Here is a 57,671-nt window from a genome sequence, read left to right as displayed (position 1 = left end):
GGGATACACGGAAGCTTTGGGGATCCCAATTATCAAATTTGCGGGATAGCTCACGAACAGCCTCTTCTCCTCTTGAACGAATTTCATTTAGGCTACCTTTCACAATCTCTGAAATACCGCTATTATCCTCTTCTAATTTGTTCAAGCTCTTTTTTATATATTCCGCCATCTTGTTCCACTCCTATCCTTCTATTTATAAGTTGTTCTGTACTGTATTATTTGTTTTCACTTTTGTACCTTTATTTTTTATATGTTGAAGGTTCCCACTAGTCAACGTATTCGCGAGTTCTTCGCCTAGGATGTATACATCTAACTCTTCTTTTGGAATTTCATTATATCTTTTACCGTAAACCACGTAGAATAATGCACCAATTAATACCCATACAACCATTGCAATCAATGACGGTAATGCCAGAATTGCCGGAGACCCCGGAATAAATAGTAGGCCAAGGAAGATCAAACTAATTACCGCCCCAGCTAATGAAACACACTTGCGCAAAGCACTATCTTTCCAATCAAAAAAGCGATAGGCAGACGCACAAGTATATAGATAAGCAATAGCTACACCTGTTGCCGTCATATCTACAATCCATAATAGAGCCGGTCGTCCAAACCATGGTGTGATGAAGCAAACAATAACAGCTGTAATAATACCTACATAAGGCGTATGGTATTTCGGATGAATCTTTGTAAAGGCTTGTGGTAAGATTCGTGCACGTCCCATCGCAAGTAGCATTCTACTCGATGAAACTAGAAAACCATTAATTCCCGTAAAGATTCCCATACATAAAGCTGCCGTTAATAATGTCATACCTAAATTACCAAACAAGCTTTTTACAACATCTCCAGTTCCCCATACAGGTTGACCTGCGACCAGACCTTGCCATGGAGTAGCCATCGCTGTTGCATAAACCATGACAGAATAGACAAGACCACCAGCACCTAGGGCAAGAATCATTAGTTTGAATGCACGTTTTGCTGAAAAACTAAATTCTTCTGATGTTTGTGCGATATTATTAAAGCCTGAATATAGAAACGGAGCTGTTGCAACAATTATTAAGATTGAAGATAAACTTCCGATTTCCATATTGAATGCAGGGCGTAAATTTGTGAATGCCGTGTCTGGATGGAATGTCATTCCTAAGCCAACCACCATGGCTCCAATGAATAATATTGCACTGAATATGAATTGCATTCTACCTGTTAAGCTGATCCCCCGGATATTTGCAAGTCCAAAGATGACAAGCGCAACTGTTGCCAAAATGATTTGACTCATATACACATCCCACCCTGCAATCGTATACAAGTATCCAATTTCCACAACTTGAGGATATAAAAATTTAAACAATACTATAATTGCTGAGGCATTTAATGCAACAGATGTTACATAGGACAAAGTAACAAACCACCCGCATATATAGGCGTTAATCCTGCCAAAGCCTAGATAAGTAAAGACAAATTCGCCTCCCGATACTGGAAACTTTTCCACCATATATCCATAACTCACAGCAATGACCATAACTAATAATGCACCAATTAATATTCCTAATATGACTCCAATTGGTCCCGCCTCAGCCATCCAATCTGTTGGCAGTACAAAAGCACCCCAACCAATTGCGGAGCCAAACGCAATCGCTACGACCCAATGCGGTTTTAATGACTTTGATAACTCTGTCCTATTTTCCATCTGTATCACTCCCCAGTTGTAAAATCCTCCACCTGTATGTTAGCGCTTACAAGAAGGTGCCGTATCCTGATGGAATAAGTACGTAATATACATTACAAGCTTATTACGTACTTATTTTCAAATTCATCTCACAACTTTCTCGTCTTTTTGCAAGATAGGTGCTTCTACTTCAATTGTATCTGGATACTTAATACCGGCTCCCGTGTTGAGCACTACTACTTCTTCATCCTCTTTGATCCATCCATCGTTACGCAGTTTTCTAGCTGCCGCAAATGCTGCAGCCCCTTCAGGACAAACGTATGCACCTTCACTTGACGCAACAAACTTTAATTCTTTAAGTAGCGTTTCATCGTCGATAGCAATTGCACAACCATTGGTCTGCTTAATGCCATCAAGGATTAAGAAATCACCTAACGCTTTTGCCACATTAATACCGAACGCTACAGTAGATGCATTTTCCCAAGGTTCTGCATGTGTCTTGCCTTCTTCCCACGCTTTAACAATTGGTGCACAACCTGTAGACTGAACAGCTACAAGACGTGGCATTTTATCTTCCGAAATCCAACCTAGTTCCTGCAATTCACGTAGTGCTTTATAAATTCCGATTAGACCAACTCCACCACCTGTCGGATATAGGATTACATCTGGTACCTTCCAACCAAACTGCTCAGCTATTTCAAGTCCCATCGTCTTCTTACCTTCAATACGGAATGGCTCTTTCAATGTAGAAGCATCGAATAAGTCATAGTCTGCAACTGCTTGACCGACGATTTTTCCTGCATCTCCTATTAGACCATTGACTAAGTATAAATCTGCACCCGCTGCTACACATTCTTTACGTGTAATTTCCGGTGCATCAACGGGCATAACAATAGTAGCCTTAATATCGGCTTGTGCACTATACAATGACCAAGCGGCACCAGCGTTACCGTTTGTAGGCATTGCCAACTCCTTGACCCCAACTTCTTTCGCTTTGGAAACACCGACAGCAGCTCCTCGTGATTTAAAAGATCCGGATGGTATCATTCCTTCATCTTTCATATAAAGGTTTGAAATCCCCATATCCTTTCCAGCCTTTTTCAAGTGAAGCATTGGTGTCATACCTTCACCTAGCGTCGTGACATTTTCTTCGTTCTTTACTGGCAGTAACTCGTGGTAACGCCATAGATCCGGTTTACGCTCTGCTAACTGTTCTTTTGTGAAGTTCTCTTTCAACTCATCCATCTTGTAAGCAACCAACAAAGGCGCACCGCAATCACATAATTGGTTAATCTCATCTACATCATATGTTTTCTCGCATTTTGGACAGTGTAAGTGGGATACAAAGCTATAAGTCATTATATTTCCTCCTAATATGGTTTGTTTTTTATATTATCGAATAGCAATAGATTCAATCTCAATTTGAGCACCTTTAGGCAACTCTTTCACTCCTACCATGGCTCTAGCAGGCTGACTACTTCCAAAGAACTTAGCGTATACTTCATTGACTTGAGCTGCTTCTTCAAGAGATGTCATAAAAATTGTATTTTTCACAACATTTTCTAACGAAAGATCAGCCGCCTTCAAGATGGCTTCAATATTTTTCAGGGACTGCTCTGCTTGTTCTACTACAGTTGGGCCCATTTCATTGGTTTTCGGATCAATTGGTAATTGACCTGAAACATAAACTATTTTCTCTTTTTCGACTGCTTGAGAGTAAGCCCCTACTGCTGCCGGTGCGTGATCACTGTGAATTTTCTTGAACAATTAAACCAACTCCTATTTAGAATTAAAACTGACATCGGTGCGCACTTTTTGCAAATAGTTGTATATAGTAAACTTTGAAACACCCAATACACTAGCTGCATATTCAGTAGCTCCTTTTATTAAAAACGCCCCTCTAGCTTCAAGTTCACGGATTACTTCAATCTTTTCATCTGTTTCTAGCAACGCAGGGGGTTTATAATACTTATCCAATGCTTGTTGCGTCATTGATTGGATCACTTCATGTACATCTTTGTAGAAACTTTCTTTTTGTTGTTCGTCTTCTTCAAAAGTGATGAAGTCTTTAAGTGCACCTTCCATTTGGATCATGTTGCTAATATCAAAGTTTATACAGAGTGCACCTAGTACCTCGTCATTTGAATTCTTCAAGAAAACAGTAGATGATTTCATCACAGAACCTTTTTGAGATACCGTTTTATAGTTAGCATAATCAGTCACTACTTTTTTCTTAAGCTGTTCTAGAACGAGATCTGTTATAGGAGAACCTATATTTCTTCCTGTCAATGTGCCCGCTAGATGAATTAAAGAGCTTTCTAGGTTGCTAAAGTCGTGGACGGCTACCTCACATTGCGTTCCAAACATTTCAACCAAAATATCAGCCGTTCGAATTGCATGATCAAATACTAAAGCGCTTTCATTACTCACATCAAACTCCCCATTTCATTAATTATCCGAATTGATTGTGAATTCAAATAACTTAAGATTAATATTAACAGACATTTTTTTAATTGCAACAATTTTTTAACCCCTACAATATTTTTGTAACCCGAAATTATTTGTAATCCTTATTACTACGCCATCTTACAAAAAGGACTACCAAGTAAATGAGTCTATTTAACCACATCATTCACATTCTTGTACTAATGTAAATGTGCAGTTAGACTACTAATCCATTAGATGTAAATGTAATAATGGCTACAGCAAAGATTTTATTGTTTTTGAATTCTAAACAATCGCTACGACTTTCTATATACCACAATTACGCAGTAAAATAAGATGGTATTTTCATTGGTAGCTAAGCTAAATTTATTAGCATTATCTATTAGATTGCCTCGCACAGTGCAGACCTCAGACGGCAAAGACATCGTCAGCACTATTTTCGAACAGTCCTTTATAGAAACATTCATATCTATAGACCGTTTCCAAGGAGACTAATGGCGCAACGTATCGTTATCCCCTGATCATACGCAATATCCTAGAACCAAATGGTATTCCAGCAAGTATTATCGTTTCATTGATCTGTGCACCTCATTTTTGCTATTCGCCAATAAAGAAAAAAAAAGTGCCAGAACCCCAAGTAGGGAGTTCTGGCATTTTTTCATAGTCCTCTATCTTGTTTCACATAGCGAATCAATTCATTTTCTCGCGCAGTATTCATCTCTTCAGTAAAATCATGGCTCCATTCGTAATAACCTTCACCTGTCTTACTACCAAGCTTGCCTGCTTCTACTAACTCATCCATACTAGACGCGGATTGTTTTACAGTCGATAGATCTTTATAGAGGTAATTTGATATTTCCGTAAAGACGTCCAAACCACCCATATCCGCTGATAAAAGTGGACCGGTAACAGGCAATCTTCTGCCGATGCTATAGAGTACCGCAGCATCAATATCTTCTTTGGAAGCAATTCCTTCTTCCAGGATGTGCTGCGCTTCACGCAATAAAGCAAACTGCAAACGATTTCCTACAAAACCAGGTGCTTCTTTTTTTACTTCGATTGGTTTTTTATTTAACTCATTCATTAATACCATCGACCGTTCAACTGTATCTTCACTTGTTTTTGCACCGCGAACAACTTCAACTAACGGAATCAAGTGAGCCGGGTGCCAGAAGTGTGTAATGACTGTTCGTTCAGGATATTTCGTTTCCGCTGCAATATCGGTTGGACTGATGGCTGATGTATTACTTGCTAAAATAACTGCTGGATCGCAAAGACTATCCAATAGCTTGAAGATTTGTTGCTTCAAGTCCAAGCGTTCAGGTACAGCTTCGATCACGAACGTCGCATTTTTCACCGCTTTTTCAATTGACGTTACCGTCTTTACTCGGTTACGGATTGTCAATAAATCGTCGCTCGTCAGCAAGTCGTTAGCTCTCAGCACGTGTAACTTATTTTCAATACTGTCAAAAGCACGTTCTAGCTCCTCATCGGAAATCCCATACATCATCACATCATAGCCAGCCCACGCTGCGCATAATGCAATGGAGTGACCCATCGTTCCGCAACCTATTACCGCTATTCTCTCCATACACTTGCCTCCAAATCTATCTTTATTAAAAAAACGATATCCTTGATTAGGATATCGTTAATAAATTAACTTTGTATAAAGTCAGGTGAAATTATAAAAGGTGCTTCTGTCTTTTCTTTCACTTCTTCTACAGTAACACCTGGTGAAGTTTCCACAAGCACCATGCCTTCATCTGTAAAATCAAATACAGCCAAGTCTGTGATCAGTCGATCTACCACACCTAGACCTGTAAGTGGCAATTCACATGTCTTCTTCACTTTGGATTCGCCATGCTTACTGACATGATCCATAATAACAACGACACGTTTAGCACCGACGACTAAGTCCATAGCGCCGCCCATTCCTTTAACCATTTTCCCTGGAATCATCCAGTTGGCTAAATCTCCTTTTTCAGAGACTTCCATACCGCCGAGGATTGCCAAGTCAATATGGCCACCACGGATCATCGCAAATGACTCCGCACTATCAAAGAATGAAGATCCAGGTACCGTTGTGATTGTTTCTTTTCCTGCATTGATTAAATCCGCATCTTCTAGACCTTCAACCGGATACGGCCCAATACCGAGCAGTCCGTTTTCCGATTGCAATAGCACATTTACATCTGCAGGAATTTCATTGGCCACCAATGTGGGCATGCCGATTCCTAGATTCACGTTCATGCCGTCTTGTATTTCCTTTACTGCACGTTTAACGATTGTTAATCGAGTATCCATCGTTGTCATCTCCCCTTTTTACGCTTTTCTTACCGTTAAGCGTTCAATCGGCTTTGCATAGTCCGTTCCAAGTAGAACACGTTGTACATAAACACCCGGTGTATCAATTTCTTCAGGTTTTAGTTCGCCTGCTTCTACAATCTCTTCCACTTCTGCAATCGTTATTTTACCTGCCATTGCTGCAAGTGGATTAAAATTTCTAGCAGTTTTGCGATAAACTAAGTTGCCAAGTGTGTCAGCCTTCCAAGCTTTTACAAGTGCAAAGTCGCCGACAATTCCTTCTTCAAGCAAGTAGGTCTTACCGTTAAACTCTTTCGTTTCTTTACCTTCTGCAATAGGTGTTCCAACGCCTGTAGCGGTATAGAATCCAGGAATTCCTGCGCCACCTGATCTAATTCTTTCCGCCAGCGTCCCTTGAGGACTTAATTCAACTTCCAATTCCCCACTTAGAAACTGCTTTTCAAAGATCTTATTCTCACCAACATAAGAAGCAATCATCTTTTTGATTTGTTTATTGGCAAGCAATATACCTAGCCCTTGGTCATCCGTACCACAGTTGTTACTAGCAATTGTTAAATCTTTAACACCACTTTCGCGTAATGCTTCTATAGACTTTTCCGGTATACCACATAATCCGAACCCGCCAACGATAATTGTACTGCCATCTCGAATATCTGAAACCGCTTTCGCAAATGAATTATACACTTTGCTCATACCGTAACCTCCTTCAACTCTTTAGTAATAGTTTACATAGTTCTGACTTATATGTAAAATGAATATAACGAATGAATAGTATTCCCTTTTAGAATAAGTAAATTGAAAGGCTGATTCGAATGGATTTAAAAGATTTCAACGCTTTTATTGAAGTAGCCAATCATTTAAGTTTTACAAAGGCCGCAGAACATTCTTATATGTCTCAACCCTCATTAAGTAAATCCGTTAAAAAGTTGGAAGAAGAACTGAACGTCATTCTATTTAATCGTTCAACACGTAATTTACAACTAACCGACGCAGGGAATATTGTTTATTCACAAGGCCAACAAATACAAAACTTAGTAGCGGAACTTCCTACTTTATTGGAAGATCTCGTAGAAGGCGTAGCGGGCGAGATCAAAATTGGCATGCCACCATTAATCGGAACTCTTTTCTTCCCTCAAATTGCTAAAAACCTACAATCTAACTTTCCTAATATAACTATTGAACTACATGAGCACGGAGCAAAAGTAGTCGAGGATCTAGTAGATAAAGGACAGATTGACGCTGGTATTATCGTCTTACCAACCGATACAGAAATCTTCAATGTTCAACCGTTTATATCCGATAAGTTCTTCGTATTCGTTCATCGTGATCATCCATTTGCATCAAGAGATGCTATTGCACTATCCGATTTACAAGATGAAAAGCTCATTCTATTTTCTAAAAGCTTTGCATTGCATCGATATATTATTGGTGCTTGCAAAGAAGTAGGCTTCAACCCAACAATCTCTTATGAAAGTTCACAATGGGATTTAATCATTGAACTTGTGGCAGCGAAGCTAGGAATTACTTTACTTCCTCAATCTATTTCCGAAAAGTTCTCCAATGATCAGATTAAAATAGTACCGTTAAAAGAACCCCCGCTATTATGGAAACTCGGAATTGTAACAAAAAAGGACAGCTACCATTCATTCGCACTTAAGAAATTCATGGAAATGTTTCATAAGTAGAGTACACATTAGACTATACCCAAAAAAGAGTAGACCTATTCGTCTACTTTATGAAGATTTCGTCGGACAAGTCAGGCAACGGATGGGTGTCTGAACATAAAAAACTCCAACCCACACTCGGTTGGAGTTTACTGTTTCACGTGGAACAAGTCAGAACATTTTTGTTGTCCAAGATTCACCGTTCCAAATAGTTGTTACGACACCTTCGTAAAAGTCTGGTTCATGTGAGATGAGAAGGATGCTACCTTTATACTCTTTCAATGCACGTTTAAGCTCTTCTTTTGCGTCATAGTCCAAGTGGTTGGTTGGCTCATCCAAGACTAATAAGTTGGTTTCTGAGTTAACGAGTTTACATAGACGCACCTTTGCACGTTCTCCACCGCTCAGTACTTTCACTTTACTTTCAATATGCTTCGTAGTCAATCCGACGCGTGCCAATGCAGCCCGCACTTCATATTGTGCGAAATGTGGAAACTCAGACCAGATTTCTTCAAGGCATGTGTTGTCCGTATCTGCTTTCATTTCCTGTTCAAAGTACCCAATGGATAGATGTTCGCCTTGCTCCACTTTTCCTGAAAGTGCAGGAATTTCACCAAGGATGCTTTTCAGCAAGGTAGTTTTCCCAATCCCATTGGCTCCTGCTAAGGCAATCTTTTGCCCTCGCTCCATAACTAAGTTGAGTGGTTTTGAAAGTGGATCTTCATAACCGATTACAAGATCCTTCGTTTCAAATAAATATTTCCCGGGAGTTTTTGCCGTTTTGAAATCAAAATGTGGTTTCGGCTTTTCTGAATCCATTTCAATAACATCCATTTTATCAAGCTTCTTCTGTCGAGACATCGCCATGCGACTTGTTGCAGCATTAGCTTTATTGCGCGCAACAAAGTCCTTTAAGTTCGCAATTTCTTTCTGCTGCTTTTTATAAGCTGCCTCCACTTGCTGCTGCTTCATCTCATGAACACGTAAAAACTCATTATAGTCACCTGGATAGCGATTAATTTGCTGATTTTCCATATGATAAATCAAGTTGATAACACTATTTAAGAATGGAATATCATGAGAAATCAATATGAACGCACCTGGATACTCCTGCAAATATGTACGTAGCCATTCGATATGCTCGACATCCAAATAGTTCGTTGGCTCATCTAGTAATAAAATATCAGGCTTTTCAAGTAGTAATTTTGCAAGTAATACTTTCGTTCGTTGCCCACCGCTTAGATCGTTGACGTCACGATCCAGTCCAAACTCATTCAGCCCTAAACCATTCGCTATTTCTTCCACTTTGGCATCAATCATATAAAACCCGCTTTGCTCTAGGGAATCTTGAATTTGGCCAGTCTCTTCTAAAAGACCTTCTAGATCATCAGGCTCTACTTCACCCATCTTCGCAAACAGTTCATTCATTTCTGTTTCCATATCGTATAAGTACTGAAACGCGGTGCGCAAAACATCGCGTATGGACATTCCTTGCTTCAATACCGCATGCTGATCTAAGTAACCTACACGTACACGCTTCGACCAAGTCACTGTGCCAGCATCAGGTTCTAACTTATGTGTAATAATATTCATAAATGTAGATTTTCCTTCACCATTGGCACCTACTAACCCGATATGTTCACCTGACAATAACCGGAAAGATACGTCGTCAAAAATTGCCCGATCACCAAACCCATGGCTAATATTTTTTACTGTTAATAAACTCATGTTGTACACCTATTCCTTTTCATTCATTTCATTTATTTTAACACCCTATATACATAATTACCTTAGAAAATGTAAACTAACACATACTTAGACAAAGTATCTTCCATTACAGATATTAACCTAGCCGTTTATGGCGATCAAACAGCATAATAAGAAGAAAAAGCACACACGATTTGATTCGCATGTGCCCTTTTTTATTTCATTTTATATAACTCTTCATTCATTGACTTGAACAATGAAAACATCATCAATACCATAACAAAAGAGAACGGCAAGGCCGCTATGATAATCGTGTTCTGCAAAGCAAGAAGTCCACCTGCTGAAAGCAAGATCAATGCGATTGTCGATACAATAACACCCCAGATCACTTTAACGGAGTTCGGTGGCATCAAAGAACCATACGTTGACTGCATACCTAATACGTAAGTCGCTGAGTCAGCTGACGTGATGAAGAACGAAGTAACTAAAAGAATCGCAAACAATGACAGAACCAATGAAAATGGCATTTCGTGAAACATCTCGAATGCAACTACTTCAATATCAAAAGAAGCTAAATCTACTACCCCATTTTTTTGAAAGTCAATTGCTGTTGTGCCAAATGTAGAGAACCATAAGAATCCGAAGAATGAAGGAACAAGCAATACGCCTGCCATAAATTCACGAATCGTACGTCCTTTCGAAACCCGTGCGATGAACATACTGACGAATGGTGACCAAGAAATCCACCAAGCCCAATAGAATATCGTCCATCCATCTAACCATCCACGATTTTCACCATTGAGTGGAGCCGTACTCATACTCATATCAATGAGATGAGTAAAATAGCCGCCAACTGAATCTGTGAACATATTTAGGATCAATAAAGTAGGTCCAAGAATGAGAATTAATCCTAATAGGGCTACTGCCAATATCAAGTTAATATTGGACAAATAACGAATCCCTCTACTTAACCCTGACCAGGCTGATCCGATAAACAGTACCGTCACGACTGTTACGATAATAATTTGTGACTGGATTCCTATCGAGAAACCAAATAAGTAATTCAAGCCTGCATTAATTTGAACAGCACCTAAGCCAAGTGAAGTTGCCACGCCAAAAGCCGTTGCAAACACTGCAAGCACATCAATTGTAGTACCTAAAGGACCTTTTACTTTTTCTCCAAAAATCGGCTTCAATGTTGCAGATATTAAACCCGCTTCGCCTTTTCGAAACTGGAAGTATGCCAATGCCAATGCGACCATGCCATACAATGCCCAGATGTGAAGTCCATAGTGTAAAAATGTTTTCCGCATCGCTTCTTTAAAAGCGGCAGGTGTTTGCGGATCCTCAGTAGCAGGAACAGCGTAGTGTGAAAGTGGTTCTGCAGCACCGTAGAATACCAAACCGATACCCATACCTGCTGAAAATAGCATCGCAATCCAAGTGATAGTAGAGAATTGCGGACGATCTGTATCTTTTCCTAAACGGATTTTACCGTATGGACTGAATATCATAAAAATACTTAGCAACAAGAGTGCCGTCATGAGTAACATATAATACCAACCAAACCTTGAGGCCACAAACGCTTTTCCGGAATTTGTGATTTGCTCAAAGTGTATTGGATCAATTACACCATAACCAACTGCCAAGATGATTAATGCAATTGTAATATAAAATACTTTTGATATTTTCTTCATATTTCCCCCTTATTTACGTAGATTACACAAGCAAGGTTACACTATACTTGAAATAAAATAAGAAATCAAATGGATTAGTCAATTTTATTTTATTTTAATAGAATACTAACACATGAAAAACGTTGATATAATGGCATACTTCATCTTATACTTTGCTAGTTAAAAATATAAACTTTTATATTTATCGAATAATTTGTCACCAGGAACGACGCTAGCATCTGACCCCGTTGCCGTTTAGTGGATTTTTACCACTTACAAACCTTCCATATCGTCACTGAACATTTACACTTTACAAAATGTAACAATTCCCCAATTACGGATAACCCACTGTTAGTCAGCAAATCAAAGCCATTGTACGCCCATCGCATAAACAAATCTTCTCAAAATATATCTCCCTTAAAAATTCGATCTTAGAGGGTACAATACTATTCTCGAGTATGTGTTCAAAAGGACCAATTTATTCAGAATCCATTTATTATTAATTTTGATGTTTTCTACTCCATGTGGTTTACTTTATGAAAGAATACTTACATATAAGCGGAGGTTTTTCGAATGAATAATCCAATAGAATACATCAAAGAACATAAACAACAAATTCTTCAAACTTATTCAGAATTACACGCTATCGCAGAACCTAGTCGGGAAGAACAGCAGACCTCCCGCTATTTACAAGAAAAATTAGCTGCGGCTGGTTTACAAGTCACTGCGTATACCAATCATTATGGATTCATTGCTGAAATACCTGGCGAAAAAGAAGGCGTCATTGCGCTACGTGCCGATATGGATGCATTGGTACAAGAAATAGATGGTGTAGTGAAAGCGAACCATTCATGCGGACACGATGCACACAGTACGATGGCACTGTACACGGCATTAGCACTAAGTGAGTCTAGTCCACGACATACGATGAGATTCGTTTTTCAACCAGCCGAAGAAGTAGCAGAAGGTGCATTGCAAATGATGGAGGAAGGCGTCTTAGAAAACGTGATATTTTTAGGTGGCATTCATGTTCGACCGCATATGGAAGTTCCGTTTGGTAAAGCTACACCCGTTATTTTACACGGTTCATCCGCCACGATTGTTGGCTCAATTATTGGAACGCCAGCACATGCAGCTCGACCTGAAGAAGGTAATAATCCAATTGAAGCAGCTAGTTTCCTTATTCAAGCATTACGGCAAATCCGTCTGACAGGCAATAAAAAGTTCTCTATTAAAATCACTGAGCTCCACGGGGGTGAAACGAGTAATTCAATTCCAGAGAGTGCGCGTTTTACATTGGATGTTCGTGCAGAATCAAATGAAACAATGGATGCGCTACTTGAAAAGGCTCGTCACATTATCGAGAATATTGCTGAATTGACAGAGACAAAAATAACGTATGAAGAGGAAGGCTATTCCCCTGCCGCCACGGAAAGCAAAGTAGCAGTCCAATTGGCAGAGCAAGCCATTGGTTCTGTATTAGGAGAAGAAAATATCGATGGTCCTTGTATTTCACAAGGTGCGGAAGACTTCCATTTCTACACGTGGAAAACGCCTGACATTCCTGCAACGATGATTGGTCTAGGCTGTAATTTGAAGCCAGGACTGCATCATCCGCAAATGTCGTTCAATACAGAAGCGTTAGTATACGGTGCTCAAATTCTCACTCAAATGTTACTAAACGCGGATCAAGAACTATGAAAACAATTATCTATCAAGACCATGACCAAATCCTTTCAGGTATGACAATGAAGGATTGCAGTGAGCCTGAGTGCTATAATATGGCACTTCACGCATGTACTTCTGCCGAGCAAGTAATCGGCAACCGAAAACTATTGGCCAGTTTCCTGCAAAGTACGCCCGTTGATTTTGTATTTGCTAATCAAACACATAGTGCGAACTTTCACCGCGTGACGGAGTTAGACCGCGGCAAAGGTATGTTAGAACAAGTTTCTGCAATTGCTGATACAGATGCACTTTATACGTTCGAAACGAATATTGTGCTATGCAGTATGACTGCGGATTGTGTACCCGTAATTTTTCACACTGACAATGTCATTGGCGTTATTCATTCAGGGTGGCAAGGAACTGTGAAAGAAATCACGCCGAAACTGTTACGCCACCTACAAGAAGTTGAAAGCTGTGACTTGAGCCATATGCACGTGCAAATTGGAGCAGCCCTCAGTCAAGAAAAGTTTGAAGTCGATGATGATGTCTATAAAAGGTTTCATACTCTCGGTTATGCAGAAGAATTCATCCGCTACAATGAAGAAACTAACAAATATCATATCGACAATCAACTAACAGTAAAACGACAATGTGAATTAGCTGGGATTCCCGCTACAAACATTACAATTGACCGTACATGCACGTTCCAAAGTCCAGATGGTTTTTCTTATCGAGAGGACAAACAATCCGGTCGTCATGTTAGCTTTATCAAAAGGAAGGCATAAAAAGGTAGACAGGAATATACCGAAATACATTCCTGCCTACCTTTTCTATTACAACTCGTCCTCTTTAGTTGGTTCTTTTACTTCTTTACGCTTTTTCTTAAAATCTAGTTCTTCACCGAACTCCGTATTGTAATTCACATTTCGAATCCGGTCAAAACGATCGTTAGGTTCCTCTTCCCTTTCGACATCAGTGACAATTTCTTCATTTGTTTTGAATAAAAGAGCAATTGTCGCCAATCCACTCAGCCCAACAACAGCATAGACAATCTTTGCGAGGATTGTATTTTGTCCTCCGAATGCAGTTGCCACTATATCAAAGTTAAAAAATCCGATTAACCCCCAATTTAATGCCCCGATAATGACTAACGCCAATGCAAACCTCATAAAACCACTCAATGAACACACCTCCTTTATAGGTCATTGAATCCATGAAAGCTATGTATAGATTCTCTATTATAGTTCACCAAAAGATTCTTTTCATTCATTTTTCTTATGCAATTGTTTAGAGGTAGTTCTAATTTAGCTAGTTAAACTCTAAATTAGAAGACCACTACAAATGAAAGTAGGGATTGTATGAAAATTAATGGTGTTTTTTCAGGCGGCGGATTAAAGGGATTTGCATTAGTGGGTGCTGTTCAGGAATTGGAAAAGCAAGGCTATCATTTTGAAAATGTTGCCGGAACGAGCGCAGGTGCAATAGTAGCATGCTTCTTAGCTGCCGGCTATAGCGCGGATGAAATTGAAATCATGTTAGCTGAAGAGGATTTCGAGTTGCTGCTTGATCCACGCAAGACATTACTGCCGTTTCCATTCATGAAATGGGTCAGTCTTTATTGGAGAATGGGGTTATATAAAGGAGAAGCGCTTGAGGATTGGTTTTTTGATAAACTCGCGCGTAAAGGCTGTTATGCGTTTGGCGACCTACCAAAGGGTTCTTTAAAATTAGTCGCCTCCGATTTAACGAATGGTAAAATGATGGTGTTACCTGATGATCTTGAGAACTACGGCTATGATCCAGATAAATTTTCTATCGCGAAAGCATTGCGCATGAGCTGCGGCATTCCCTACTTTTTTGAACCTGTACGATTGGAAGCGCCAAAAGGAACCATTGTTGTGGATGGCGGTGTACTCAGCAATTTTCCGATGTGGATTTTCGATGATTCACCACAAACAAAAAAGTATCCTTTAATCGGACTCAAGCTAAGTCGCAGTCAAGAAGAAGTACCAGGGCGCTCCATTCATAATGCATTACAATTATTCGAAGCTTTATTTTCCACGATGAAAAATGCACATGACGAAAAATACATTTCACGTACACACGAAAAGAATATAATCTTCATCCCTGTAGAAGATTATAGCGCAACGCAATTTGATATGGACAAAGAACAAATGGAAGAACTCCTAGCAATCGGTCGCAGTCGTACCAAGGAATTCCTGCTAACCTGGTCGCCAACGCAACCCAAACTAGTTGGCCGCCAAAATGTCATCTAAATGAAATATTTGAATTGTACGCAGTTTAAATCCATGTTTTGGCGGGTAAAATTACTAGTGAGGAGGATTGCAATTATGACTAACTTTACTGAATATCTACTCTTCAATCGCGAGCTCGAACTTCTAGTCAACGAATATGACATTGCGCCCGCCGACATAAAAACTTTCATCTTGAAAGATATTCAGTTGCTTGAATTAGCGATCTCCCTTTTAGCTAACGATGTCCAGTGAATAAACATATATAGTAAGTAAATCTTACTTATCTAAATAACTGCTCCATCGTCTGATTTCGCTTCATTCTTTCTTCTTCCGCAGCCAAATCATATTTCTTTAATAGATGAAATACTTCATTCAATGTCTCCTGGGCCTTTGGCTTACTCAAAAACAATTCACCACGCTCCACTAATTCCCCTGGTAAAAATGCTTGCTGTTCTATCAACTTTTGCACCACATCGTTTTGCGTATGATCAATTGTACATTTACTCAATACTACCAACTCCTTTACCCAACACTATATCACAATCTTCAGTGAACTTAAAATGAAGGCTTGTTGCTTATGTTATAAAAGCTACGAGTCTTTTTTCTATCCAAAAATCATCTTTATGTGAAGTACTCTAACTTTGCATTTGGGAAGAACTCATCTATATAATGGTACAGCTTTTCTTTAATTTGATCTTCTTCATCTTTCGGATAAATATATTTTCCGATTCCATACTTACCCCATTTATATCTACGTTTTTCTTCATCCAATTCCAGTTTAGTCTTAGGGTAATTTTTTTCAATTACTTTCTTCGCAGGCTTTGTAAAACGATGCTGAATTAACTCGAATGTTATATCATTCCGTGCATCTTCTGGTAACTCGGCGTCAAGACGTTCAAATAAATGACGATAGCCGTCTTCCCACCCATCGTATAAGTAGATGGGAGCAACGATAAAACCAAGTGGATATCCTGCCGTTGCCACTTTTCCAGCCGCTTCTATTCGTTTATCTAGTGGTGAAGTTCCTGGTTCAAAGTTCTTAATAACGTAATCTGCATTTACGCTAAACCGAAATCGGGTGTTGCCGTTATGCTTAGCATCTAACAAATGGTCGACGAAATGGAACTTCGTAACGAATCGCAAACGCCCTAGCTCTGTTTGACCTATATGCTCAATCGCTCGTTTCAACGAATGAGTCAAATGGTCAATCCCTACAATATCCGATGTACAAGCAGCTTCAAAACGCGTAATTTCTGGTGCCCGCTCTTCTATATACTGATCGGCAGCTTGTAATATCTCTTCTACATTTACATACGTCCGTATATATGGTTTAGTTCCCATTGTCGTTTGTAAATAACAATAATGACAATGCCCCATGCAACCAGTTGCTAATGGTATAGCATATTCAGCGGATGGTTTCGACGTATCAAACTTCAAGGTTTTGCGTATACCTACGACTAGCGTCGACTTTGCTATACGGTATTTCTGAGCATCCGTATCACCGGGTAAATTCCGCACTTGATTATGTGAAGTTGTATAGCGGATTTCAATACCCATTCCTTCAAACGTATTTTTCAACTCTTGCCCTAATGGATACTCCAAAGCACCCGGTTCAAAATAGACCAACTGCGGAATGAAAGGTTTATTCATATCGTTTTTATCTCCTATACATAGTGGATTTACGATAGTGTGGACTTTTCCTTTGATATTATGATGAGCTATTTGATCGAGCAGAAGTAAAGGCCTAAACTATAAAGGTATTTTGAGGGGTGAAAATATACTCTTTTTTAAAAATGGTGAAGATTTGGCTATTGATATTTCCCTATCCCAAATATTATAATGAGCATATAGCGACATAGTCGTTAAATAAGCGTAAATGCAAAGGTGTGTATACTATGGAAAAGAAAGCGATTCCAAATATAGTTGAAGAAGTATTCCCGAAGGTAATCGAATGGAGACGTCATTTACATCAACACCCTGAACTCTCTTTTGAAGAGTATGAAACATCGAAGTATATAGAAGAACAACTAAAAAAGTTTAGTGGAATTGAAATAACTAGACCTACTAAAACTAGTGTCATGGGAAGACTAAAGGGATTAGCTGGCGAAGGTAAAACTATTGCAATGCGCGCTGATATTGATGCTCTTCCTATTCACGAAGATACTGGAGTTGAATTTGAATCACAGGTAGAAGGTAAGATGCATGCATGTGGACATGACGGACATACATCCATACTGCTTGGTACTGCAAAGATTCTTTCTGAAATGAAGGAAACACTTACCGGCGAATTTGTATTTTTATTTCAACATGCTGAAGAACTGCCTCCAGGCGGTGCTCAGGAAATGGTGAAGGCTGGAGTGCTCGACGGTGTAGATTGTATCCTAGGCATGCATTTATGGTCTACTCTGCCAGTAGGTGAGATCCAAGTTACAAAAGGTCCTATGACTTCCGCATCCGATGTCTTTGATATTACAGTAAAAGGTAAGTCTGGCCACGCTTCACAACCAGAGAATGCAATTGACGCACTTGCCATTGGCTCACAAATTGTTTCAAATCTCCAACAAATCGTTTCTAGAGTACTAAGTCCTTTGGAAAGCGGCGTAGTTTCTTGTACACGTTTCCATAGCGGTGAAGCTTACAACGTGATTCCCGACCAAGCAATTATTGGTGGTTCAGTTCGTTCATTATCTAATGATGTAAGGGAAAAAATTAAAACTAGTATAGAAAGTATTAGTACGAATATAGCAAAGGCTCATGGTGCAACTGCTGAACTAGACTATCAATACGGATATGATCCAGTTTTCAATGACATCGATTTGTCGACTGCTGTGTTACAGCATCTTACAGACTTCTTTACTAACGAACGTGTGGAAGAAGTACCACCAGTGCTAGGTGGGGAGGATTTCTCTGCATTTAGTAATATCGTTCCTGGGTGTTATATCGGGGTAGGTGCGATGCAGAAAAGAGATGATGTCTTCTATCCCCATCATCACCCGCGTTTTGAAATTAATGAACAGGCACTTAAAATAGGCATTTCCTACTTTGTTTCAACTGCCATATTTTTAACGAGCCAATACTAAGAGGTGATCATATGTCAAAAAGTCCAGAAGCGGTAAAAACTAAGAATTCATTTTTTGACCGGATGCTTAATCGAATTGAAATTGCCGGTAACAAGCTACCAGACCCAATCGTTTTGTTTGCCATGATGGCTTTAGCTATTCTAATTATTTCAGCAGTATCTTCCTTTTTTAATGTTTCGGCAATTAGCCCCGTTGACGGAAAAGAAATTGTAGCCAAGAATCTCCTTTCTAAAGATGGAATTCTGGAGCTACTGACAGGTATGGTAAAGAACTTCAGTGACTTCCCGCCACTTGGTGCTGTGTTAGTTATTATGTTAGGTGTAGGTCTAGCCGATGAAAGTGGTTATTTTAAAACTTTGATGCGTAGAGCTGTTCTTTCTACACCAAAAAAGATTATCATTCCTATGATTATATTAATAGGTATTATTGGTAACGTGGCTGGAGATGCAACACAAGTCGTCTTGCCACCACTCGCTGCAACAATCCTTATGTCTTTTGGTTTCCATCCATTCGTTGGATTAATAGCTGCTTATGCATCTACACTTGGTGCATTTTCTGCGAACGTGCTAATAGGTATGACTGATACATTAGCTGCTGGCTTTACAGAAATCGGAGCACAGACAGTTGATCCTACTTTTGTAGCAAACCCAGCAATGAACTATTATTTCATTGCGGTCTCAACATTTTTCCTCCTTGTTGTCGGAACATGGGTTACGTATAAATTTACAATTCCGCGCTATGGTGTATTTGAAGGTCAAATACTTGAACATGAACCGATTACACCGCTCGAGAATAAAGGTCTGCGTTGGGCTAATATTTCTGTAGCTGTCGCTGTAGCCATTCTGTTGATTGGTGTAATACCTGTAAACGGATGGTTGCGAAATGCAGAAACAGGTTCTATTATTCAAGGTTCACCACTTATGGCTGCAGTAGTTCCATTAGTTATGATTATGTTCTTGATACCAGGGATTTTTTACGGACTTGGAGCAAAAACAATTACTAGCTCTAAAGACTTTGCACAGCAAATTGGTCGTGCAATGAGCTCGATGGGACCTTATATTGTACTTGTCTTTGTTTCAGCACAGATGCTCGCTTACTTTAATGCTAGTAACTTAGGTGCTATTATTTCTATTAAAGGAGCAAACCTGTTAGACACAGTCGGGTTTAAAGGAATTCCTTTATTTGTTTCTTTCATCTTGTTTGTCGCTGTAATCAATCTACTAGTCGGTAGCGCCTCTGCAAAGTGGGCAATTTTAGCACCAGTCTTTGTACCGATGTTTATGTACTTAGATTACCATCCGGCATTTACACAAATGATGTATCGAATCGGTGACTCTATCACAAATCCAATTACGCCTATGTTCCCGTATTTGGTTCTTATCTTGGCGTTTGCTCAGAAGTTCGATAAGAAAGCAGGTTTAGGAACGTTAATTGCAGGATTATTCCCTTACTCTGTATTCTACGGAGTCTTCTGGATTATCCTGTTAATCACTTGGTATTTACTAGGTATTCCGGTTGGACCAGATGCTCCTATCTTCTTAAGTAAATAATAGTATAAAGTGTCTTTTAGCAAACGCTAAGAGGCACTTGTTTTTTTAATAAGAACAATAAGCTTTCACTTGGTTAAATCTATCATTACAACTGATTTCTTTGCTATACTAATACAAAGATTTAAGGGAGGTATTAGATGTTCAAGGTAGCAATTATAGGCCCCATTGTTTCTGTGGAGCGAATCCAGAGCGTAATCAAAGACTTTCCTTCCCGACTGTCATTCACCTCTTTCATTTATGAGTCCGCTATCGAAACCATTGAAATCGTAAAATCACAATATGACGCATTTGACTACTTTTTATTTTCAGGCCCCATTCCCTATGACTTGGCTACACGAGCAGGAGTAGCTTCAGACAAGTTCTTTTCCATTGTTTTACTGGAAACGGGTTTTTATAAAGCACTACTCAATGTTACCCATCAGGTAAAAAGACCAATCGAGCGTTTAAGTATAGATATTATTAATAATTCAAATATAGCCGATGCATCTCTAAGCCAATTAAATACGTCCGTACAACAAGTTTTTGTGGAAACCTTTGACGCTGCAGTAGATTGCTGGACGTTGTATGAGCATCATATACATTTGTGGGAAGCAGGTAAAATAGATGCTGTTCTGACTTGTTATCCCAATATCATGGATGCTTTAAAGGAAAAGGGAATTCCTTGTGACTGGATTAGTACTACGAAACTTGCAATACAGCACGCTTTGGAGACCATTGATAATCATGCAGAAATTTCTTATTTAAAACAATCTCAAATTGGCGTATGCATGATTCATATTGATAATCTACTATATGAGGATCCAACGAAGTTGTCTTACGATATTCAATTCACTACGTTAAAACTAAATGAAGAGTTATTATTATTAAGTCGTGAAATGAATGGATCATTGTAAGCCCGAAGTATAAAAAACGCACCTTTTCGGTACGCATGATAAATAGCCGTCTATAGCGAGTTTTTAAATCGAATAGGCGGCTCTGATTATGGAGTGTTGCATGTGGATTTGATATGCTTCGACCAAGGTAAATACTGGTCTAGAATCTGAGGATTCTGAAGGTTATCCAGATTTGGCAGATCAGTCAGCAGTTTCTTTAGATACTCGTAGAAGTCGATACCATTGCTTTTGGCCGTCTCTGCGAGACTTAAACAAATAGCGTTTGCTCTAGCGCCAGCCTCACTAACGGAATGCATCCAGTTTTTTCTACCGAGTACATTGGGACGAATGGCATTCTCAGCGGGGTTATTGTCGATTTCAATTCGACCGTCTGACAAAAATGCGCGTAAACCGGCCATTCTTTTTAATGTATATTCAGCTGCCTTTGCGATTGCGCTTTTACCGAAGAAAGGCGATGCATCTATCCATCGGAAAAATTCGTCGACAATCGGTTTCGAGTATTTCATCCGCAATTTACGTCGTTTACTTGGTGAGAAGCGTTTAAACTTACGTTCCAAAAGGTATAACTGATCGCAAAAGTTAACGCCAATTCGACCGTTTTTACTATCCGCTTTTAACCAATACCGTCGAACATGTGCCCAACAGTTGGCGAATGTAACACCTGGAAGATTTCCATAGGCAGAGTATCCATCACATACAATGATTCCCTTATAATTTTGGGTAAAACTTTCTAACTCGTTTCGGCCACGAGATAAGGAGCTTTGAAACAGCGTGATGATCGGACCTTGACTAGGTACCGTGCGGTACACCCAATTATAAGCATTCGTTTGGCCAGACTTCCCATCAGAACGACGTATAATCTGTGCATAAGTCTCATCGACATGTAGCACATTTTTAAACATCATCCATTCTTTCAGTCTATTGTAAATTGGCGATAGCCAATTCTCTGCAGCGCGAATGACCCAGTTTGATAGGTTTTTATCATTCGTTTCCAATCCATGACGGGTCCACTCCTTTATCTGTCGGTAAAGCGGGAGATATTGTACGAATTTGTCATAGATTACTTTAGCGAGTACACTCGGACCTGCGAGACTACGCTGGATAGGTGAATGAGGTGCTTTCCCCCTTTTCATTTGTGTGGGCTGGGAGATGTCTTGTTTACATTTCTTGCATTCATATGTATGCTCTACGTGCTGTACTTTCATCATACGAGCCGGAATGAATTTTGCCTCTTCACGGGCTACTTTACTTCCGATTTCCGTCATTTGAAGTTCGCAACAATCGCACGAAGTGTTTTCGGGATGATGATGAATCACCTCTACTGCTACGTCATCACGCAAAGAGTCATTTCTTTTTTTTGTTGATTTTTTCCGAACCACAGTATAGGTAAGGGTCTCTTGGCTTTGTTCTCCTGTGTGCTCAGGTTCTGTAAAAGAAGAATCATCGTCAAACAAAGATCCTTGCCCATCGGGCGTCTGATACTTGGACTTCTCCGTTTTGGAGCCAAATAACATCTTGGTTAAATGTTGTACCTGTTGCGTAAGCGATTCGATTTGTTTAGACAGTTCTTCATTTTTTTGGTTCGAATGAGCCAATTGCTCTTCTAACAGTTGAATAACTTTATCTACTTGTTTTTTATTCTCAGTAGAAGCCTTTGACATTTCATTCACCACTTTCCGGTCAGTGTCGTTTTTATTAGTATAAAGAGTCCGAATTCAGAAAGAAAGATGAAAATCAAAAACTTCCTTGTGGAGAAGAGCGAATCGCTTTTGGCTGTTGAATCGATAGTCCTTCTAACAGCCAGCGAAGCTCCTGCTGTGATAGATTCCTTACTTCCGGCTCGTTTTTCGGCCACTGCAATTTTCCGCTATCAAATCGTTTATATAACATAGCGAAGCCATCTCCATCAAAGTACAGACATTTATACCGATCCTTACTTCGCCCTGCGAACAAAAAAATAGAGTCACTGTATGGATCCAACTCAAATGAGTCTTGAATGAGGGTCGCAAGACCATCCATCCCTTTACGCATATCCGTTTTCCCACACACGATATAGATATTTTTCACGCTGGTATAATCCTGTTTCATAGATGTTTCAACTCCCTTATGACGGTTTGGATGATGCGATCTTCCAGTCCGTTATAAAAAGAGATTTCTGCGGAACTGGTTTTGATCGTGCACCTGCCGGAGGTAGGCAAAACTTCGTGCTGGAATCTTTCTTCGTGAACAGGTTGGAGTGTTACGGGGACTATCGTTAATTTTTCATGGGACATAAGAAAAGCACCTCCTAAGATTGATACGACCATCGTACCAGGGAGATGCTAGGTTTGAATATGCGTTGTTTGATTGGGGGCTTACGGATCATTTATTAATTTTCGGGAAGGTCAATATATGATTTTTAGTTCTCGTGGTGAAATCATCGATACATTATCCACTCTTCGTGAAGTAATTATACGACTTGAACATACGTGGAATAGAAAAATAACTAGTGGTATCGGTTTTGGTGATTCTGCACTCAAAGCTGAGATGCATGCTAGAAAAGCTCTCCAAATAACACAACGAGAATCTGATGATATTATTTTAATTGACCATGAAGGACAAATTCTTGACTTACCTAAAGAATATTATGATGAAACTTCTGTATTTCATAATATTCATTTGCTTACACGTCTAAAAAAAGAGAATATAAATATTCAACTATTCGATAAGATTCGCCAAGTAATTAAGAAAAAGAATTGGTCTAGTTTCACGGCAAAAGAACTAGCATTAGAACTTAAGATGAGTGATCGTAATGCACAACGAGCATTATTAGCATTAACAAATGCAAAAATCATGAAACGGATTGGCGAAGAAAAGGCTTTCTCTAAGGGAAGACCCAGTAAGCTATACGCATTAGACGACAAGTTTCGATAAGAAATAACTCCACTACTAATCAAGCCGTACGTATTTTGTAGCACGAAATACTTCCGATAGAACTATATTTTGTCCAGTTTGAATAACTTTTTCATCCACCTATTTGTTTTTACACCAATCAATACTCACTATACATTTTGGTAGCTAATCTGAAATAGCGGGAGATGAATAACACATGAAACTACTACGCAAAAGACGCAAATACATTTCTCCACCCGCTCTAATCGCTTTATCTTTTTTATTCACCATCTTAATCGGTACAGTGCTCCTGAAATTACCTTTCGCAACAAAGGTACCGATTACTTGGGTAAATGCCCTTTTCACAGCTACTTCCGCTACAACCGTGACAGGATTGAGTGTATTTGATATCTCTTCCACATTAACTGTATTTGGTGAAGTCGTGCTGCTACTACTAATTCAAATTGGTGGAGTAGGCTTAATGGCTTTCGCCGTAGCGATACTCATCATTCTTGGAAGAAAGGTAGGTATGAAAAACCGTATCTTCATCCAAGAAACGTTTAGTTACCAGTCCATAGGAGGTACCGTTAAATTCCTTCGTGAAATTCTACTGTTTGTTTTTATCACAGAAGGCATTGCGTTTATTGCATTATCAATCTTTTGGGTACCTGAGTTTGGATGGAAAGACGGCTTATACTACAGTGTATTTCATGTTGTCTCTGCGTTTAATAATGCTGGGTTTTTCCTGTTCCCAGATAATCTCATGCCGTTCGCTGGTAATCCAGAGGTTATTATCATCTTATCCGGATTATTCGTCATCGGTGGAATCGGTTTTGTCGTAGTAATGGATGTTATACAAAAGAAGTCGATTCGGCAATGGACACTTCATACAAAAGTTATGATTTATGGCACACTTATATTGAATGCAATGACTACGCTATTTTTGCTTATCATGGAATTCCATAATCATAAAACCATTGGGGATCTGAGCTTTTTGGATAAAGTGTGGACGTCTTACTTCCAATCCGTATCCCCAAGAACAGCTGGTTTCAATATGGTCGCAATGAGTGATATGGAAGAATCCTCCTTACTACTTACCCTTTTGCTGATGTTCATCGGAGGAGGTAGCGCATCAACCGCTTCCGGTATTAAACTAACAACATTCATCATTATCTTATTAACTACTCTTTCTTATTTCAGAGGTATTAGTGAACCACATATGTTCAATCGGACGATTAAAACAGAAATCATCTTTCGTTCCATGGCTGTTGCGGCTGTAAGCTCAGGCGTGATCTTTGTCGCTTTATTTTTATTAACAATGACAGAAAAAATGCCTTTTCTTCCACTACTCTTCGAAACCGTCTCAGCGTTCGGAACCGTTGGGCTGTCATTAGGCATTACTAGTGACCTAAGCCCTGTCGGTGAAATCATTATTTGTCTCGTAATGTTCTTGGGACGCATCGGCCCCTTAACATTATTCTTTCTATTAATCCGTACCAAAAAAGAGTCGTATCATTATTCATACGACCACGTGCATACAGGATGATTAAAGATGAAGTGTCTGAGACAAACAGACACTTTTTTGCTTGGTACAGTATAATAGATCTAATAAAAACAGCCCACTCGACTAATTTGTCGAATAGGCTGTGTTTATGTCCCACAATACGTTTGATAAGAAGTCTTGTCTTCTGGTGGATTCACATACTCTTCTTGCTCCACCGTATACGCATACGGATTCTCAAGTACGTCTAGCAACTTGACGAATGGTGTTAGATTACCACTTCCTGCAGCTTCTAAAGCTTCTTCCACGTAATAATTTCTTGGAATAACGGAAGGATTATGCTGTTTCATCAGCTTCTCTACCGCTTCTTTATCATTCGGCTGACGTTTTAATCTAGCGGCCCAACGTTCTTTCCATTCCATAAAGTCAGCAGTACTGAATATGTTCTCCGCTTGTCCTAATGTCAATGAACGGAACGTATTTGTATAATCTGCCTGCTGATCTTTCATAATGTCCAGTAAATCCTTCACTAACGTTTCATCTTGTTCTTCTTCATTGAATAGACCAAGTTTCGCGCGCATCCCACTCATCCATTCAGTTACATACAACCTGGCAAATTCAGAAAGCTTACTCTCCGCGAGTTTCACAGCCTCGTCCTTATCTTCATGCAATAATGGTAAAAGTGTTTCAGCGAATCGAGTCAAATTCCATTCCGCGATACCTGGCTGATTACGATAAGAATATCTTCCTTGCACATCAATTGAGCTAAAGACCGTCGCTGGATCATAGCTATCCATAAATGCACACGGGCCATAATCAATCGTTTCACCGCTAATCGTCATATTGTCAGTATTCATTACGCCATGGATGAACCCTACCAACTGCCACTTCGCAATGAGCGAAGCTTGACGCGCGATTACTTCTTCCAACAACGATAAATAAGATTGTTCTTCAGCAGCAGATTTTGGCGTATGACGCTTGATCGCATAATCAGCCAATGCCTGCAAGTCTTCAACGACTTTACGCGCAGCAGCGTATTGAAAAGTGCCTACACGTAGATGACTTGATGCTACTCTTGTCAGCACTGCCCCTGTTAACGGTTTTTCTCGCAGTACGGGTTCACCCGTCACAGCCACAGCCAAACTACGTGTAGTCGGAATACCAAGTCCATGCATTGCTTCACTAATGATATATTCGCGCAACATCGGCCCAAGCGCCGCACGACCGTCTCCTCCACGCGAATAAGGAGTCCTTCCAGAACCTTTCAGCTGAATGTCCACTCGGTTCCCTTCTTTAGTAACCTGCTCACCAAGAAGCATTGCGCGTCCGTCACCGAGCATTGTAAAATTACCGAATTGATGACCCGCATAAGCTTGCGCAATTGGCTCCAGCCCTTCTAAGCGTTCATTGCCTGCAAATACAGCGGCAAATTCTGTTGACTTCAATTGCTTAGCATCCAGACCAAGCGAAATTGCAAGCTTGTCATTGACTACGACAAGTTGTGGAGAACTAACAATATTCGGTCTTACCACAGTATAAAAAACTTCTGGTAACTCACGGAAGCTACATTCTACATTCCAACCTATCGGGTTTTTATTTTTCATACGTTCTCCTTTCATTTCATATAATAAACATTATGCCTATTTCTATGCCCCTTGATACCGAAGTAGATGTCTATTCATGGCAAAAGGCAAGTACTACTGATAAAGTATGAACCGTGGCTTTTCTATGACTTTTAGCACTTATTTAGCAAGTGAAAAGCCCTTCCCCAAAATTTCAGATGCATTTAAAAATACGACAAATGAATGCGGCTCTTCTTCCTGTAGTACTCTTTTCAAATAAATTGCTTCTTGTTGCTCTACTACACATAAAATCATTGTTTTCTCTTGATTAGAAAAACCGCCAACCGATCGAACTTTTGTCAGCCCTCGATCAATTTCTTCCTTAATAATCGTCTGAATTCTTTCTTCCTGTTCAGTAATAATTAGTACCAGTTTTGAAGGAGATGTTTGTAATTGCACAAAGTCGATTACTTTACTCGTTACAAAAATGGCCATCATCGCAAAAAGGGCTAATTCAAGATTGAACACTACCGCGGAAGCGACGACAACCATACCATCGACGAGTAGTTGGGCATAGCCACTAGACAAACCCGAATATTTCTTAACAATTTGCGCAACCGTTGCGAGACCTCCCGTAGAGCCGTTCCCACGATAAACAATACCGAGCCCCACTCCTAGTAGTATCCCCCCATAGATTGCTGATAACAGCGGATTATCTATCGTAAACGGGATATCAGCACTCGCCCAAATAGTAAATGGTACAAAAAATGTACCTACTAATGTTTTGAGGCTAAACTCTTTTCCAAGCAATGCGAATCCAAGGAAAAAAACCGGGATATTAATTAGCCATTGTATAAACGCTGGTTCAAATCCATACAGTTCATACAAAATTGTACTAATTCCCGATACACCACCTGCTGCAAGCCTAGCAGGTAAGAAAAATATATTAAAGGCTAAGCCCACAAATATTGAGCCAATCATAACCCAACTATACTCTATAAGTAACTTTCTCTTCGTTGTCTGGATCTTCACGTGAAATTCCGTCCTTTCTTAGTAGACGCGCCTTTGTCATTTTACATCATATTTCGTAGATTGACATCATTTCTTGATCCCCTACCAATTCCCCGTTTTAATATGCAAAACCCGTGAGAATGCAACTACGCAATCTCACGGGTTTTAAGCTTCTATTAAATAATCATACAATTTACTTTCAACTGCATGCTCCATCAGCATATTCATATGAACAACAGGCAATCTCTTGCCTTTACTGTCGAGCATACGATCTTCAGCTACACTTTGTTGGTCTGGGAATCCCTTACCCAAGTAATAGAAATCCGTGCCCTCGTCATCATCTTTCTTTACAAATAGATGAATATCAATATTTTGTTGCTTGGCACGAATAATTGTTTGTACTTCTTTGGATTGAAGTGTGCGATTGCTACGTGTATACCACTTGAATAACTCCGGGTTAATGAATTTATCACCATAATCTACACTCGACTCTACTTCACCGTGCTTATGATACGTAACGAAGACAGGACATGTACCATGTTTCGTTTTATAGCCGTACATCGTGGAACTCTCGTCTGCTTGCCAGTTTAGCAACTTGCATACATCTTTACGTGAATACTTTGCATGCAATGTCAGTGGTTGTGCACAATCATAATTCTTCGCCTTTTCACGCGCACAACATAAAATATCAGTTAGTAAAAATGCTGCATAAGAATCATTGTCTAGACTTCGTCGAATCGAATCATTAAATGTAAATACTTTATTACTATCCATATTAATAATAGCATTGTCACCATATTTTTTTCGTGCATTTTGTGTATAAAATGACAAATCATATATACGTCGTACAGATGCAATCGTATCCGAATCTACATGACACCCGCGTAACTGGAGTTGTTCTATGAACTCGTCCACATGTACACTTCCCTTAGCTATTAATAACTCTGCTAGCACGATTTCATGCACTCGTTTACCATTCATCAACTCTAACGAGAACATCGTCAATACTTGGCTTTCATAAGGTGTGATCATTGGTGTTTCTTCTTTCAACCGCAATAGGAAATTGAAATAGTTATTGTGCTTTTCTACAATAACGACCGGATCAATAGAATGCTGTTCTACAAAGTCATATAGATAAGGAACTCTGCCTAATTTATTTTTCAAATCCCGATATGCATCACGCAAGACTTTCAAGGATGTCAGATTACTACTGCTAATTGCGCTAAAGATCCGCTTTTGAGCAATATCTTCAAAGTTTATAGTCGAGATGCCTTTAATATAACTAGTATCCTTCGTATATCGACGAACATTGTCTTTATTCATCGATCGGTCACCCGACAATGCTATAGGAATCAAATAGTTATTCGCATAGTTACCGATAAAATCGATCACAGTTACGAATGGTTTTCCTGCATACTTTCGTAATCCACGACCCAATTGTTGAATAAAGATAATGCTAGACTGAGTCTGCCTTAACATCACCACTTGATTAATACTAGGAATATCAATGCCTTCGTTAAAAATATCGACTGTTAAGATATACTCTAATTCCCCATTTTCCAACTGTTGCACTCTAGTCATACGCTCTTCGTTTGAATCATCACCAGTCAAAGCGACCGTTTTATAGCCACGCATATTTAGCTCTTCAGACAACATCCGAGCTTCTTCTTTTCGACTACAAAACATAAGTCCTTTCACTTTGTCTCCCGCATGACTATAGTACGTAATTTTATCAATGATATGCCCTACACGTTCACTCGTTACTAATTTGGAGAGTACCGTATGGTCACCTATCAACTCGCCATCCATTTCAAAGTCTGTTACGCCAAAATAGTGGAACGGACAAAGCATGTCTTCTTCCAATGCTTCTTGTAAGCGAATTTCATAAGCAATATTATAATCAAATAGCTCATAAATATTAAAGTCATCTGTCCGTTCAGGTGTAGCAGTCATTCCTAGTAAAAACTTCGGTTGGAAATGATTGATTACTCTTAAATAGCTAGCGGCTCCCGCTTTATGTACTTCATCAATTAATATATAATCAAAAGCTTTTGGGTCGAATTCTTCAAGATTACCTGGCTTTGATAATGTTTGGATACTTGCAAATACATACCTTTTATCCGCTTGTCGATTTGAACCGACATACAACCCGAAATCTTCTTCAATCCCGCCTAGAACCCGTTTAAAGTCTTCCTTAGCTTTTTTCAAGATTTGTTCACGATGTACGATGAAAAGCATTCGCTCAGGTGCGACTCTCCGTACATCAAAAGCAGATAAATAGGTTTTACCTGTACCCGTTGCAGAAATGACCAAGCCTTTGTCATGACCTTTCTCACGTACAGCGTCTATTTTAGATAGTGCCGCCTGCTGCATTTTATTTGGGGTAACTTCCAGGGCTCTTTCAATAGCATTCGTTTGGTAGGCTGAGGGATGTTCCAGCACTTGACTAGCCATCGTACGCTCTGCATTGGCTTGATAACCGACTTCGTACTGCGCAATCCAAGTCTCTGTCAGTATATTGGCATCACTCCACACTTCTTCAAACTGGTCTTTGAAATGGTAGACAATTTCCCCGTTGCTATGAGATGTTAATTTGACGTTCCACTCATAGTTCACTTGTAAAGCATGCGCCGTTAAGTTGGAACTCCCCACAATTAATGAATACTGATCTGCTTGCTGAAATATATAACCTTTCGAATGAAAACCTTCTTTTTGTGTCAGTCGAACTTCAACGTTAGGAATTTTAAGTAGTTCACGAAATACCTTTGGTTGATTAAAATAAAGATAGGTGGACGTAATAATTCTCCCCGTTACACCCCGTTGATGTAAATCATAGAATAATGATTTTAGTGTAGCTAGACCACTTTCTGTTATAAATGCAACAGAAAAGAAAAACTGCTCGCAATGTCGAAGTTCATCCTGAATAGACGATAGTACAGTTTTATTTTGTATTGAACTATTCACTAGTAATTCAGGCTTATAACTACCACTAGTCGCGCCCGCTTTATCTACAAACCCCTTATGTAATGACGCCTCTAATTGTCGAATAAAATCTCCCATTCCATACCCGCCCTTCTATCGTTTAACCAGCTTCTCGATCGCTGGAATATCAGCAGGTGCCCAATCCAATTCAGCTAATTGTTCTCTAGGGATCCATCGTAATTCCGCATGTTCCGTAGCGATAGGGGTCCCCTCGACAATCGTCGCCATAAACGTCTCTAAACGAACAATCACTTTTTCATATTCATATGTAGTATCTTCCACTGCATCTTGCACACGAATCACACATTCTAGTTCTTCTTGTATTTCACGTTGAAGAGCCTTCTCTGGCGTTTCTCCTTGTTCAATCTTGCCCCCCGGAAACTCCCAATAGTTAGGAAGCGTCATCTTTGGACTACGAAGAGCGGATAAGATTTCTCCCTTATCATTTTCAATCACAGCCCCTACTACATGTACACTTTTCTTCATATACTTAACCTCCATTTCATGATTAACCATTTTGGATCCATTATACCACCCTCTGGAAATAAAGCAGCATCGATAGTTTTCCACTGAATACCTAGAAAACATTGCAACTTATTGTAAAGTAGGAATATTTAATAACTGCACTAATAGAATTTCAGTAAAAGGGATTAAGCTTTAAAACAGCTAAACCGGTTTGTTTACTTGAATACTTATATTTCCACCACCTATATCCTCACGGTGACAGTCAGTGTTCTCGACAATATTTTACCCATTTGGGAAACGACGATAATAAAAAAGCGCAAAGGAGAAAGCCACGGCCTTCTTTCCTTTGCGTTAAATAATTATTCAAGATTAGCACATGTTATCATACTGTACCCTATCCATACTACTACAAAAACTTATCGTGATGTATTTAAATTAGCTTTGCCGTCAGAATTAATTAAATTATTGCATCGCGGCACAATACTATATACGCAATTTTTTTATACCTTTGTATTAAATGATATAATAACTGACCCCTAAATATTATTAGAAATTGATGCTTTCAAAAATACCAGATTCACTATATTCTAAACCTACAAATCCCACAATGTCAGGAAGGTTTAGACAATGCAAAAGACACATCACTATACGGCTCAACGGACAAAGACGTTCGACTTAATACTGACTTCAATGCTTGCTTCACTCGTGTTTGTCGCAACACTTTTACTTAATATTAAGCTCCCGCTAGGAAATGGCGGACTGATCCACCTTGGTACATCAATGTTATTTATTGTATCTATTTTATTCGGCCCTAAGAAAGGGATGATTGCAGGGGCAGTTGGAATGGGTTTGTTTGATCTTGTCAGCGGCTGGGCGTTATGGGCACCAATCACTATCATAACCCGCGGATTGCAAGGCTATATTGTAGGAAAGATTGCCTGGTCGAATGGCCGGAAAGGAACAAGTTTCAAGTTCAACTTACTGGCAATGCTAGTTTCAATTCCATTTACCATTGCGGGCTATTACATTGGTGAAAGCATTCTTTACAACAGCTTGATTATCCCGCTCGCCTCCATCCCAGGTGACCTTATTCAATGTGCAGTAGGTATCGCCATTGCCATTCCGGTTTGCGCGATGCTGAAGAAAACTTCTATGTTTAAATAAGTCAGAGCACCAGTGCAAGTCAGCGCTGGTGCTCTTTATTTCAATCAACCATTTTCTTGCGATAGATGACGCGTGTCACAAGGAATAGTACAATAAAGCGTCGGAAGAAAAGATCCGAGTGATCCGAGATTGGAGCTACAGGGATGGAAATTCCACTCACCATATTTAAAACCAGTAGAATAAATCATCAAAAAAGCTCTGTTACAATATGAATCGTAACAGAGCTTTTGATTTGCTAATTAACTATGAACGATTTCTTTTTCAACCAATTCAAGCGTATTAGCTGTTGAAGCATGAACTTCTTTAAGAAGCTCAGGATTGTCTGCTAACTGCTTGCCGTAAGAAGGAATCATTTCTTTCAATTTCGGTTCCCAGTCGTTTACTTGCTCTGGGAAACATTTATTCAACAAGTCCAACATAACCGCAACGGCTGTAGAAGCACCCGGAGAAGCGCCTAATAATGCTGCAATTGAACCGTCTGCATCCGTTACTAATTCAGTACCGAACTGAAGTGTACCTTTGCCGTTCGCAGTATCTTTAATAACTTGTACACGTTGACCGGCTGTCCATAGTTCCCAATCTTCGCTTTTTGCATCGGGAATGAAATCGCGAAGTTCGTCCATGCGCTGCTCTTTCGTTTGTACAACTTGCTCTATTAAGTATTTAGTCAATGACATGTTTTTTGCACCACATGCAAGCATAGTTGTTAAGTTATTTGGTTTTACCGTGCTGATCAAATCAAACATTGAACCCGTTTTCAAGAACTTTGGAGAGAAGCCTGCAAACGGTCCAAATAACAAGGATTTTTCATTATCGATATAGCGTGTGTCTAAGTGTGGAACCGACATTGGCGGCGCACCGACTTTAGCTTTTCCGTAAACTTTTGCATGGTGTTTTGCAATAACATCTGGATTTTTACAGATCATGAAAATACCACTGATCGGGAATCCACCAATATGCTTACTTTCAGGAATACCTGTTTTTTGTAGTAATGGAAGACTTCCGCCACCACCACCAATGAAAACAAATTTCGCTTTATGATATTCGAGCTTACCGTCTTTATTATTCTTTATTTTTAATTCCCATTCGCCATCACTTGTGCGTTTGATATCCTCTACTTGATGGCCGTAGTTGATTTCAATATTTGACTTTTGCATATGCTCAATTAGCATGCGAGTCAATGCACCAAAGTTTACGTCTGTTCCTGAATCGATTTTAGTTGCTGCAATCGCTTCACCCAACTGACGGTCTTTCATGATTAGCGGAATCCACTCTTTTAGTTTTTCCGCGTCATCGGAATATTCCATTCCTTCGAACAGCGGATTCGCTATCATTGCTTCAAAGCGCTTTTTCAAGTATCTCACGTTTTCCTCGCCTTGAACTAAGCTCATATGTGGGAGTGGCATAATGAACTGACTTGGATTTTCTATTAATTTCTTTTCAACTAGATGAGACCAAAACTGCATAGATAATTGAAATTGTTCATTTACCTTTGTAGCTTTAGTAATGTCAATTGAACCATCTGCTTTTTCAGAAGTATAGTTCAGTTCACATAACGCTGCGTGTCCAGTTCCGGCATTGTTAAGCTCGTGTGAACTTTCTTCTCCTGCTTTGTCTAGCTTCTCGAACAATGAGATTTTCCAATCAGGTGCCAGTTCTTTCAGCATTGTTCCCAACGTTGCGCTCATAATTCCGGCACCAATTAAGATAACATCTGATTTAGTTTGTATATTACTCATTTTGACCTTCCTTATATGTGAAATTTACAGAAACGTAAATGTTCCTAAATAAGTCGTCACAGCAAACATGGCGCAAACTAGGAGCAATCTTTTCTGTCTCAGTTGACCATACTTCTACTAACATCTTTTTTAGTATACAACAAATATACCTAGTATTAAAGGGAGTTGTTTATTTGTAAGGATTCAGATGGAAAAATGTCGTAACTTTGATGCATAATGTTGTTTTTGTGACATTCCCCCTGTTGTCACACTACCTTCACTAATTTACTAATTTAATTCTACATTCATATGTCATTGAGTTGACTTCAAAGATTGTTTCAGCCGACTAAGATTCCCATTAGATTCAGAACTATTTCCGAATGGGTATGTCTATGACTTCATCATAGTTCTTTGCGTAGTAATGACCATTAATCACTAGGGCTTCTGGTAGCTTTTCCCCATCAAATAGAATAACACGCTCTTTATATTCTTTGCCATGTATAGTGATGTAGTCCTGGCGTAAAGTCGTTTGCAATGGTATCTTTTGGTCTTCAACTTGTAAGCTTACGCCATCTAGTAGGATGTTTTCGGCAGTAGCGATGGTCAGCCGTACACCTTCTTCAGTAATCTCCGCATGATTTACAATCAATTCTTCGCCATCCATGAAGGCAATGGTTTGTTCTTTATCTAAAGTGATTGTTTGATCTATTTGTTTATACCCAATGAATGCATCGACTACCAATTGGAGTGAAGTAACATCTTTCGGCAATGCATCATAGCCAATTGTGAACGTTGTACCGTTGATTGCGGATGATGTACCACTACTCATTTGATCAATCTCCACACCGTTAGCCAATAACTTCACCCCACTAAATCCAAGTGGTATGCGATCATAGTTATCCACCTTGAACTTTCCTTTAATAGTTGTTTGGCTTGGGGTTGCAATAATTGTATCAAATTGAATCGTTCCTGTATCAACAAGAACTTTCTCGTTAATAGACTGCTTTAGTACGGTTTGCATTGCAGCACGAGGATCATATGGGAAGGTGATTTCCTCCCAGCCATCTAAGCCTTGGAACTCCAATGTCAATTTTTTTGCAAACGTACTGACAGGATCAAAAGTTCGGATCCCTTTTAGCACGGTCTCTTGTTCATTCATAGTCGCTCTACCCGTATGAGCAATCGAGTGTGTAAACAAGCCCTTCAATTGCATAAACGATAGATCGTCTTCTACACCTTCAGGATTGCTAAGTGTGTAATAGAGGATAAATTGGTTTTCGTCTGTCAGAATACCTTCCAAAAGAAGTTCTGTGCCGTTCGTAAACACATATTTCTGATCCAACGTTTGCCCATTGCCCTCTTCATGTAATCTTGCCAATGTGTCCGGCATAATTTCGTCAAAGCCTAGCATTTTTTTTCCGTAATAAGCGAATGCATTATATTGATAGCCCACGAACGACAAGAGTATTAAAGCCGCTGCTACCGCTATCCATTGTGGCATATAGTATTTTCGACGTTTTGATTCCTTTTCCAACGCTTTCTGCAAACGTTCATGCAATACTTTCGGTGCCTTTGTTTCCTCTATACGCTCTTTTTCTTGCATTAATTTCTGCTCGATTTCAGTCATCTCGTTCACCCCTGTATCGATTACGCATCTTTTCCAGTCCAGTAAATACTCTGGACTTTGCCGTTCCTAATGAGACATCTGTCATATCTGCTATCGTCTGATAATCCAAATCATAGAAGTATTTTAATTCGATGGCTTCCCTTTGATAGACATTGACAAAAGACAGCATTTCTTCAATATCTATGCGTTGCTCACTTTGTGTAATCGGATCTGCGTCAGATGGTACCTCAATAGTTTCCCATTCTTCTAATAGCTGTACACGAGCTTTCTTACGTAACATTTGTTTGCATTGATTGACCAAAATGGTTTTACTCCAACTATAGAACGCATCGTTCTGTTTCAGTGTCGTAATATGGCGATAAAGGCTGACAATCATTTCTTCCATCGCGTCCATCGCATCATGTGGGTTACCCATATATTTAAGAGCCAGCTGATAATAGTCGTCTTGCTGCTCACTGATTAACTGCAACAAAGCGTCTTTATTACCCCTTTTTGCCCGTTTCACTAACCGAATGACGGTCATGTTCTCACCTCTCATTCATAAGAGTCTTCATCTCAAGAAAAAGTTCATTCTTTATTAAAAAAAGACTGTAGATAAACTCTCTGCTACTAGAGTCCATCTGCAGTCTTTTACATTAACAAATCTTCTGAAATAACTTTAAACCCTTCAATAATTGTATCTTCTTCAATTTCAATTAAAATACATTGTTTGCCGTCGTAGTTGACCTGTTTTACATACTTCAAATCTTGTGGGCTAATGGAAATGTTTGCAACCTTTGTTTCGATCTTAATTGACTTCGATGTATAGCTTGGCACAATATGGCTTGCTTTCATTTCGTAAGTCGTATCGTCCACTACCGTTTCGAACGCCGCTTCTACAGCTTTTGTATCAACGTAATCCACGCCACTCATTTTCAACACACGCTCGACTTGGAATTTGTCGATTACAGGTGGTTCTTCTGGTTCTTCCTCTTCTTCATCTACTTCTGTCAAACGGTAAATTGCTTCGTAGACATTACCAAGCGTTTCCGTATCGACTTCGCCCCCTACCACTTGCTTCACAATTTCTTCGAATACCGCTTTATCGTCAGCCGCGGTAACGACTTCCTCGCCATTTAATATATTCTCGATGAATTGGTAATCAGGTTTATTCGCCTTACCTGCCGCATACAGAACATGATTAACATCAGCTGCATTATCCGTGAAACAAGGGAATAAAAAACCACCGATCGGTGACGTTAGATTAATAATCGGATCCAACATTGTATTAGATTTAAACTCCCGCTCGATGAAGTCAAAGACGATGGAACGTTTCGGTAAGTCCGTCTGATTCATACTGCAAAGAATGAACGGAGTCGTAAATACTTCATCACGCGCATCAATTTCCGACTCTTCACTACTTCGTTTCGTCTTCTTGAAATAATTTCCTCGAATAAATGTCACGACAAGATCTTTTTCATATTGAACATCTTGTACCATCTTCAGTGCCAAATGCTGCATTTCAGCTCTCCACTGATCCGCTTCTTCAGCTTGCAAACCTTCATAAAGTAATTGTTGTGCATGATCCGTCTGTTCCTCGGTCTGTCGCTCAAACTTCACTTCAAACAACTTCACGCCTAGTTTTCCACCAAGCACCTTCTTAAAATTCGTCATAAACAATTCTTGTTGCTCGCGATCCAGCAAAGCAAAAGCTTGGCTTTCTTCATGATAAATTTCATTACTTTCCTGACGAATATAGACGTTATAAATATCCGTAATCGTTAATAAGTCTGTATCTAATTTAAATCGTTTGCGAATATCCGCAATATCATTTTTGTTCATTTATATTCTCCACTCCCTTACTAGTAAAATTTAGTGTATGTATGAAAAAGAGCATCAAAAGCTAAAGCTTAGCTTTCGATACCCTTTTAGTATAGCAATAGTTGAAGTCGGATAGCTGTTTTATGATTAGTACTTTCTTAATGCGACCGGAGCACGGTCATACCACTCTTTGCGAAGAAACGCACTGCAAGAAGCTAACAGTTCCTCAATCTTTTGTGTAGAATGAGCTAAAATTCGCACGGTAAATCCACCTTCATTCATGAGAGATAGACCTACTTTACAATCTGAAAAGTCTTTTTCAACTTCATCATACAATCGTTGAACAACGTCGGAAGTTACTTGTTCACTAATGATAATCATAGATCCCAAATGAGTATATCCTTCTAAATAGCCAATTCCATCCACGCCGTCTTCTAGCGGTTGCAATTTTAAATGATCAAATAAAATTAATTGTCCATCTAAATAAATTTCGTTTTTCAGTTGGAGTAAATCATATTGAAACCATTCACCATCCGGGGACCAGCCTGGCGTCAAAATATCACTATAGAAAAGCGTTGCTCCTCGTTCCATCTGAATGACAGTATTTTGCTTATACTTAGCCTCTCGATAGGCGATAAGAGCATCTGGAATGTATTCAAGAATACTGTCCTTTTTCAAGTGAATTATATTCTCTTGAACAACGGGTGTATGTGGTGTTTTATACACTTTTGTCGCAGACTGAGTCGTCAAAATTAGCTCAGCTTCTTCCTCAAGTGTAATTTCCATTCGATAACGATCGCCATCCACATAACCGCCACCTGGATTAATAAGGAAAAAACAAGCTTGTCCCGTATTATCAAAGTAATGAGGACGTAGCATCTTAAATGCACCTTGGAAATAAACTTGTTTGGTTACAGTCTTATTTCGTTTTTTCTCCATACTAAGACGTAACACGCCTGTCCATTCGTTCATCTTAGTTCAACCCAGTGAGTAACACATGCTGTCTAACCCAATCCATAACTTGATCGAGGCCTGTATTATCTTGTAAGTTTGTGAATATGAATGGCTTATCACCGCGAAATACTTTTGTATCAGACGCCATGACATCTAAGTTTGCATGTACATACGGAGCAAGATCTATCTTGTTAATAATGAATAGATCTGACTTGATCATCCCTTGTCCACCTTTACGCGGGATTTTTTCACCTTGCGCTACGTCGATAATATAAATTGAGAAATCAACAAGTTCTGGGCTGAATGTAGCCGCTAAATTGTCGCCACCACTCTCCACAAAAATTAAATCTAGATCGGCGTGACGTTTTTTTAACTCTTCAATCGCTGAACTATTCATTGACGTATCCTCACGAATCGCTGTATGAGGGCAACCACCTGTTTCTACACCAATAATGCGATCGTCCGATAGAACACCATTTTTCATTAGGAATTTAGCATCTTCTTTTGTATATATATCATTCGTAATCGCTGCCATGCTAATTTCATCTTGCATATGGCGCGTTAGTTTTTCGACAAGCATAGTCTTACCTGCACCTACTGGTCCACCTACACCTATTTTGATCGGTTCCATTTGAAAACACATCCTTTTCGCAATTATGACATGAAAATACGGATATGAACCCGTTCATGTTTCATTTGAGAGATTTCTAATCCTGGTGCCACAGCTCCAAAATCATCGACATCCATTGTCTCAATTGTCTCCACTGCTTTTGTAATCCATTGCTGAATATCACGCAGAATATACTGACCCGCAGTTTGTCCAAGCGGAATGCCACGGACAGCATTTTGGGTCAAGCTTGATATAGAAGAATAAAGATACGTTGATACAATGACATTTTGTGGTACTTGCAACTGATGTGCAATTGCTGTAAAGACAATAGCAGGATGACCAAAAGCTTCTTCATTTTTTATTTTTTCTTTATATAAAGATAGCGTTGGCGATGGATATAGATCATATCCAATGGTCAACATACGCTCACCCATTTTATGTGTACCTTCTCTAGTTTCTCTCGGAAGAGCTTGCATCGTTATCTTCCGGTCGAGAGTCCAGATTGCATCCATATCATTACGCTCCAAAGCCTCATAAACAAGTCGACAGGCTAACCCGTCTGTATAGATGAGCTGTCCTGATAGATACATACGAAGCCATTGCGAAAAACTATCTTTATCATGTACTTTATTTTCCTGTATATATGTTTCTAAGCCAAACGAGTGACTAAATGCGCCTGTCGGTAAATTAGAGTCACATAATTGAAATAAAGAGAGTAGATAATTATCCATGACTATGTCCAATATGTCGAAATGCTTTCTTGACTTTTCTATTTTCACGTGCGAATGGCAAGCCTAGTTCTACAAGCAGTTCTTCTACTAAATAATCGTATTGAACGATCATCTTATCGTCTTCAAATTGCGCTGGCAAATGGCGATTACCTAGTTGGTGAGCTATCGTTCCCATTTCATTCAGTGTACGCGGTTCAATGATGATCACATCGTCTGGTAATACTTCAATTAAAATTATATTTTTTTCATCCATATATAAGACGTCACCTGCTACTAATTCACGCGCGTCACGTAATCGAATACCAATCTCTCGACCATGATCTGTTTTTACACGTTGAATTCGTTTCAGTAAATCACTGCTTTCAAGAAACACTTTTTCTTTATGTGTTTTCGCGACAAGATTTGCATCTAATTCATCAATATGTCCAACGATTTTCTCAATTATCATTTTTTCACCTCAAAATAAGAAATAACGTTGCGCTAATGGTACAACGTCTACTGGCTCACATGTAAGATGTTCTCCATCTACGTGTACTTCATATGTTTCTGGATCGACTGTAATTTCTGGCATAGCATTGTTAAGCTTCAAATCTTTTTTCGTTATCGAGCGTATACCACGAACAGGTAGGACTGTTTTTTGAAGCCCTAATTTTTCATGAACACCCTCTTCATACGCTACCGTTGAAACGAAAGTGATACAGCTCTTATACTTTGCTTTTCCCATACCGCCGTACATTGGTCGATATAGTATCGGTTGTGGTGTTGGGATTGAAGCATTCGCATCTCCCATTAAGCTTTGAACGACTTGGCCACCTTTTAAAATCATATTTGGTTTTACGCCAAAGAACTGTGGATCCCATAGTACAAGGTCAGCAAATTTGTCCACTTCAATCGAGCCAACATACTCGGAAATTCCGTGTGTGATTGCTGGATTAATTGTGTACTTAGCCACATATCGCTTGATACGATTATTGTCTCCGACACCGTTGTCGCCTTCAAGCTTCCCTCTTTGCTTTTTCATTTTATCGGCTGTTTGCCATGTCCGCATGACCACTTCTCCAATACGGCCCATCGCTTGGGAGTCTGAACTTGTCATACTGAATACACCCATGTCTTGTAAAATATCTTCTGCTGCAATAGTTTCTCCACGAATCCGAGAGTCTGCAAATGCTACATCTTCAGGGATATCTGGGCTTAAATGATGGCAAACCATAAGCATATCAAGATGTTCGTCAATGGTATTTACTGTGTAGGGAAGTGTTGGATTAGTTGAAGAAGGTAAAACATTCGGATAGGCAGCAAGTTTAATGATATCTGGCGCATGCCCTCCCCCTGCTCCTTCTGTATGGTAGGTATGAATGACACGGTCTTTAAAAGCAGCCGCTGTGTCTTCAGCAAATCCACCCTCATTCAACGTATCTGAATGTAGTGCAACCTGAACGTCATACTCGTCAGCTATTTTTAAAGACCAATCAATGGCTGAGCTAGTCGCACCCCAGTCCTCGTGAACTTTTAGTCCAATTACACCAGCACGAATCTGTTCCGCTAGTGGTTCAGCAGCAGCAGCATGTCCTTTTCCTAAGAAACCAACATTAATCGGAAGATCTTCTGCCGCCTCAAGCATACGATGAATATTCCATTCTCCAGGTGTTACTGTTGTTGCTTTAGACCCTTCAGCAGGTCCCGTTCCGCCTCCTATAAGCGTTGTTAAACCAGCACTAAGAGCTGTTTCTACTTGCGCAGGATTGATGAAGTGAACGTGTGTATCAATTCCACCTGCTGTTAAGATTTTTCTTTCACCGGCAATAATTTCAGTTGACGCACCAATCGTAATATTAACACCGTCCATCAACAATGGATTTCCTGCTTTTCCGATTGCGCTAATCTTTCCATCACGGATCGCTACGTCGGCTTTGTATATACCTGTATAATCCAAAACTATGACATTTGTTATGACCAAATCTGGTATATTTTCATCACGAACGGCTAGTGGATGACTCCCCATTCCGTCACGAATTACTTTACCTCCACCGAAAACTACTTCATCACCGTACTGAGTATAGTCTTTTTCAATTTCAATAAATAGGTCTGTATCCGCTAAGCGAATCGCATCACCTGTAGTTGGTCCATACATGTCAGCATATTGGCTTCTTGTCATGCGAAAACTCATACTGTTTGTCCTCCATCCAAAGATCCTTCAGTTTTGTTGTTTAATCCATATACGCGTCTTTCACCAGTGAATGCGACTAGCTGTACTTCTTTTTTATCTCCTGGTTCAAAGCGTACAGCTGCACCAGCGGGAATATCTAGGCGATACCCAAAGGTTTCTTCACGCTCGAATTCAAGACTTTTATTAACTTCATAGAAATGAAAATGAGATCCCACTTGGACTGGTCGATCTCCGTTGTTTAGAACAGAAATTTTTATTGTTTCAAGTCCTTCATTACAAATAATATCATCCGTTTTTAAAATGTATTCTCCTGGAATCATTTAATAACCCCTCCTTACCTAATTGGATTGTGTACAGTTACTAATTTTACCCCGTCGGGAAACGTAGCTTCTACTTGCACATCGTGAATCATATCGGCTACACCTTCCATGACATCCTCAACAGATAAAATTGTAGCACCGTACTCCATTAACTCAGCAACTGTTTTACCATCACGTGCACCTTCTAGTACTTCGTATGTAATTAACGAAACTGCTTCTGGATGATTTAACAATAACCCACGCTCTCTACGGCGTTTCGCCAAATCCGCTGCTACAACGATTAACAGTTTTTCTTGTTCTCTTTGTAATAAGTGCATTTTATTTCCACCCCGCATTTGATATTTTTTATTGATTTATTACTAACTTATATTATATGATAATCGTCTAAATATCAATTTTTTTACAGTTGTTTTAGACTATAAAAATATGATACTTCTAACTTTTGTCACACCAATAGAAGGAGGTCACTATGACTAGACGAAACGCTCGAGACAACATACTTGCAACTCTTACTGCTACACTAAAAGGAATTTCGCAAGTTCTTTTAATTGAAAATGCAATTACAGGACTAATCGTGCTAATCGGTCTTGCTCTTTACTCCATACCTTTAAGTGTTATTGCCTTCCTCTCTTCGTTTATTGGTACGCTAACAGCCCAAATAGGTGGTGCTGATAAAAAGTTAATTGCACAAGGGCTATTTGGCTTTAACTCCGCACTTTCCGGTTTAGCGATGTCCATTTTTTTAGCTGAAGATAATCGCTGGTTAATTGCTCTTTTCAGTGCAATAATTGCCTCCATTTTTACAGCAGCAATCATGCACATTACTAAACCATTTGATGTTCCTTCACTTACATTCCCTTACATTATTTTGGCGTGGTTTTTATTGACTACTTCCCATCGTCTGAAGTTTATTGAAGCAAGCGATTCCCTCACTCCAAACGTTTTAGCATATTTTGAACTAGATATCTCGGGTCCAGTTGACCTAATAAGTGCGGCTACAAAAAGCTTTGGTCAAATTTATTTTGCTGATCATATATGGGGCGGTTTGCTCATTCTACTGGGTATATTCTTTGCGAGCAGACGACTTGGTGTACTAGCAATAATATCCATGGTCATTTCATTGCTAACCGCTTACTATCTGGGAAGCAGCCATTCTTTAATAAATTCCGGTTTGTATGGCTACAATGCAATATTAACCATTTTTGCTGTTTCGGATGTTTTTTCTGACCGAAAGAAATGGATACCTGTTTCTGGTTTAATAGCCTCTATTGTCTCTGTACTGCTCACGGCCAGCTTAGATAGCTTTTTACTTCCATACGGATTACCTGCACTCACTATGCCGTTTGTTTTAAGTACATGGTTATTTTTATTCGCTCGCAAAGTAATGCCTTCTCTGTAAAAGGGGAACCTCTAGATATGTTCATTAACACAATGGAAGTATTGATATAGTCTCGATGGAAAACAATGAAAAACCGCGTGAAGCCAAGTTTCAAGAACCTGGGCTTCACGCGGTTTTAATTCTTTCATTTTTGTTATTTAGACTAGATATTTTACTTATGTCCTAGCCTCATTTCATGTATCTTGTAAAACTCCTATAATGAAAGTAGCCTATTCATACTCTTTTCACTTCACAAGCGCAATAAAATGCTTCAAAATTCTAGCAGTCAATCCCCAAATGGTGTAGTTCCCATACTCATAAAACCATTCTTCAAGCGAATGTGCACGCCACTGGTATTGATCACCATTCATAATTTTTTCAAACGGGAAGTTCGCAGGCGGTGCTGTTTCAATAGACACTAAGTGCATATACGGCTCATGTTCCAGCAACCACTTCACCGGAATCGTAAACACTTCTTCCACTTCGTCTTTGTTGTAACTACGAGTGATTTCATGATAATCAATGGCAGCCACAAATGGATAAACGACAAAGGAAGGCGACGCAATGTACGGACTTAACTCACCTATCACCTTGACTGTAGTCGGGTTGATACCGAGTTCTTCTTGTGTCTCGCGTAAAGCAGCCGCCATTGGAGAAGCATCCGTCGCATCAATTCGCCCACCTGGAAAGCTAATGTCTCCCGGCTGTTTTCTCATTTTAAATGAACGCACTTCAAAAAGCACATGCCACTCCCCTTCCGCTTCAACTAGCGGAATCATAACAGCCGAACGAAAAGCAGTCTCTTCTCCAATGAATAATGATTTCTTTTCACGTAGTGTTTGTTGTAGTTGATCCAAATCCATGAAAGTTCCCCCACCTTATTTTTTTATATCAATCGTATCATTAGATGACTGAATATTAAAGATTCCAACAAGGTCACCGTAGTATTAGAGTGACTTCAACTTGTAAAATTAAAGATGAGAAGGTAGCCACTACGTTCACATAACTTTAAGTACCTTCTTTAGTGATTAACTGGACATGGGGATCGTTTGAAAGCCAATCAGCTACAGCTTCATACTGACAAACATTCAGCAGATCCAGTGGTTGGTGTGTCTGTAAATCAATAAATAGTGTGCCGTGAAAATACACCCTTTCTTTTTTTAGACGTTATACCTGAATTCTATGAACGTTATATAGTCTTTTATTAGATGAATGATGCATCAAGGCGAGAACATAACATAGATTATATAGAAGAATTAAGAATGAAGGGAGTAACGTGATGAATTTTTTTAGTTTTAGTGGCATCGTGACCATGATTGATGACTTTTCGATTGGTCAAAACAATGAAGTTGGCTGCTACAAGGTACTTACAGTCGATAATGGCTATGGGGATATAGTGAACTTTGTAGCCGAGCCAACTACGTATTTCGTCGATCATGCAGTAATCCGTAGAGGTGACCGAGTAACGGGTTTCTATGATGCAGATGCACCCGTTCCCCTCATATTCCCACCTCAATTTAGAGCGTTAGTGATGACAATAGATTCACCTTACCAAAATGTGAAAGTTGATTATTTTAACAGACGATTAGAAAGTAGCGATGGGATGTTGCAACTAAATCTATCACCACAAACTAAAATAACTCTTGAGAATGGGCAGCCCTTCACGGGAAATCCGGCTAGAAGAAACTTGATTGTCGTATACGGTGCTACGACTCGAAGCATCCCTGCACAAACTACGCCTAGCCAAATTATTGTCATGTGCTCATAGTTAAGTAAAAAGAGGCGCGTCTTATTCCATTAGTTTACGATAACGACGTTCCACGTGAAACCATTTTATTTCCTAGGCAATGAAACACGACCAATTGAATAATCTTCTAACGGATTGCTGGAAGTATGTACCTGGTGATTCATTGAACTCCACAATTTTCCGAAGTGTTAAAGCAGCAGATAAAGTAAAAGTAAACGGTAGAAATCGCGTGGAATTTATTAAATTATGACGTGCAAATAAAGGATCCCAACTTTTGCGTGGGATCCTCTTTGTCATTCTGCAATTAGTTATTCACGACAGGAGCCGGATAGTCAAAACCTTTCGTATCCACTTCTACCTTCTTCATCTTTTGATTTTCTAGGGGCTTGTCCATAGAATCACGTTCTGCAGCGACAATTGCATCGACTGCGTCCATCCCCTCAACTACTTTTCCAAATGCCGCATACTCCCCGTCAAGCTGGGTAGTGTCTGCTACCATAATAAAAAACTGTGAGCCAGCGGAATTTGGATCCTGCCTGCGAGCCATTGAAACTACACCGCGCTCATGCAGTAAATTGTTCTCAAAACCATTCGTCGTAAACTCCCCATCAATCGAATGTCCCGGCCCGCCTGAGCCATTGCCAGAAGAATCCCCTCCCTGAATCATGAAATCAGGAATGACACGATGGAATATCAATCCGTCATAATATCCATCTTCCACCAATGAAATAAAGTTCGCTACCGTATTAGGTGCTACAGTAGGCTCTAATTCCATAATAATTTGTTCGTCATTTTCCATTGTAATCGTAACAATCGGATTTTCTTTTACTTCAGATGAATAATTACTTGTTTTTGCAGGTTTCTCTTGCTCTTTTTCAGTAGTTGTTCCGCAACTTGCTAGAATGAGCGTGAGTGCTGTTAAAGTGAGTAGTAAATAAAGTCCTGTTCGGTTGAACATATGTTTTAACTCCTTTATAACACTAGTTTATTAATTCACGCTCTGTATTACTAGTTTCTTGTTCTAATGTGGCACTAAACTGTTCGCCCCAATCACAAATAGATGTTACAACGGGTTCTAAAAGAAGCCCAATCTCACTTAGTTGATACTCCACCTTAGGAGGTACAACAGGATAAACAAGTCTAGTAACTATTTTATCCTCTTCCAATTCTCTTAGTTGTCTAATTAGCATACGTTGGTTAGCATCGGGAAGTTTTTTCTCTATCTCACTTAGACGCAATGGTGACTTTTGTAATAAGCACCAGATAAGCGCTATTTTCCAACGTCCTCCTATAACAGATAAAGCTAAATCCTTACTCGTAAAATACGTCTTATCTTTATATTCAATCTCCATCATTATTCACCTCTTTCCATTACCCCTTGTGTCCATAGTGACAAAAGCGTCAGTATTGCTTGATGAATTATAATATGTAATGATGGAATTGTAAATACAATAAACAAAAGAAAGAAGGGCTTCATTTGAAAAGTAGAGCTGCCGTTGCATTTAAACCTGGAGAACCGCTTAAAATTGTGGAGATTGATGTTGAAGAACCAAAAGCAGGAGAGGTATTAGTAAAGATTTTGTACACTTCAGTCTGTCATACAGATGCTTACACATTATCAGGCGCTGATCCAGAAGGCGTATTCCCTACCGTACTAGGTCACGAAGGTGGAGGCGTTGTTGTCTCTGTTGGTGAAGGTGTAACTTCAGTAAAGCCAGGAGATCACGTCATTCCACTGTATACACCTGAATGTGGAAAGTGTAAGTTCTGTCTTTCAGGTAAAACAAATTTATGTGGCGCAATCCGCGAAACGCAAGGTAAAGGGTTAATGCCTGATGGAACCACTCGTTTCTCTTACAATGGCGAGCCTATTTATCACTATATGGGAACGAGTACGTTCAGTGAATATACCGTGGTATCTGAAATCTCTTTAGTAAAAGTTGAAGAAGATGCACCACTTGATAAAGTATGTCTATTTGGTTGTGGTGTGACTACAGGGATTGGGGCTGTACACAACACAGCGAAAGTTGAAGAAGGCGCTGTGGCAGCCGTATTTGGTTTAGGAGCTATTGGCTTAGCCGCTATTCAAGGATTGGTTCAAGCAAAAGCAAGTCGTATTATTGCGATTGACTTAAATGAAGATAAATTTGAATTAGCTAAAAAAATGGGGGCTACTGATTTTATTAACCCTTCGAAGTTTGATAAACCAGTCCAAGAAGTCATCGTTGACATGACAGAAGGCGGAGTAGATTACAGCTTCGAGTGTATCGGAAATGTCGATGTCATGCGTTCTGCTCTTGAAGCCTGTCATAAAGGTTGGGGCGAAAGTATTATTATCGGCGTAGCTGCTGGTGGTAAAGAGATTAGCACTCGGCCATTCCAATTAGTAACAGGTCGCGTATGGCGTGGTTCAGCATTTGGTGGAGTCAAAGGAAGAACCGAATTGCCGGGCATGATTGAGGAGTTTAAGAATGGTAAGATTGATTTAGATTCATTTATCACACACCAATTAAACTTCACAGATATCAATGAGGCTTTCGATTTGCTTCATAAAGGCGAATCAATTCGTTCAGTACTAACATATGGAGAGTGAGATCATGAGTCTTAAATGCATTGAGCAAAGACGCTCTTTTGGTGGAGAACAGTGTAAGTACAACCATTATTCAGAAGTTCTACAATGTGATATGACATTTAGTATCTACTTACCGTCAAATAAAGAAAACAAAGAAATTCCACTGATCTGGTGGTTATCTGGATTAACATGTACTGACGATAACTTTAGTCAAAAAAGCGGGTTTCAAGGCTTAGCTGAAGAACATCAAGTCGCAGTGATCATCCCAGACACTTCACCACGTGGAGAACAGGTTGCAAATGATGAAGCATGGGACCTTGGACAAGGTGCAAGTTTCTACGTAAATGCGACACAAGAACCTTGGGCTAAAAATTACAATATGTATACGTATATTACTGAAGAATTAAGCGGTATTGCGTCTAGTTTAGTACCTAACTTTTCCGGAATGGAAAGTATCATGGGTCACTCAATGGGAGGACATGGAGCATTAATGATTGGCATGAAAAATGTGAAGCGATTCAGAGCCATTTCTGCTTTCTCCCCTATTCTAAGCCCTAGCAACGTTCCTTGGGGAATCAAAGCGTTCACAGCTTACCTTGGCGAAGATCAAGAGTCGTGGAAAGAATGGGATGCTTCAGAGCTAGTCAAAGAAGCAAACATTCCACCGATTCTTATTACACAAGGAACTGCAGATGACTTTTATCCGAACCAGTTAGACGAAACGACATTCTTAGAAAATGCACGGGAACATGACCAAGTGGTCGATTATAATAAAGAAGAAGGCTATGACCATAGCTACTTCTTCATCTCTACTTTCTTAGACGAACACTTTGCTTTCCATATGAAGCATCTTTTAAAATAAATAACTTCAAAGCGTAGACAAGAGATAGTAAACTTAATGTGTACAAGGAAATTGTACTTCCGTGGAGACACTTTCCGGAGGGCGTGGCTTGTAACGCAGAGTAACGGGATACTTCTCCCACTTTTTGTTTAACAGCTGAAATATCCACATTGATTATAATGTGGATATTTTTATTTACCACAGTTCACTATCTAAAAAGGCACGTTAATTAGGAGGTAAAATTACGATGGATTTGAAAAGTATGTTGGGCGATGACAGTGTAAAGCCCTATCTATTAAAAGCCCGTTACGGCATTGAAAAAGAAGGCCAACGTGTCGATTTAAAAGGTAATTTAGCTACAACGGATCATCCCACATGTATTTCAATGTCAGACGAACACCCGTATATTCAGCGAGACTTCGCGGAAACGCAAATGGAACTAATCACTCCTGTTTTAGACACACTAGATGAACTGTTTAATTACCTATCAGGTATTCATGACGTTGCTTATCATTCAATGGGTGAACAGGAAATGCTGTGGCCGTTAAGTATGCCCCCTGCATTACCAGAAAAAGAAGAAGACATTGAGATTGCAAAGTTGAAAAATCTCGAAAATGTTCTCTATCGTCGATCGCTGTCGAATTCATACGGACGTCGAAAACAAATGATTTGTGGCATTCATTTCAACTTTGAATTTGACGATAAATTGCTTCGGGCTTTGTTTGATTTACAGTCGGAAATCACAGACTATCGACAGTTTAAAACAGAAATCTACTTAAAACTTACGCGAAACTACTTACATTATCGTTGGTTGGTGACTTATTTTTACGGTGCCTCCCCAACTAGTGAACAGAACTTTTACGGGTGCAACGACAAGCCAAATGAGCCGGCAAGAAGTATCAGAAGCAGTAGATTCGGCTATACGAATTCCGATGACGTGAAAGTATCATTCCGCACGATACAGAAACATATCGAAGACTTGACTACTATGGTAAATAAAGGATTACTGGTGGAAGAAAAAGAATTTTACTCAGCTATCCGTTTACGTGGTAGCAACCATGTGGCGGATTTCGTGAACGATGGTGTCGGTTATGTGGAATTGCGCAATATTGACTTGAATCCTTTTGAAACAAATGGCATCAGCTACGAACAAGCAGAGTTCCTACATTTGTTCTTACTGTATCTGCTGTCGAAAGATGAAGATCTACAAAGTGATGAGTGGGGAAATGCAGGTGATGCGTACAATGATATCGTGGCACTTGAGCATCCATTAACACAAACACAGTTTGAGGCAGAAGCTTATGAGTTAGTTGAAGGAATGGAAAAGTTGTCGAAGGAATTGGATTTACCTGTTTCCGAATCATTATTCTGCAACCTAAGAGGTATGCTGGAGAATCCAAGCAAGACTTTAGCTGGCAGACTGTATACAGAGAGCCAAAAAAGTAGTCAAAGCCAAGTAGCTGTAGAACTTGCCAAGAAAACTTATACAAAGTTATGGAAAAAACCGTATGAATTAACGGGGTTCACTGATATGGAGTTATCGACGCAGATTTTATTACATGACGCGATTCAACAAGGGATTAAAATAGAGATTCTGGATCGTCAAGACCAGTTTTTGAAACTCAAATTGCATGACCACGTGGAATATGTTAAAAACGGTAATATGACAAGTAAGGACACCTATGTTTCCACTTTAATTATGGAAAATAAAACGGTCACAAAGAAAATCCTTCATCAAGAAGGTTTCCGTGTTCCGCTTGGCGATGAATTTAATAGTATTGAAGCAGCTTTACGTGCTTATAAACTATTTGCCAAGACACCTTTTGTAGTAAAGCCGAAGACAACAAACTATGGATTAGGAATATCGATTTTTAAAGATGGCGCAAGCTACGAAGATTATGAACAGGCAATCAAAATTGCATTCGATGAAGATTCCTCTATCTTGATAGAAGAGTTCCTGAACGGTACAGAATACCGATTCTTTGTGTTGCATGATAAAGTCCTCGCAGTGATGTTACGCGTGCCCGCGAACGTCACAGGAGACGGTAAGCGCAACATCACAGAATTAGTTGAAGAAAAGAATCGTGATCCATTACGAGGAACCGATCACCGCACACCTTTGGAACTCATACAACTTGGTGAATTAGAGGTTCTGATGCTCAAAGGCCAAGGCTATCAGCCGGATTCGATTCCAAAAGACAACGAAATCGTTTATCTACGTGAGAACTCTAACGTCAGTACTGGCGGAGATTCCATTGATGTGACGGACCAAATTTCCGAGGATTACAAAAAAATAGCTGTAGATGCGGTTGCCGCACTTGGAGCTAAAATTAGCGGTATCGATTTAATTATTGAAGATATCGATGTTCCTGCAGAAAAGCCGGGTGCTTACGGAATTATTGAAGCAAACTTTAATCCATCGATGTATATGCATATCTATCCGTATAAAGGTAAATCTAGACGTTTGACGATGGATATATTGCATTACTTATTCCCTGAACTAAAGCAACTTTAATAGTTGGCCTCTTCCTTAAATGTAGATGTCGTTTCTGCATGACGGGAAGTGGTCGTTTTCCTATGCGCAGAATTATTAAATAAACTAAACTGAGAGTAATTACTATAAAGCATTAGAACACTAGTTACATATGATAAGGTTCACCTCGAAATATTTAATTGATGTTTTCATCCACTTTCCTTAAACACAGTGTATTATTAATGGTACTGGGTTTCTATTAATAAGGAGAGATGAAAAAATGACGTTTTTTTTAAAAAAATGGAATATGGTTTGTTTACTAGTTACATTATTAATACTAGCTCCACTATCAATAGCAAATGCAACAACTTTAACGGATGAAGTAATCGATGTGCCTACCGATAAAACATGGACAATTAAGTTCAATTTTCCTGTTATTGAATCTAGCATTACATCTAACTCTATTTACGTTATGAATAGTAAAAAGGTCAAACAGGCTGTCACAGTTTCCGTCAAAGATGATGTCGTAACGGTTCGTCCACCTAAAGCAGGTTACGAGCTAAGTCAAACATACACTTTACATATTACAGCGGATACTTTAGGACAAGTTAACAAAGAAATTAAAACCTTAAAACAACCAATTATAAAACCTTTTACAGTCGTAGAAGGCTATGTTGTCGTCAATATTCATGAAAACGGAACTTATTCATCCATCTCAAACCACCCTACTTTTGATGAGGCAAACGCTAGTTTACAAGAAGGTCAAGGCATAATGCTAAATGACAAGTTCGTTAAAATTCCATCTGGTTTTGTGACAACTAATACTAAACCAGTCACCATTATTTACAAACAAGCAACCTTTACACCACAGTTTGACTACACAGGTGTGGATACTGATACTGAACTCATCTATGTAGATGCTACATCGGACTATGTAAAAGTTAACGCGTTTGGGCAGAACATGTATGTTAAACATGAAGATGTTACACTCCTTCCCACGGCTGCAGCAAAAGGACAGTCGTATTATATATCAGATCAAAAGGGCTTATGGCACTACATTTATCGCCATCATAAAGGAAAGTATGATAGCCCCTATTTAATTGGTGAAAACCCAGTGTTCTTAAACAAAGGCGTAAAATATTATAGTATGGACGGAGCAAACTTTATCGATGAAAATGGTGAAATCGCAGGCGAAGGATATGCCTACTTCCATTATCTATCGCCTCGTGTACCTACAAGCTATAGTGCCGCGGAGATAGATACCTATATTAATAGTGAACTTGCGGCAATAGAGAAAACAAGCCACGTCAGATATGCAAACGCAACAATAAAAAGTCCATTAAAAGGGCTAGGTGTTACATTAAAAAAGATTGAAAAAGAGCATCGTATAAACGCATTGTTTATTTTATCACTTGCTATCCATGAAAATGATTATGGCATGAGTTGTCACGCCCAAAACTATAACAACTTATTCGGGCTAAACGTAACGGATAGTGATGATCACTGTTCAACAGACGTCATCATCTCATCGCCTAAATACTTTGCATCCATCACGGAAAATATCTCGTCCCTAGTAAATGGATTAAATACAAATTATTTAAACCCTGTTAATATGAAAGACTATCGTTACAATGGCCTTGCGCTTGGAAATAAAATGATAGGGATGAACGTCCGATATGCTACAGACCCATACTGGGGTGCAAAAACAGCAGGTCATATGTATAGCATAGATAAAGAACTAGGTAGCAAAGATTATAAAAAATATAATATCGGTTTTACGACATTATCAGATGTTAGTATTCGTAAAGAGCCTGTCGTAAAGGGTGGTAATAACGACAACCGCGCTTATCAATATAAGCTTCACAGGACAATTAAGCGTCTTGATAAAATGCCGATTACTCTTTCTACTACACCTTCCGAAACAACTGGTTGGTTACGCGTCATTTCTGAGCTACCAAAAGACGGAACTGATCTATACACAGTAACTGACAATGTTCGCATTGTAACTACACATTAATAAAAGTAAAGCTAAGCTAAAAGCTACACCCCAAATAATATGGCGGGTAACTTAAGCTTAGCTTTTTTTGATATAGGTCCTGCTAATTCAGACGACTAATTAGCCTCTTTCGCTGATATGTAGATAACACTACTCCCCCCACTATAAATAGTGATCCTAAAATTTCTGCTCCGGTTATTGGTTTGTATAGCAATACCAAGCCCATTATCATTGCTACAAAAGGTTCTAAATTAGATAGTATTGAAGCTTTTGAAGCATCTACATGTCTAATGTTGTTATTCCAAATTAACATTGCTATACCATGTACAACAACGGCAGTTACAATCAGAAAAGACCAATCGGACACTTTAGAGCTTGCTCGTACGGGAGTATCAAGCAAAAAGACAAAAGGAATTGATACAATCAATCCTACAACATTCGAGTATAAAGTAATGGTAAGTGGATCCATTCTATTAGACAGAAGCCTCGTCATGATAATCAGAATGGCGAATGTAATCATCGTTACAACAATCCATAATAAACCTTTATCAATATGTATAGAAGATAAATCTCCCTTTGCTACAACAAAATAAATACCTATTATCGCCACAATAGACCCCATTAACATACGAATTGTTAATTTTTCCTTTAAAAAAATACCCGCTAATACACCAGTTAAAATAGGGGTTGTTGCTAAAATTAATGCAGATGTTGTTGGATCAGCTGTTTCTAACCCCGCAAAAAATGACCACTGATTTATAAAAACACCAATAACCCCCAGAAAAAAAACCGCCAGTAAATCGGATTTATTAACACGTTTAAAGTGTAGTTTGTATGAAGATAATCCAATTAAAAATAGAACAATAAACAAAAGTCTGAGCATGGTTAAGAGAGCCGGAGAAAAATCTTGGACTAACATTTTTCCAAATACAAAATTGCTACCCCACACCATTACACAAAGAGTTAGCCAAGCATATGCTTTTAACATATTTATCACCCTTCCTACAACAAAGTGCTAACTGTCCTATTCTATACTCACTTAGACTTTTCGTATACATTTTTGTTTGGATATATCCACTCACTAAAATGTAGGCTCGACCATATTTAAAATACAACGATGATTTAGAACAGAGAACCTCTACATTGCACCGTTATATCGCAAAACACCTAAGTTTTCAACTTATTTTACGGATCAAGTGCGTATCTCTGCACCAAAGCGGAAACACAAATGAAGTTTCTTGATGACATCCATTGAGAAACTATCAAATCGAGTACATCAGTCTTTCTATCAAGGTTATAGAAAAATGCCAAAACTTGCTTTAGGCAAAGAAAAAAGCCCCCATTTTTCTCCGCTACTAACAGAAAAAATGAGGAACTTTTTTGGTATCAAACATCAACTTATACAAGTAAATATATTAGGTACGATATGCATTATGAAATACGTAGTACACTGCTAACAACAAACGCCTTATTTCATCAAAATTTTACTTTTATGTTTATGAAGATTTACTTTTTTATACCAATCCACATCGTCTTCATATGGAAAGTCCTCTCTAAAATGGCCACCACGGCTTTCTGTCCTACATAATGCTGCTTTCGTAATAAGAGTAGATGTGATGTACATAAAAATCACTTCAATATCTTGAATAGAATAAGAATCAAACTCCGTTAATTCACTTAAACTTAACTCCTTCAGCCAATTATTTTGTTCTTCTAAAAGTTCTTTAGAACGGATAATCCCGACTCTTTTCATCATACTATTCTTTAAAACCTGGACATCTGGAAGATAAATTCTTTTCTCTTGAATGAAAGGAACAGAACGGGGCAAATCAAGAGAGTGCTCTTTTTTTGAATTTGTATTAATCCAATGCGATAGCTTTTTTCCTTGATAAAGCCCTTCTAACAATGAATTACTGGCTAAACGATTTGCACCATGAAGACCTGTACATGCTACTTCTCCTATAGCAAATAGTCCATTTATTGAAGTCCTACCAATTAAATCTGTTTTGATACCACCCATTAAGAAGTGACTACCAGGAGCAACTGGAATTCTTCCTTCCGACAAATTTACCCCGTTTCTCTGGCAAATAGCTGTAATGGATGGGAACTTCTTTTCAAAGTCCTTAATACTTGTAATATCCAAATATACTTTATGGCCATTTTCAATATAGGTAAATATTGTCTGAGAAACAATATGTCGTGGGCCTAGATCTTTTAAGGGATGAACGCCTTCCATAATGGGGGTTCCATCTTCAGTAATTAAAATAGCCCCTTCCCCGCGAACTGCCTCAGAAATTAAGCCTAGTGTTTCCCTATTTTTATATAAAAGTGTTGGATGGAATTGAATAAATTCCATATCTACAATTTCAGCACCTGCCAAGTAGGCCATAGCAATCCCATCACCTGTTACAGTTGGGGCACTTGAAGTATAGCGATATACTTGCCCACAACCACCCGTTGCAAGAATTACATACTCTCCATAAAAACTACGGATTGTTCCATCCAGGTTTTTAGCCTTTACACCAATACACCGGTTTTGCATTTGATTGATGATTAATTCATAAGCAAAGACATTCTCTTCGACCTTTATATTTTCAGATAGGTTACTAATCAAGTACTCAATGACATTTTTTCCTGTTGCATCACCACCGCAATGAACAATTCTATTTTCACTATGAGCTCCTTCCAGTCCGAGCAGTATATTTCCATTTTGGTCTTGGTCAAAAATATTGGCTTCGTTAGAAAGGTCTCCAATCAACGTAGGTGCTTCATTCAATATTTCACGGACGGAGTCTTCATTATTATGAAATCTTCCTGCCTCAAGAGTATCAGCAAAATGCTTGGTCGGGTCATCCCCGATACCGACGGCAGCAGCAATCCCACCTTGTGCCAAATAAGAATTCGCATTCTTTATATGTGATTTTGTGAGTATCCTCACGTTTTTATCACTACTAAGTGACTTAGCTAACTGTAATGCCGCAACCCCACTGCCAATAATAAGAACATCATTCCATTCCATAATATAAAGCCCCCAAAATTAACAACTGTCTTGACACCTATATTTACACAGTTTTAAACTAAAAACAAGATTTTTCATTCGAAAAATACAGTATTTAATAAAAATAATTGATTTTTAGAACTACCATAGCAAATATTTAAATTCTCGAAAATGGAGTTTCTAATGTTCATCCTATTCCTAAATTATTTTAGAAAATTGATTGAATTATACTTAGGAGAGTTTCTAGGATAGAGTAAAAATTAAAAAGGTAGAATTCTTATTAGAGCTACAAGAAAAACCTCATACAACAAATATTCTTCTACTCATTCTATTGTTTTAAATAAAATCCTCATTAATTTATAATGGGGTCCACCTTAACTCCCCTAGATGAGGAATAAAAAATGGATCCCCATATGTATGAGAGATCCTTGTTTTTACTCGTTTCAATTTATAAAAGCGATATGATTAAACAAAAAGTCCGTGGAGTGCTCCTAGTAAAGTAAAAATAATCAAATGGTCACCAATCGCAATTAAACAATTTTTCTTATTTATGAGTCCAAATAATGTATTTTTCAAATAAACAATTGAAATGACAATGCCAATAGTACTTCCTACAGCAGCACCTTCAAACAAACTATTTGAGCTCGTCGCTTGAACTAGTAGTGCAATAAAAGTGGAACTAATAAAGGCAACGATCACTGAAATTATATATTTTAACGCACCGTTTTTTTCGTTCTCCTTCCCTACTACTATTGAATAATAGATCGCCCCGTAAAGTATATACAAGATTCCACCTATAAGAATAGCTAGATAATTTACCTCACTTAAATCAATTGACATTATATTTACCCCCCATTTTTCAGGCTCTATGGCTAAAGCAATTGCACTGATTCTGCAATTGAGATTGATTGTAGCACTCACTTTGTCCATGTGCAAAAGTTCGGGCGAATTCTCCAAATACTTATACCCGCCAATCGGCAAACAATAGCTATCCAACTCTGAGTAACATTCGATCAACATACTAAAAACTTATCTAGATTTGTTTAGCATATCTCTAAATTTTAAAATCCTCGCTTACTTATAGAGCGATTCTTCCTTATATACCTAAGTATATTTATGGAGCTAGTATAGATGTATGGACACAAGTTAGTTAAGTCTCTATCCTATAAATAGAGAGGTTGTGTCCGGAATGAAACAAAAACGTTATAACCAGGAATTTAAACAAACAATTGTCGAACTTTACAGATCTGG

53 protein-coding genes (1 of these 53 running past the window's edge) are annotated in these 57,671 nt (G+C 39.0%); 17 read left to right on the top strand and 36 right to left on the bottom strand.

The window, feature by feature from the left end; genetic code table 11:
* The 8 genes from hisD to CSV79_RS09260 form a co-directional block, all read right to left on the bottom strand.
* Nucleotides 1-169, bottom strand: the 5' portion of a protein-coding gene (hisD, locus tag CSV79_RS09295) for a histidinol dehydrogenase (RefSeq protein ID WP_099688774.1). It extends 1,100 nt beyond the left edge of the window; the window shows 169 of its 1,269 coding nt (coding positions 1-169); it begins with the start codon at nt 167-169; its stop codon lies beyond the left edge, outside the window.
* A gap of 24 nt (nt 170-193) precedes the next feature.
* Entirely contained in the window at nt 194-1,687 is a 1,494-nt protein-coding gene (locus CSV79_RS09290; RefSeq protein ID WP_099688773.1) for an APC family permease, read from the bottom strand.
* Between the two features lie 123 nt (nt 1,688-1,810).
* The gene (locus CSV79_RS09285; RefSeq protein ID WP_099688772.1) at nt 1,811-3,025 is read right to left on the bottom strand and encodes a threonine synthase; all 1,215 of its coding nucleotides are present in this window, start codon (nt 3,023-3,025) and stop codon (nt 1,811-1,813) included.
* 33 nt (nt 3,026-3,058) lie between these two features.
* On the bottom strand, nt 3,059-3,433 hold the full coding sequence (locus CSV79_RS09280) for a Rid family detoxifying hydrolase (RefSeq protein WP_099688771.1): 375 nt from the start codon (nt 3,431-3,433) through the stop codon (nt 3,059-3,061).
* 12 nt (nt 3,434-3,445) lie between these two features.
* Nucleotides 3,446-4,096 carry a helix-turn-helix transcriptional regulator gene (locus CSV79_RS09275; RefSeq protein WP_099688770.1) on the bottom strand — a complete coding sequence of 217 codons (651 nt, stop codon included), beginning with the start codon at nt 4,094-4,096 and terminating at the stop codon, nt 3,446-3,448.
* Between the two features lie 673 nt (nt 4,097-4,769).
* The gene (locus CSV79_RS09270) at nt 4,770-5,702 is read right to left on the bottom strand and encodes a 3-hydroxyacyl-CoA dehydrogenase family protein (RefSeq protein WP_099688769.1); all 933 of its coding nucleotides are present in this window, start codon (nt 5,700-5,702) and stop codon (nt 4,770-4,772) included.
* A 65-nt stretch (nt 5,703-5,767) separates the two neighbouring features.
* Nucleotides 5,768-6,415: a 3-oxoacid CoA-transferase subunit B gene (locus CSV79_RS09265; RefSeq protein WP_099688768.1), complete on the bottom strand. Its 648-nt coding sequence runs from the start codon at nt 6,413-6,415 to the stop codon at nt 5,768-5,770.
* A gap of 18 nt (nt 6,416-6,433) precedes the next feature.
* The gene (locus CSV79_RS09260; RefSeq protein WP_099688767.1) at nt 6,434-7,129 is read right to left on the bottom strand and encodes a CoA transferase subunit A; all 696 of its coding nucleotides are present in this window, start codon (nt 7,127-7,129) and stop codon (nt 6,434-6,436) included.
* Nucleotides 7,130-7,248: 119 nt separating this feature from the next.
* Here CSV79_RS09260 and CSV79_RS09255 point away from each other — a divergent pair, with 119 nt between their 5' ends.
* Complete coding sequence (locus CSV79_RS09255) at nt 7,249-8,121, top strand: LysR family transcriptional regulator (RefSeq protein WP_099688766.1); 873 nt, start codon at nt 7,249-7,251, stop codon at nt 8,119-8,121.
* 150 nt (nt 8,122-8,271) lie between these two features.
* Here CSV79_RS09255 and CSV79_RS09250 read toward each other — a convergent pair whose 3' ends face one another.
* On the bottom strand, nt 8,272-9,828 hold the full coding sequence (locus CSV79_RS09250; RefSeq protein WP_099688765.1) for an ABC-F family ATP-binding cassette domain-containing protein: 1,557 nt from the start codon (nt 9,826-9,828) through the stop codon (nt 8,272-8,274).
* Nucleotides 9,829-10,022: 194 nt separating this feature from the next.
* Entirely contained in the window at nt 10,023-11,504 is a 1,482-nt protein-coding gene (locus CSV79_RS09245) for a BCCT family transporter (RefSeq protein WP_099688764.1), read from the bottom strand.
* 552 nt (nt 11,505-12,056) lie between these two features.
* Here CSV79_RS09245 and CSV79_RS09240 point away from each other — a divergent pair.
* Nucleotides 12,057-13,184: an amidohydrolase gene (locus tag CSV79_RS09240; protein ID WP_099688763.1), complete on the top strand. Its 1,128-nt coding sequence runs from the start codon at nt 12,057-12,059 to the stop codon at nt 13,182-13,184.
* Nucleotides 13,181-13,936, top strand: coding sequence for a purine nucleoside phosphorylase YfiH/LACC1 family protein (locus CSV79_RS09235; protein WP_099688762.1), 756 nt, complete (start codon nt 13,181-13,183; stop codon nt 13,934-13,936). The genes CSV79_RS09240 and CSV79_RS09235 overlap by 4 nt, the downstream gene beginning before the upstream one ends.
* A 48-nt stretch (nt 13,937-13,984) precedes the next feature.
* Here CSV79_RS09235 and CSV79_RS09230 read toward each other — a convergent pair whose 3' ends face one another.
* Nucleotides 13,985-14,332: a DUF378 domain-containing protein gene (locus tag CSV79_RS09230; protein ID WP_099688761.1), complete on the bottom strand. Its 348-nt coding sequence runs from the start codon at nt 14,330-14,332 to the stop codon at nt 13,985-13,987.
* Nucleotides 14,333-14,509: 177 nt separating this feature from the next.
* On the opposite strand from CSV79_RS09230, the gene CSV79_RS09225 reads away from it, so the two are divergent.
* Nucleotides 14,510-15,427 carry a patatin-like phospholipase family protein gene (locus CSV79_RS09225; RefSeq protein WP_099688760.1) on the top strand — a complete coding sequence of 306 codons (918 nt, stop codon included), beginning with the start codon at nt 14,510-14,512 and terminating at the stop codon, nt 15,425-15,427.
* Between the two features lie 75 nt (nt 15,428-15,502).
* Nucleotides 15,503-15,658: a hypothetical protein gene (locus CSV79_RS16810; protein WP_158232502.1), complete on the top strand. Its 156-nt coding sequence runs from the start codon at nt 15,503-15,505 to the stop codon at nt 15,656-15,658.
* Between the two features lie 28 nt (nt 15,659-15,686).
* On the opposite strand, the gene CSV79_RS09220 is transcribed toward CSV79_RS16810, so the two are convergent.
* On the bottom strand, nt 15,687-15,914 hold the full coding sequence (locus CSV79_RS09220) for a group-specific protein (protein WP_099688759.1): 228 nt from the start codon (nt 15,912-15,914) through the stop codon (nt 15,687-15,689).
* A gap of 113 nt (nt 15,915-16,027) precedes the next feature.
* Nucleotides 16,028-17,056, bottom strand: a complete 1,029-nt coding sequence (gene splB, locus CSV79_RS09215; RefSeq protein ID WP_099688758.1) for a spore photoproduct lyase — start codon at nt 17,054-17,056, stop codon at nt 16,028-16,030.
* A 245-nt stretch (nt 17,057-17,301) separates the two neighbouring features.
* Here splB and CSV79_RS09210 point away from each other — a divergent pair, with 245 nt between their 5' ends.
* From CSV79_RS09210 to CSV79_RS09200, 3 genes are all read left to right on the top strand, one after another.
* Nucleotides 17,302-18,486 carry a M20 metallopeptidase family protein gene (locus CSV79_RS09210; protein ID WP_099688757.1) on the top strand — a complete coding sequence of 395 codons (1,185 nt, stop codon included), beginning with the start codon at nt 17,302-17,304 and terminating at the stop codon, nt 18,484-18,486.
* Between the two features lie 11 nt (nt 18,487-18,497).
* On the top strand, nt 18,498-20,036 hold the full coding sequence (locus CSV79_RS09205) for an AbgT family transporter (RefSeq protein WP_099688756.1): 1,539 nt from the start codon (nt 18,498-18,500) through the stop codon (nt 20,034-20,036).
* A gap of 137 nt (nt 20,037-20,173) precedes the next feature.
* Complete coding sequence (locus CSV79_RS09200; RefSeq protein WP_099688755.1) at nt 20,174-20,929, top strand: hypothetical protein; 756 nt, start codon at nt 20,174-20,176, stop codon at nt 20,927-20,929.
* 86 nt (nt 20,930-21,015) lie between these two features.
* On the opposite strand, the gene tnpC is transcribed toward CSV79_RS09200, so the two are convergent.
* Nucleotides 21,016-22,590: an IS66 family transposase gene (gene tnpC, locus CSV79_RS09195; protein ID WP_099688754.1), complete on the bottom strand. Its 1,575-nt coding sequence runs from the start codon at nt 22,588-22,590 to the stop codon at nt 21,016-21,018.
* 73 nt (nt 22,591-22,663) lie between these two features.
* Nucleotides 22,664-23,017 carry an IS66 family insertion sequence element accessory protein TnpB gene (tnpB, locus tag CSV79_RS09190; RefSeq protein WP_099688753.1) on the bottom strand — a complete coding sequence of 118 codons (354 nt, stop codon included), beginning with the start codon at nt 23,015-23,017 and terminating at the stop codon, nt 22,664-22,666.
* Between the two features lie 303 nt (nt 23,018-23,320).
* Here tnpB and CSV79_RS09180 point away from each other — a divergent pair, with 303 nt between their 5' ends.
* Together CSV79_RS09180 and CSV79_RS09175 are read left to right on the top strand one after the other, a co-directional pair.
* On the top strand, nt 23,321-23,842 hold the full coding sequence (locus CSV79_RS09180; protein WP_099688751.1) for a hypothetical protein: 522 nt from the start codon (nt 23,321-23,323) through the stop codon (nt 23,840-23,842).
* Nucleotides 23,843-24,017: 175 nt separating this feature from the next.
* On the top strand, nt 24,018-25,346 hold the full coding sequence (locus CSV79_RS09175; protein WP_099688750.1) for a TrkH family potassium uptake protein: 1,329 nt from the start codon (nt 24,018-24,020) through the stop codon (nt 25,344-25,346).
* A 104-nt stretch (nt 25,347-25,450) separates the two neighbouring features.
* On the opposite strand, the gene CSV79_RS09170 is transcribed toward CSV79_RS09175, so the two are convergent.
* From CSV79_RS09170 to CSV79_RS09155, 4 genes are all read right to left on the bottom strand, one after another.
* Nucleotides 25,451-26,905 carry a protein adenylyltransferase SelO gene (locus tag CSV79_RS09170; RefSeq protein WP_099688749.1) on the bottom strand — a complete coding sequence of 485 codons (1,455 nt, stop codon included), beginning with the start codon at nt 26,903-26,905 and terminating at the stop codon, nt 25,451-25,453.
* Between the two features lie 138 nt (nt 26,906-27,043).
* Entirely contained in the window at nt 27,044-27,844 is an 801-nt protein-coding gene (locus CSV79_RS09165) for a YitT family protein (protein ID WP_099688784.1), read from the bottom strand.
* 195 nt (nt 27,845-28,039) lie between these two features.
* Complete coding sequence (locus tag CSV79_RS09160; RefSeq protein ID WP_099688748.1) at nt 28,040-30,934, bottom strand: DEAD/DEAH box helicase; 2,895 nt, start codon at nt 30,932-30,934, stop codon at nt 28,040-28,042.
* Between the two features lie 15 nt (nt 30,935-30,949).
* Nucleotides 30,950-31,342: a (deoxy)nucleoside triphosphate pyrophosphohydrolase gene (locus CSV79_RS09155; protein WP_099688747.1), complete on the bottom strand. Its 393-nt coding sequence runs from the start codon at nt 31,340-31,342 to the stop codon at nt 30,950-30,952.
* Nucleotides 31,343-31,948: 606 nt separating this feature from the next.
* On the opposite strand from CSV79_RS09155, the gene CSV79_RS09150 reads away from it, so the two are divergent.
* Nucleotides 31,949-32,485: an ECF transporter S component gene (locus CSV79_RS09150; RefSeq protein WP_099688746.1), complete on the top strand. Its 537-nt coding sequence runs from the start codon at nt 31,949-31,951 to the stop codon at nt 32,483-32,485.
* 239 nt (nt 32,486-32,724) lie between these two features.
* Here the strand turns inward: CSV79_RS09150 and CSV79_RS09145 are convergent, their stop codons facing one another.
* The 11 genes from CSV79_RS09145 to CSV79_RS09095 all read right to left on the bottom strand — a co-directional run bounded on the left by CSV79_RS09145 (nt 32,725) and on the right by CSV79_RS09095 (nt 42,732).
* The gene (locus CSV79_RS09145; RefSeq protein WP_099688745.1) at nt 32,725-34,224 is read right to left on the bottom strand and encodes a malate:quinone oxidoreductase; all 1,500 of its coding nucleotides are present in this window, start codon (nt 34,222-34,224) and stop codon (nt 32,725-32,727) included.
* Between the two features lie 349 nt (nt 34,225-34,573).
* Nucleotides 34,574-35,830: a DUF4179 domain-containing protein gene (locus tag CSV79_RS09140; RefSeq protein WP_099688744.1), complete on the bottom strand. Its 1,257-nt coding sequence runs from the start codon at nt 35,828-35,830 to the stop codon at nt 34,574-34,576.
* Nucleotides 35,823-36,353 (bottom strand): RNA polymerase sigma factor, encoded by a 531-nt coding sequence (locus CSV79_RS09135; RefSeq protein ID WP_099688743.1) that lies wholly within the window; start codon nt 36,351-36,353, stop codon nt 35,823-35,825. Before CSV79_RS09135 ends, CSV79_RS09140 begins: the two co-directional genes overlap by 8 nt.
* Nucleotides 36,354-36,460: 107 nt before the next feature.
* Entirely contained in the window at nt 36,461-37,651 is a 1,191-nt protein-coding gene (locus CSV79_RS09130; protein ID WP_099688742.1) for a DUF4317 domain-containing protein, read from the bottom strand.
* A gap of 126 nt (nt 37,652-37,777) precedes the next feature.
* Entirely contained in the window at nt 37,778-38,602 is an 825-nt protein-coding gene (locus CSV79_RS09125; RefSeq protein WP_099688741.1) for an urease accessory protein UreD, read from the bottom strand.
* Nucleotide 38,603: 1 nt separating this feature from the next.
* Nucleotides 38,604-39,215: an urease accessory protein UreG gene (gene ureG, locus CSV79_RS09120; RefSeq protein WP_099688740.1), complete on the bottom strand. Its 612-nt coding sequence runs from the start codon at nt 39,213-39,215 to the stop codon at nt 38,604-38,606.
* A 23-nt stretch (nt 39,216-39,238) separates the two neighbouring features.
* Nucleotides 39,239-39,925, bottom strand: a complete 687-nt coding sequence (locus tag CSV79_RS09115) for an urease accessory protein UreF (protein WP_099688739.1) — start codon at nt 39,923-39,925, stop codon at nt 39,239-39,241.
* Nucleotides 39,918-40,373, bottom strand: coding sequence for an urease accessory protein UreE (gene ureE, locus CSV79_RS09110; RefSeq protein ID WP_099688738.1), 456 nt, complete (start codon nt 40,371-40,373; stop codon nt 39,918-39,920). Before ureE ends, CSV79_RS09115 begins: the two co-directional genes overlap by 8 nt.
* A gap of 9 nt (nt 40,374-40,382) precedes the next feature.
* Nucleotides 40,383-42,095, bottom strand: coding sequence for an urease subunit alpha (gene ureC, locus CSV79_RS09105; protein ID WP_099688737.1), 1,713 nt, complete (start codon nt 42,093-42,095; stop codon nt 40,383-40,385).
* A complete protein-coding gene (locus CSV79_RS09100; protein WP_099688736.1) occupies nt 42,092-42,415 on the bottom strand; it encodes an urease subunit beta in 324 nt (107 codons plus the stop codon). Before CSV79_RS09100 ends, ureC begins: the two co-directional genes overlap by 4 nt.
* A gap of 14 nt (nt 42,416-42,429) precedes the next feature.
* Complete coding sequence (locus tag CSV79_RS09095; RefSeq protein ID WP_099688735.1) at nt 42,430-42,732, bottom strand: urease subunit gamma; 303 nt, start codon at nt 42,730-42,732, stop codon at nt 42,430-42,432.
* 152 nt (nt 42,733-42,884) lie between these two features.
* Between CSV79_RS09095 and CSV79_RS09090 the strand changes: the two genes are divergently transcribed.
* Nucleotides 42,885-43,814, top strand: a complete 930-nt coding sequence (locus CSV79_RS09090) for an urea transporter (RefSeq protein WP_099688734.1) — start codon at nt 42,885-42,887, stop codon at nt 43,812-43,814.
* A gap of 224 nt (nt 43,815-44,038) precedes the next feature.
* Here the strand turns inward: CSV79_RS09090 and CSV79_RS09085 are convergent, their stop codons facing one another.
* Nucleotides 44,039-44,656, bottom strand: a complete 618-nt coding sequence (locus tag CSV79_RS09085; protein ID WP_099688733.1) for an NUDIX hydrolase — start codon at nt 44,654-44,656, stop codon at nt 44,039-44,041.
* A gap of 413 nt (nt 44,657-45,069) precedes the next feature.
* Here CSV79_RS09085 and CSV79_RS09080 point away from each other — a divergent pair, with 413 nt between their 5' ends.
* Complete coding sequence (locus tag CSV79_RS09080) at nt 45,070-45,561, top strand: hypothetical protein (RefSeq protein ID WP_099688732.1); 492 nt, start codon at nt 45,070-45,072, stop codon at nt 45,559-45,561.
* A gap of 283 nt (nt 45,562-45,844) precedes the next feature.
* Here CSV79_RS09080 and CSV79_RS09075 read toward each other — a convergent pair whose 3' ends face one another.
* On the bottom strand, nt 45,845-46,498 hold the full coding sequence (locus CSV79_RS09075) for a peptidylprolyl isomerase (protein ID WP_099688731.1): 654 nt from the start codon (nt 46,496-46,498) through the stop codon (nt 45,845-45,847).
* A gap of 22 nt (nt 46,499-46,520) precedes the next feature.
* Complete coding sequence (locus tag CSV79_RS09070; RefSeq protein WP_099688783.1) at nt 46,521-46,892, bottom strand: winged helix-turn-helix transcriptional regulator; 372 nt, start codon at nt 46,890-46,892, stop codon at nt 46,521-46,523.
* Nucleotides 46,893-47,017: 125 nt separating this feature from the next.
* Here CSV79_RS09070 and CSV79_RS09065 point away from each other — a divergent pair, with 125 nt between their 5' ends.
* The 4 genes from CSV79_RS09065 (at nt 47,018) to CSV79_RS09050 (ending at nt 53,443) form a co-directional block, all read left to right on the top strand.
* On the top strand, nt 47,018-48,133 hold the full coding sequence (locus CSV79_RS09065) for an S-(hydroxymethyl)glutathione dehydrogenase/class III alcohol dehydrogenase (RefSeq protein WP_099688730.1): 1,116 nt from the start codon (nt 47,018-47,020) through the stop codon (nt 48,131-48,133).
* Between the two features lie 4 nt (nt 48,134-48,137).
* A complete protein-coding gene (gene fghA, locus CSV79_RS09060; RefSeq protein ID WP_099688729.1) occupies nt 48,138-48,974 on the top strand; it encodes an S-formylglutathione hydrolase in 837 nt (278 codons plus the stop codon).
* Nucleotides 48,975-49,200: 226 nt separating this feature from the next.
* Nucleotides 49,201-51,468 (top strand): bifunctional glutamate--cysteine ligase GshA/glutathione synthetase GshB, encoded by a 2,268-nt coding sequence (gene gshAB, locus CSV79_RS09055; protein WP_099688728.1) that lies wholly within the window; start codon nt 49,201-49,203, stop codon nt 51,466-51,468.
* 238 nt (nt 51,469-51,706) lie between these two features.
* Nucleotides 51,707-53,443: a glucosaminidase domain-containing protein gene (locus tag CSV79_RS09050; protein WP_099688727.1), complete on the top strand. Its 1,737-nt coding sequence runs from the start codon at nt 51,707-51,709 to the stop codon at nt 53,441-53,443.
* Nucleotides 53,444-53,525: 82 nt separating this feature from the next.
* Here the strand turns inward: CSV79_RS09050 and CSV79_RS09045 are convergent, their stop codons facing one another.
* The 3 genes from CSV79_RS09045 to CSV79_RS09035 form a co-directional block, all read right to left on the bottom strand.
* A complete protein-coding gene (locus CSV79_RS09045; RefSeq protein WP_099688726.1) occupies nt 53,526-54,410 on the bottom strand; it encodes a DMT family transporter in 885 nt (294 codons plus the stop codon).
* Between the two features lie 480 nt (nt 54,411-54,890).
* A complete protein-coding gene (nadB, locus tag CSV79_RS09040; RefSeq protein ID WP_099688725.1) occupies nt 54,891-56,441 on the bottom strand; it encodes an L-aspartate oxidase in 1,551 nt (516 codons plus the stop codon).
* Between the two features lie 444 nt (nt 56,442-56,885).
* Nucleotides 56,886-57,260, bottom strand: coding sequence for a DUF1761 domain-containing protein (locus tag CSV79_RS09035; protein WP_099688724.1), 375 nt, complete (start codon nt 57,258-57,260; stop codon nt 56,886-56,888).
* Nucleotides 57,261-57,671: the final 411 nt, after the last annotated feature.

The sequence above is a fragment of the Sporosarcina sp. P13 genome, from assembly GCF_002743055.1.
Lineage (GTDB): Bacteria > Bacillota > Bacilli > Bacillales_A > Planococcaceae > Sporosarcina.
This window is presented reverse-complemented; position numbering and strand designations above follow the sequence as displayed.

Bases quoted from the DNA above. Each gene is read 5' to 3' on its own strand.
- tnpB (WP_099688753.1), bottom strand. From the start codon at position 23,017: ATGAAACAGGATTATACCAGCGTGAAAAATATCTATATCGTGTGTGGG.
- fghA (WP_099688729.1), top strand. From the start codon at position 48,138: ATGAGTCTTAAATGCATTGAGCAAAGACGCTCTTTTGGTGGAGAACAG.
- ureE (WP_099688738.1), bottom strand. From the start codon at position 40,373: ATGATAATTGAGAAAATCGTTGGACATATTGATGAATTAGATGCAAAT.
- CSV79_RS09050 (WP_099688727.1), top strand. From the start codon at position 51,707: ATGACGTTTTTTTTAAAAAAATGGAATATGGTTTGTTTACTAGTTACA.
- CSV79_RS09255 (WP_099688766.1), top strand. From the start codon at position 7,249: ATGGATTTAAAAGATTTCAACGCTTTTATTGAAGTAGCCAATCATTTA.
- CSV79_RS09045 (WP_099688726.1), bottom strand. From the start codon at position 54,410: ATGTTAAAAGCATATGCTTGGCTAACTCTTTGTGTAATGGTGTGGGGT.
- CSV79_RS09200 (WP_099688755.1), top strand. From the start codon at position 20,174: ATGTTCAAGGTAGCAATTATAGGCCCCATTGTTTCTGTGGAGCGAATC.
- CSV79_RS09175 (WP_099688750.1), top strand. From the start codon at position 24,018: ATGAAACTACTACGCAAAAGACGCAAATACATTTCTCCACCCGCTCTA.
- CSV79_RS09035 (WP_099688724.1), bottom strand. From the start codon at position 57,260: ATGTCAATTGATTTAAGTGAGGTAAATTATCTAGCTATTCTTATAGGT.
- CSV79_RS09140 (WP_099688744.1), bottom strand. From the start codon at position 35,830: ATGACTGAAATCGAGCAGAAATTAATGCAAGAAAAAGAGCGTATAGAG.
- tnpC (WP_099688754.1), bottom strand. From the start codon at position 22,590: ATGTCAAAGGCTTCTACTGAGAATAAAAAACAAGTAGATAAAGTTATT.
- CSV79_RS09170 (WP_099688749.1), bottom strand. From the start codon at position 26,905: ATGAAAAATAAAAACCCGATAGGTTGGAATGTAGAATGTAGCTTCCGT.
- CSV79_RS09145 (WP_099688745.1), bottom strand. From the start codon at position 34,224: ATGAGTAATATACAAACTAAATCAGATGTTATCTTAATTGGTGCCGGA.
- CSV79_RS09130 (WP_099688742.1), bottom strand. From the start codon at position 37,651: ATGAACAAAAATGATATTGCGGATATTCGCAAACGATTTAAATTAGAT.
- CSV79_RS09155 (WP_099688747.1), bottom strand. From the start codon at position 31,342: ATGAAGAAAAGTGTACATGTAGTAGGGGCTGTGATTGAAAATGATAAG.
- CSV79_RS09090 (WP_099688734.1), top strand. From the start codon at position 42,885: ATGACTAGACGAAACGCTCGAGACAACATACTTGCAACTCTTACTGCT.
- CSV79_RS09095 (WP_099688735.1), bottom strand. From the start codon at position 42,732: ATGCACTTATTACAAAGAGAACAAGAAAAACTGTTAATCGTTGTAGCA.
- CSV79_RS09290 (WP_099688773.1), bottom strand. From the start codon at position 1,687: ATGGAAAATAGGACAGAGTTATCAAAGTCATTAAAACCGCATTGGGTC.
- CSV79_RS09225 (WP_099688760.1), top strand. From the start codon at position 14,510: ATGAAAATTAATGGTGTTTTTTCAGGCGGCGGATTAAAGGGATTTGCA.
- CSV79_RS09210 (WP_099688757.1), top strand. From the start codon at position 17,302: ATGGAAAAGAAAGCGATTCCAAATATAGTTGAAGAAGTATTCCCGAAG.
- CSV79_RS09150 (WP_099688746.1), top strand. From the start codon at position 31,949: ATGCAAAAGACACATCACTATACGGCTCAACGGACAAAGACGTTCGAC.
- CSV79_RS16810 (WP_158232502.1), top strand. From the start codon at position 15,503: ATGACTAACTTTACTGAATATCTACTCTTCAATCGCGAGCTCGAACTT.
- CSV79_RS09205 (WP_099688756.1), top strand. From the start codon at position 18,498: ATGTCAAAAAGTCCAGAAGCGGTAAAAACTAAGAATTCATTTTTTGAC.
- CSV79_RS09115 (WP_099688739.1), bottom strand. From the start codon at position 39,925: ATGGATAATTATCTACTCTCTTTATTTCAATTATGTGACTCTAATTTA.
- CSV79_RS09265 (WP_099688768.1), bottom strand. From the start codon at position 6,415: ATGGATACTCGATTAACAATCGTTAAACGTGCAGTAAAGGAAATACAA.
- CSV79_RS09270 (WP_099688769.1), bottom strand. From the start codon at position 5,702: ATGGAGAGAATAGCGGTAATAGGTTGCGGAACGATGGGTCACTCCATT.
- CSV79_RS09165 (WP_099688784.1), bottom strand. From the start codon at position 27,844: ATGATTGGCTCAATATTTGTGGGCTTAGCCTTTAATATATTTTTCTTA.
- CSV79_RS09180 (WP_099688751.1), top strand. From the start codon at position 23,321: ATGATTTTTAGTTCTCGTGGTGAAATCATCGATACATTATCCACTCTT.
- CSV79_RS09100 (WP_099688736.1), bottom strand. From the start codon at position 42,415: ATGATTCCAGGAGAATACATTTTAAAAACGGATGATATTATTTGTAAT.
- CSV79_RS09235 (WP_099688762.1), top strand. From the start codon at position 13,181: ATGAAAACAATTATCTATCAAGACCATGACCAAATCCTTTCAGGTATG.
- CSV79_RS09075 (WP_099688731.1), bottom strand. From the start codon at position 46,498: ATGTTCAACCGAACAGGACTTTATTTACTACTCACTTTAACAGCACTC.
- CSV79_RS09250 (WP_099688765.1), bottom strand. From the start codon at position 9,828: ATGAGTTTATTAACAGTAAAAAATATTAGCCATGGGTTTGGTGATCGG.
- ureC (WP_099688737.1), bottom strand. From the start codon at position 42,095: ATGAGTTTTCGCATGACAAGAAGCCAATATGCTGACATGTATGGACCA.
- CSV79_RS09135 (WP_099688743.1), bottom strand. From the start codon at position 36,353: ATGACCGTCATTCGGTTAGTGAAACGGGCAAAAAGGGGTAATAAAGAC.
- CSV79_RS09285 (WP_099688772.1), bottom strand. From the start codon at position 3,025: ATGACTTATAGCTTTGTATCCCACTTACACTGTCCAAAATGCGAGAAA.
- ureG (WP_099688740.1), bottom strand. From the start codon at position 39,215: ATGGAACCGATCAAAATAGGTGTAGGTGGACCAGTAGGTGCAGGTAAG.
- splB (WP_099688758.1), bottom strand. From the start codon at position 17,056: ATGAATAAACCTTTCATTCCGCAGTTGGTCTATTTTGAACCGGGTGCT.
- CSV79_RS09070 (WP_099688783.1), bottom strand. From the start codon at position 46,892: ATGGAGATTGAATATAAAGATAAGACGTATTTTACGAGTAAGGATTTA.
- CSV79_RS09125 (WP_099688741.1), bottom strand. From the start codon at position 38,602: ATGAACGAATGGACAGGCGTGTTACGTCTTAGTATGGAGAAAAAACGA.
- gshAB (WP_099688728.1), top strand. From the start codon at position 49,201: ATGGATTTGAAAAGTATGTTGGGCGATGACAGTGTAAAGCCCTATCTA.
- CSV79_RS09085 (WP_099688733.1), bottom strand. From the start codon at position 44,656: ATGGATTTGGATCAACTACAACAAACACTACGTGAAAAGAAATCATTA.
- CSV79_RS09260 (WP_099688767.1), bottom strand. From the start codon at position 7,129: ATGAGCAAAGTGTATAATTCATTTGCGAAAGCGGTTTCAGATATTCGA.
- CSV79_RS09240 (WP_099688763.1), top strand. From the start codon at position 12,057: ATGAATAATCCAATAGAATACATCAAAGAACATAAACAACAAATTCTT.
- nadB (WP_099688725.1), bottom strand. From the start codon at position 56,441: ATGGAATGGAATGATGTTCTTATTATTGGCAGTGGGGTTGCGGCATTA.
- CSV79_RS09160 (WP_099688748.1), bottom strand. From the start codon at position 30,934: ATGGGAGATTTTATTCGACAATTAGAGGCGTCATTACATAAGGGGTTT.
- CSV79_RS09245 (WP_099688764.1), bottom strand. From the start codon at position 11,504: ATGAAGAAAATATCAAAAGTATTTTATATTACAATTGCATTAATCATC.